This window comes from Gracilibacillus marinus, assembly GCF_042651725.1.
GTDB lineage: Bacteria > Bacillota > Bacilli > Bacillales > Amphibacillaceae > Gracilibacillus > Gracilibacillus marinus.
The window spans coordinates 467,170-524,840 of the sequence record NZ_JBHSDV010000001.1 but is presented as its reverse complement, the minus strand read 5'-3'; the positions used below and the strand labels follow the sequence as shown (position 1 = coordinate 524,840).

Genomic DNA, 57,671 nt, shown 5'->3' with positions numbered 1-57,671 from the left:
TTGGATTATCTGTTAATGTATAGCCAATCGGTACAATTTCTATATGCTCGCCACCTTGCGCTTTGGTCCAATCCATCACATCCAAAACGCTCATTTCACCAGAATGGATTGCATTTGCTAAGCTATATGAACTCATTCCTAATTTCACCGTTTTCCCTCCTCATTATTGTTACAGTACAGACACTCTATCTTTTAATTGATTAGATTTGTAACAAGCCTTTACTACTTCTAATGTTTTCTTTCCGTCTTCGCCTGTGATAAAAGGTTGCTTATTTTGCTTCACACATGTAACAAAATCATTAATCAATCCTTCATCCATGTCATCAATATAGACAATGTCTTCTATTTTCTGATTGATATCATTATAGTAAGTAAGATGTTGTTTAAAGGCATCTACCTTTAGTGATCCGCTCTCTCCGAAGAACTCTAATGTGACATCTCCCCATGTCGGAAATGTTTTAGGCCTTGACCAACTCGGATCTATTGTGACAAGTATGCCTGACTCTAATGTTAAGGAGACTAAGCCGCAATCCTCTACTGGAATATCGTAAAATCTTGTATCAAAAGATGCAGAGACGTCCTTCACTTCATCTTGTAACACCCATCGTAAAACATCTACAATATGCACAATATGGTCTGTCGCGCAGCCACCACCAGATAAGTTAGGATCAACAAACCAACCGCCAGGCATTTGTCCATGATTGGTTGTTCGAATTGCAAGGATATTTCCAAGTGCCTTCTCCTCAATAATCCGCTTCATCTCTTGGATTGGTGGAGCAAATCGAACAGGAAATGCAACTTGTAACAAGACATTGTTCTCCTCACATGCTGCAATCATTTCTTCAGCATCTCTAATCTCTGTTGCAATTGGTTTCTCACATAAGATATGTTTCTTTGCTTTTGCAGCAAGTAATACGTGCTCTTTGTGATAAACATTTTCTGAACACACAATCACTGCATCAATATCTGTTCGTAACATTTCTTCTAGATTGTCATAATACGTTGTTTGAAATGTAGTAGCCATTTCCTCGCCACGCTCCGTATTATTGTCCCAAATACAAGTCAGTTCACATTCGCTATTCTTTTGTAATGCACGTGCATAACTTAATGCATGCATATGTGCAAAACTAATGATTCCTATTTTCATGCGTCACACCTCCCACGATTGAATTGTTGCTTTCCTTTCACAATCGATTGTGAAATAGCATCAATTAGCTCGAATGTATTCATCCATTCTTGTATATTAGCAAAAGGCTCCCCATTCGCTTGAATGTACAAGGCATCTGCTAATTGTCTCTTTAAAATGGGTTCACCATATGGACGAAAAGCACTTTCTTCCCCTTGATTATTTGTTAATCGAAGTGGCGTTGCTTCCCTATCATGATAGGAAAGCATACCTTCTAATCCTGTCAGTTCTATACTAAGCTCATCTATACCAAATTCTCTTGCACATTCAAAGTGAACATAACTTCCGTCTTCCATCCGAATCTGTACTGTGAGATAACGCTGATTTTGTTCCATCGCATAGACGGATTGAAAATTACCCAATGTTGCAACAACCCAATGTAATAAACTAATCTCTGAATAGGAAAATGATTGATAGACTGGTACATGTTGTTGACTCTTTAGAGAAATCGTTTGAACACCTAACTTTCCTAATTTACTCTGCCTTACTTGTTCCCCTAAACTCTTCAATTCTGGTAATGCCATCATTTTAGTAGAAAAGCGAATCATGCTATTTTTCATTATCGTATTTTTCAAGAAATTACTTTGACTTATCTCTTCTGTGAGCAGAATTTTATCACCTTTACCTATCTTTTTTAACGTATCTTCTAATTGTTCTTCCTCCACACAGAGATCGATGAAATCTATATCTGTTGCTAGATGAATAGACTGTATATCTTGTTGTGTCTCTACAACAATTGTCTCGACTTCCACTCCTGGTAATGTCTGCAAATATAACGCATGTAATTTACTATTCTTTTCACTACCAATCAGACAAATCTTCATATATGCTCACCCCCTAAGTCTTTGTTACATGTAATGTCATAATTTCATATGGTTTTAATTTTTTATTCACACAGCCTGTCGCTTTCCAAGTGTCCATCGGCTTCTCTAATAAATTTGTTTCCTCATACACTAATTTATCATCTATAGATAATTCGAAAGGTGTTTCGCTTCCTTCTGCTTCATATAGTCTAACAATCATACCTTCTCCACTTTCTGCACATTTAATTGTATCTAAGACAACACTTTTACTTTCCATTTTTACAAAAGAATGTACTGTTGGAAGTTCGCCTGCATGTTTCTCTGCTTTAACAATCGGATCATTTGTATTGATTTCATGTCCTGTACGAACAGTATGTGCTTCTCTCCAATCTCCTTTATGTGGATATAAGGAATAAACGAATTCATGTGTGTGGATATCTGCCGTTACATCAGGCCATTTCGGTGCACGCAATAAAGATAAGCGAATCGTTCTTCCTTTAATGTCATATCCATATTTACTATCATTTAAAAGACTCACACCATAATTGCCCTCAGAGATATCTGCCCATTTCTGGCCACACACTTCAAATTGTGCTTGTTCCCATGATGTATTGTTGTGCGTTGGACGTGCAATCGTACCAAAAGGAATTTCGTATGTTGCTTGAGAAGCAAGTATATTTACTGGAAATGCAACTTTTAATAATTTATGTTCTTCCTTCCAATCGACTTTTGTACGAAAGTCAATTAATTTAGACAGATGATTAAAAACAATTTGTTGTTCAATTGTAGAATCATTCACTTGCCATTGGAATGTTAATTGATCACTACATGTTCCCTTATAGTCTACTTTCGCACCTTTAAACTGAAGATTCTTGATACGTTGAGTAGCGAAATGCGGATCAACATCCCATGCATCCCAATCTGTCGGCAAGTCTTCAAACAATTGAAATTCATTCGCTAGCTCGCCTTCAGCAATCACTTCTCGATTTGCTTCTTTATCATATAGACTCGAGATAAATCCATCTTCATTAAAGATTACATGATAATGAGGTGTCTCCCATTCTCTTATAAACTCTTCTTGTGTTGCTATCGTATGTGGTGCACTATCTTTTAACCAAACCGTTCGGAAACCAAATGATGGTACTTCAGGGATATGTGCATGTAATTCTACTTCTGTATCGCTGATTTGAATACAATCAGTCGGATATGGATTACCGTTCTCGTCTACAATCGTTTTACTTCTTAAATCTTGGCTTCCTTTAAGTGTAAACAAGCGATCACGCTTCCATCCAAGACTATTAAACACAACATACGGTTCTCCTGGTCCTTCTGTATGAATTGTTGAAACAATCTTCGTGAGTGCTTCCTCACGTAAAGCTTCTCCGTCAGTTAACACCTTTTCGTATTGCTTCTGTGAAAGTGTATAAACTGGTTCAATTGCCGTACCTGGAACAATGTCATGAAACTGATTCAACATAATGAGCTTCCACAATGCATTAATCTTCTCTTGTGGATAAGATTCACCCAAATACATATGTGCAAAGGAATGCCAGATTTCTAAATTGCGAAATAGATGCTCTACCATACGATTGTATTTCTTAGTTTTAGCATGTGTCGTATATGTTCCTCGATGCAGTTCTAGATATAAATCGCCATACCATTTAGGTAAAGTAGGATTTTTCTCATGTACACGATCAAAGAAATCATGAACTTTACTGAATGTCACATCAGGTAAGCCAGGTAATGACTTCGAACGCTTCAATGACTCAATCATTTCACGTGTGACACCACCACCACCGTCGCCATATCCATAAACAAGCATTCGCTCGTCATATTCTTTCTTCTGATTAAAGTCATCCCATGTTTCTTTTATATCTTTAGGTGTGGTTTGTTGACCTAATATCGTGTGTAAATAGGACAAGATTTTTGTTCCGTCGATTCCTTCCCAATGGAATAAATCATATGGGAAACGATTCGTATCATTCCAGTTCAATTTTGTTGTCATAAAATAATCGATTTCCGCTTTTTTAAGAATTTGTGGTAAAGAAGCACAGTAACCAAATGTATCTGGCAACCACTCAACACGAGGCTTCTGTCCAAATTCTTGCTCGAAATATGCTTTTCCAAACAACAATTGTCTGACTAAAGATTCACCTGAAGGAATATTCAAATCAGGCTCTACCCACATCCCACCGATAATTTCCATTCGACCTTTTTCTACTTGTTTTTTTACTCTTTCGAATACTTTTGGATAATGCTTCTTCACATATTCGAATAATTGCGGTTGACTTTGAGCATATTCAAATTCTTCGTATTCATCCAAAAGTGTACTAGCAGTCGAAAATGTTCGCGATGTCTTTCTAATGGTTTCTTTTAATGGCCATAACCATGCAACGTCAATGTGTGATTGTCCGATTGCTTTGATTGTTCCTTCTCTGTATCCTGCAATCTTGTTCAGTGTTTCTTGAATAAAAGATTCTTGTTGTTGAATAAACGAATGATCAATGTCATCAACATTTGTAATGATTCGAAAAGCATCTGCAACTTCTTCTAATACGGCATACAACTTATTAGAAGAAGTAGATTCTTTCTGTAACAAATCAAGTGTCTGTGTCGCTGTTTGCACTGTATATAATAACGATTCTATTTCTTTACGTACCTTGACAATTTTACTAGCGTTCAAATAGATTGGAGGTGGATTGGTTTCTGCACCTGCAACTTGGTTAAAACCTCGTAAATGGTCTTCTGGAATTCCAACAGGATTAAACAATTCCAAATGAATGTGTAGCTTGTCTTCATTCTTGATAGATTCTGAAAATGCATAAAAAGAACGATTTCGATCAAATCCTTGTACTGGTTCATCATTAATCGACAATAACGCTTCATAATGTGAGAATTGCCCGCCAGGACCTGATGCTTGGAATACAAGGCCAACAACATCCCCATTCTCTATATGTGGTAATGAAATCGTTGCATTTAGAAAAGCAGTCTCTCCAGAATCAATTAGATGTTCTCCTATCGCTACTTCTTTTTTGTGAAGAAAATGATATGTCTCCACATCTTCATATCGATAAATATCTGCATCCCATTGATTAATTGGAGTGATATCTTCGTATTGATACATTCTTAGTTGTCGGATGAAACGATGAATCCTTTGCATTTGTATCCCCCCACTCAGTCTATTAGTAATTCTTTTTCTATTAATTTATCAGGTGAATCTCCAACCATCAGTATTACCGTACCTTTTTCTAATACTTGTTCCATACGAATATTCCATATTGCTAAATCTTGTTCGTCTAATGTGAGCGAGATATGTTTCGTCTCCCCTGCATGTAACCAAACTTTTTGGAAATCTTTTAATTCTTTGATTCGTTGTGTAACAGATGATTGTACATCTCTACAATATAATTGCATGACAACATTCCCGTCATATGGTCCTTCATTTGTCACTTGTACTTCTACCTTTACTTTTTCTCCATTGCGTAACTTTTCTTTCGTAGTATGTATCGGTTCGTCTAAATCAAATTGATAATCGAATGTGGAATAAGAAAGTCCATACCCGAAAGGATACATTGCTTCACCTACTCCATCATAATAATCTCGCATGCCCCCACTGTCTTTGTAGTTGTAATACACAGGTAATTGTCCTGTATGTGAAGGAATGGAAATTGGTAATCTTCCACTTGGATTCACTTCACCAAAAAGAATTTCTGCAATCGCTCTTCCACCTTGTTGCCCTGGATACCAGCCAATCAATATCGCGTCTAAATCTTCTTCTATATTCGCAAGACTATGTGGTCTTCCTTGAATGAAAACACCAATCATAGGTTTGCCAATAGCTGCTAGTTCTTTCACTAAGTCTTCTTGGACGCCACCTAAGTCAAGATCAAGTACATCAATATTCTCTCCACTATCCATTTCTGCATTTCCTGTATTTACGACAGCACCATTTGCGTGAAAGGTCATCCCAAACTCTCTTGCACTAGACCCGCCAAGTGCCACAACAACCACATCTGCTTCTTCTGCTATTTCTTTTGCACGATCAAAACCAGATTTGTCTGTTGTACGAAGGTCGCATCCTTTTGTATAAAGCACATCGGCATCTCGTCCGGCAATATCCACAATTCCTTCTTTAATCGTAACTACAGCTCCCTCGCGTTGTGGCGGGGTATAATCACCGAGTAAATTATAGACATTGTCTGCATTAGGTCCAATAACTGCTATCGTTTGTTTCTGTTTTGACAATGGTAGAATACTATCCTTATTTTTTAAAAGAGTAATAGATTCTCTTGCAACAGCTAGATTTAATTCTTTTCCTTCTTCTCTATCTGCCTTAATCTGATTAGTCGTTTCCTTCTCATTTGAAAACAGACCTAACATATATTTGATTGATAATATTCTACTTACAGCGATGTCCACTGTCTCTTCTTTGATGACGCCATTTGCAACAGCTGACTCGATTTGTGTATAAATATCATCCCATAGACTTAAATCCACACCAGCCTCTAGCGCATATTTTGCTGCTAACTCCTTATCTCCAGTGAGGTGAAGTAGACGCTCTAATGCAACACCGTCCGCCATAACAAATCCTTCAAATCCAAGTTCCTCTCGTAACAATTTTGTTAACAAAAAGGAATTTGCATGGCATGGTACTCCGTCAATTTCGTTATATGCTGCCATACAAGCTAAAGCACCAGCTTCGATTCCAGCTTTCATAGCAGGAATATGAATTTCTCTTAATTCTCGTTCTCCAATTAAAGCAGGACCAGCATTATGACCACCAACCGCTGAACCTTGTGCAGCAAAATGTTTTAATACTGCGATGACTTCCTTCTTATCTTCCTTCTCTCCTTGCATTCCTTTTACAACAGCTTCTGTCATGCGTGCTGATAAATAAGGGTCTTCACTAAAGCATTCTTCTGTACGACCCCATCTCGGGTCTCTAGCAATATCTAATGTAGATACTAACCCGAGATGGACACCTTTTTCTTTTAATTCCGTTGATACATATTCTGATACTTTTCTTTGCAATTCTGGATTCCACGTTGCACCCGCGCCGATATTTGTCGGGAACACAGTACTATCTAATGCTTGATGCCCATGTGGACATTCTTCTGAGAACAAAACAGGTATGCCCAATCTCGTATTTTCTTTTACATATTGCTGTACTAAATTAGTGACAATGAGGCTATCCTCGACAGGAATACCATTCCCAAAATGGACCCCAGACCAAGGATCTGCACGAAATAACCCGTATAATGCTCCAACCCCTTGGAATTCTTCGACATGTTGTTTAAACATATCTGTTAGTTCATACGTATCACCATTTCTTTTGTACACTTGCCATCCATATAATTTTTGATTTAACTGACCCACTTTTTCTTTTAGAGTCATTTTCTTTAGTAATTGTTCGACTTGTTGTGCGATCATTACCAATCACCCCTCTACAAACATCCTCATTTTTTTACCATTTTAAATACATGTGCGATTGGAACTTCTGTTTCTGTTGATTCTGGTAAATGTAATTGAATGCCATGATCAAGTTTCTCAAATGACAACATTGTATCCATACCTAACCATTCTACTTGTGCAATTTCTTCTGCAACTGGGATGAATTTTGTTGTCTCTTTATATTTGTTGTCTCTCTCATCGTATAATTGGAAACAATAAATAGTATTATCCTTCTGTGTAAAGGCTACATTGTTTTGAAAATATGGTGCAATCATACGTGTTCCATAAATAGCTTCTCCAAATGCTTGTGTAAAGTCTCCTAAACCTTGGAGCAGTTCGATTGCTTGTCTAGGTAATCTACCATCAGGTTGCGGTGGCACATTCAAAGCTAGATTACCACCCTTTGCAACGATTTCGATAAATGTATGAATAATCTCACGCAATGATTTATATTCATCTTCATATTTAAATGCAAAGGAGGTAGCAATCGTAATACAACTTTCCCAAGGTACATGTATTGGATGATCTGGTATAGTTTGCTCTGGTGTAATATAATTCTCATACAATCCACCTACTGTCCGGTCTGCAGTGAGTAACCAAGGCTGGTGTTGGCGTGCTTTCTCTACTACTTCACCTAGACGAATGTCTTGATTGCGCTTTCCTACCCAGCCTGCATCTAACCAAAGAATATCTATTTTCCCGTATTTCGTCATTAACTCCAGTATTTGATTATGTGTGAAAGAAATAAATTTCTCCCACATATACGGGTATTTATCTCGGTCATACGATGGACCACGCCACATATGATTCCCACGTTCCATTCCAGGTGCCCAATAATATGGTGTATGCCAATCTGCTTTGGAGAAGTAAGCTGCAATTCCAATCCCTTTTGCTCGAAATGCATCAAATACATTTCTTGTTATGTCTGCATATTTATGTTGGTGAAAGGGACAATCTTTCCCTGTAATTTTGTATTCTGTTTCATTCGTATCCCACATTGAGAAGCCATCATGGTGTTTTGTCGTAAAGATAAGATAGTTACATCCAGCATACTGTGCGAGTTCTGCCCATTTATCTGGTTGGAATCGGATTGGATTAAAGGTTTTGTTCAAATTCCAGTATTCTCTTTTGAATTCTTCCATATCTTCTGTCCAATCCACATCATCTCGCGACCAGTCTCCATCTTCATCACTTAACGCCCATGATTCAACCAATCCTATTTGAGAATATGGCCCCCAATGCATCATCAATGCTAGCTTTTGATCTTTAAACCATTCTAATCGTTCTTTTAAAATCTCTTCTTTTGGTTCCAACCAATTCTTTTCAGATGAATAGTTATGCACACCTTGTTCTACTATTTGCTCATCACTCATTAGCCATTACCTCCCTTTCTCCACTTCATGTAAATACAAGGGACTTCCTGGCACAATGAGTCCAATTCTACTTAATAGAAATTCACTAAACATAGAATTGGCCCATGAGAACCATGGTCTAGTAAACTGACTTGGATCATCTACATGAAAGCCTTCATGCATTAAGTTCAATCCTGCATCTGTTTGTTTAAATAATGTCGTAATATATTGCTTTTCATCTTCTTCAATGGAAGTTAATCCTTGAATTGCAAGTGCGATATGCCAAATGTATTGGTCAGGTGTGTGTGGACTACCAATCCCTTTTGCTACTTTACCTTCATAGTAATAAGGATTCTCCTCACTCAAAATGAACTTTCGTGTGTTTAAGTAAATAGGATCATCAAATCTGCAATAGCCTAAATATGGCATAGAAAGAAGACTCGGTACATTCGCGTCATCCATCAATACATAATTCCCCAAACCATCTGTTTCATATGCGTAAATTTCCCCATACACTGGGTGTTCTACAATCCCATATTGTTTAATTCCAAGTTCTATTTCTGCTGCTAATTGGGATGCGTCTTCTGAAATTCTCTGATTACGTAACACCTCATCCGCAATTTCAACGATATAGTTTAATGTAACAACCGCAAACATATTCGCAGGAATTAAATAACCATACTTACAAGCATCATCACTTGGTCTGAATCCACTCCACGTCATTCCTGTATATCCTACAGGAGCCCCATACCCATCATGTGACAACGTATCTTGGGCTGGGCAGTTATCTCGTACGAAATGATAATCTGATTGATCATGATACTGTTCCGTTCGCCATACGTGTAGTATATTTCTTACTGCATCTTCAAACCTAGTATCAAAGTGACTCGTATCTCCTGTTGCTTTCCAATACAAATATGCCAATTGAATCGGATAACACAATGAATCAATTTCATATTTTCGTTCCCATATCCAATCAGTCATAACTGTTTGATCATTGTGGTATCGCATTCCATTTGCTGATTCATTGAACGCATTTGCATATGGATCATGATTTATAAAAAATAACTGTTTTTGAATGACGCCTTTAATCATTTTTGCAATATCCGCGTCATTCTCTGCTAACAAAAGATATGGTCTTACTTGTGCTGCGGAGTCTCGTAACCACATTGCTGGTATATCACCAGTAATAACAAATGTCGTGCCATCTTCTTGCGGTCGAATCGTCGTTTCATACGTATTCACAAATGTCTGTTCAAACATTTCCACAAGTTTTGGTTCTGATTCTAGCTGTTGTTTCACTTTATCAATAAATTGTTTGATTGCTGGAGTGATTACTTGTGCCATCATGATTCCTTCTTTCTATTCGGAATGCATCCAATTGATTTAATTTCATATTTTTGCAAATCTATCTTGTTAGTATTCAAAAACATCTTTACTTTTTCTTCGATTACATTACTTTCATAGATTACTTCAATAAACGGCTGTGGAGCCATTTCAATTATTTCCTTCTCATCAGTCACATTAAAGAAACGTAGAAAAATATCATCTGTTTTTGTCCCAACTTTTAAAGATGACTGCACAATATTATCTGTGGTCATATAAGATACATATTGATAATCACAAGCAACTTCCCCATTTTGAACAGGAATTTGTATTGTAGAAAATGGTACTTGATATTGATATGCTTGTTGATATACAGATGTCTTACATGCTTCTCCGCGATACGGATAAATCTTAAATGAAGCAGTCTGCTTGCCTAAGCATTGTGCTTCAGGTGTAGGGAAGTAACCCCAATCTCCCAATTCCCCTGTTGCACGTAGCAATGTGATTGCAATTGTATTCGCATCATCTCGTAACACTTCATATTCATTTAATCCCTTGTTCGCAATTAATAATCCTCTATTCTCGTCATGCATGCTAACAAATGCTTGTTGATGCTGTGAATAATCCGGATTTGTCCATTCCTTTGCTGGTTGATTCGGACGTGTTGCCACTTCAAAAATCGCATCTGCTTCATGGGCATTTGACTGAATCTGTGTTGGAAACAATACACGTAAACGATGGTCTTTCGCATGATTCTCATATTGAACGTCTACTTCCACTCCTGTACCATTTCGATCCAAACTCACTTTTGTCTGGATTGTAAACAAGACCGTTTTCTTCGCACGTTTGGCTTGTCGTGCGGTAAACCATACTAATTCTTTTTGTTCTTTATCTAATAATGCTTCAGCGCTTTCTGGTATTTCAAATTGATGTGTAATCAAATACGTAGCGCGGAAAGATGTATTCTCGATAAGTTCAATTTGAGCAGCTACATTTTCTGTTGTAATTGGTAAGTCATCATTCGCACCTTTATACATATATTCATTACCAATATCCCCAGTATCTTCATATAATAATAAATTAGTAAATGACTCATTGGTCTCTTTGTCTAAAATGGTTAAAGAACCGTTATCTTGAATCTCTACTCGTAATTTTTGATTTTCCATAACGTTTTGTTCTGTTGCTATTTTCTCTTCTGCTACTTCCTTCTTTTTAGTCATCACAAAGGCAAATGTAGCATGACTCAGTGCAGGGATGTCCATCGCTTCAAATGTCACTTTTGCTCGTTTTGCTAAATATGGCTGTCTGAATTGATGCTTTGGTAAATCATAATCGAACACTACTTCTACATCTTCTAATTGGTACGCATATTCCTTACCATCCGCATCAACTAAGCAATACTCTTCTAACGAAAAGTTCTCGATTGCCTTACGATTCACACCATCTGCAAAGTAGGATTTAGTAAAATCAACTTCCATAGTTACTACACCTGTTTTATCCCTACCTGTTGTATTAAAAACCACAAATGGCAATACATTCTCCCCATAATTTGTAAATACTGAACTATCAATCTTTGCACCTAGCTTTTTTAAAGTTTCTTGTTTATAACTTTCTGCCATATGCTTACTCTTCTCGAATCGTGTAACCATTTCACGATGCACTTCATCCACGCTACAACCACAAATACTATCATGTGGATGATTTTGCATTAATGTCTTCCAAGCATATTCCAATATGTCTTTGTCATACTTCTCTCCTAGTAGATAACCAAAAGTAGCTAATGGCTCGACTTCTTTCTCTAATAATGTCTGTACTTCTTGATTCATCTGTTTCAAGTACACACGAGAAGATGCTGTGTTAACCAATGTACCCCAACCGTCCGTATGCTGGCTTCTTAGTTCACCTTTCACTTCTTTTAAATCTTGTGTAGATAATTGATCATCCAATGCTTCTACATATTCGTTAAAATTCGAGTGGACAAACCTATACTCTGGATACAATTCCTCAGCGACTTGAATTGCAGCTGACAAGTCTGTTTGGACTGGCTGGTGATCACAACCATTCAACATTAATAAGTGATTAGAGGCTGCATATGTTTCCATTGCTTCAATATGACCATCCCAATACTTTTTCGCTGCATCCTTCTCCACTGGGATTTCATTACCATTACAATACCAATTAGCAAAAAGTATTCCAGTAACTTCAGATCCATCTGGTGCTTGCCATCTCATCTCAGAATATGGTGATTCATAACTGGCTGCTTCACTTACAAGGTTATTGAAACCTGTTGGCTTCACACCTCGACCAAATGCCGCATGCTTAATCCCAGCTTGTGCAAGAATCTGTGGCGCTTGGCCCATATTGCCAAAAGAGTCAGGGAAATATCCAATTTTGGATACATTCCCCCATTTAGCTGCATCCTTCATTCCATATTGCAAATTTCGAATGTTAGATTCACTACTTGTCAAGAATTCATCTTGAAGTACATACCATGGTCCAACATGGATTCTTCCATCTTCAATCAATTGCTTGATTTTATCTTTCTTCTCTGGTCTTACTTGCAAATAATCGTCTAAAATAATTGTCTGACCATCTAGATGAAAACTCTTAAATTGTGGATCATTGTCTAATGTATCGATTAATTGATCCATAAACTCAATTAATAAATAATGATGCTTTTCATATGGTAAATACCATTCCCTGTCCCAATGTGTATGTGAAATAATATGAATTGTTTTCTTTTGGTTACTCATGTTATTAAATCCCCCATGTTGACAATTAATATTTTATTCGAATTGTTTTTATTTCATATGGTTTCGCGTATAACTCTATTGCATCTGTTTGTTCTTCTTCTGTAATTGGATTCTCCATCAAATCACATTCCGTCCATGAAGTAATTGGCTTATTACTTGTAAAGGATACCTTGCCTCTTTTCCCGTGAAATTCATGGAATCGTACAATAATTGCATCCGCATCTTCTGCTTTTTTGAATGCATCGATTTCTATATTCGGTGCATCGAATTGTAATAATGGCTCTTTAACATTTGTACAAATACCTTTTGTTACACGTAATGGTGCATTTAAGTTATATGCTAATGGATGCACATTCGCTTCACGCCAATCACCTGTATGTGGTAATAATGAATAGGTGAATCGTTGCTCACCAAGGTCTGCTTCTGGATCTGGATAAATTGGTGACTTTAATAACGATAATCGCATGGTGCTTTCTTTTATGTCATAACCATATTTACTATCATTCAATAGACTTACACCATAGCCTTCTTCAGAAATATCTGCCCACTTATGGCCAACTGTCTCAAATCGTGCATAGTCCCAACTTGTATTCCAGTGTGTCGGACGCTTTACATTGCCATATTGGATGTCATAGGTTGCTTCTGTTGTTCGAATATCTACAGGAAAAGCAACCTTCAGTAAACGTTGTCTTTCTTGCCAATCTACATGTGTTTCAAAATCAATCCGTGGATTCTCTGTGTATAACACCATATTCTGATTGATTGTTGACTTCCCATAACGCCACTTAAACTGTACTTTCGCAAATAAGTCGCCAATCTCGATACAAGACACTTCCACTAATTGATTGACATGTTCCATCTTCTCTTGATAGAAAATATCAATGTCCCATGCGTCAAACATTAATGGTTTATCTTCAAAAATTTGCAAATCATTGCCTACTTGGCCTTTTTGAAGCACTTCTCTATCGGCCTTTTTATCCCATATACTTGTTAATTGTCCACTTTCATTCCATGTAATTGTATAGAGCGGCGAGCTTATATTGTTCTCTCCTATTTGGAATAGTGATGTATCTTCTTCTACTTTATCTTTTTCTCGATAAATGGTTTTCGCACCTAATGCTGGTATACCTTCTACATATACATACACACCATCAATAGCTTCTTGTGATTGGACAACATTTCCTACTTCATCTAGCCAATTGCCATCCAATTCATTTGGAATAAATGCCCAATCATTACGCTCCCATGAAGAACTATTGATGACTGTATACTTGTTGTCTTCCTTCTTATTCAATACTTTTAATGCTTCTTCTGTTAAATCTGTGACAATTTGTTCCGCTTCTTCATATTCTACTTTTGCATCGTCATATACTTCTTTAATAGAAGAACCTGGAATAATGTCATGGAATTGATTTCGCAAAATTACTTTCCATCCATCTGTCAACGATGCTGTTGGATAGTCCGAGAAACCATTCTCTAATGCTACGAGACTATGGAACCATTCACTTTCACGATAGCTTAATTCTAGTTTTCGATTGAATTTCTTCATAAATGCTTGTGATGTGTATGTTCCACGGTGGAATTCTAAGTATAACTCTCCATCCCATGTGTGCACATATTCTTCTGTCTCTGCAATCGTTTTACGTAACTTCTCGAAATAACTACTAATTGTTGCTGGTTTTGCTTGTGGCAATGCAGGCAATTGATCCATACGTTTCCTTACTTCTAACATATCTCGATTGACGCCACCACCACCATCACCATATCCGTATGCTAATAGTAAATCTTTATTTACAGCCTTATCTTTGTATGCTTCCCAAGAGTCTAGCAATATATTTGGTTGCATGTAGCCATTGTACGTATAGTAGGTAGACTCAGGCCATGGTTCTGTTGTTGTAATAAAATGTGTTAGTATCTCACTGCCATCGATTCCTTTCCAATGGAACGTATCGTGTGGCATACGATTAAATTGATTCCAGCTAATCTTCGTCGTCATAAAAGAAGTGAAGCCTGATTTACGTAATATTTGTGGCAATGCCCAACTATAGCCAAATACATCTGGTAACCATAAAATTTCATTCTTTTTGTTAAATTCTTTTTGAAAGAATCGTGTACCTAGTAGTAATTGTCTGACAAGTGACTCACCTGACGGAATATTACAATCCGCTTCTACCCACATGCCACCTTCTACTTCCCATTGTCCTTCATGTACTTTTTGCTTTATTTTTTCATAAATATCCGGATAGTCTGTTTTGATATAATCGTATAATTGCGGTTGACTCTGTAAAAATAAATACTCCGGATACTGCTCCATTAATCGAAGTACCGTACTGAACGACCTTGCAGACTTTTCTCTTGTATGCTTTAGGCGCCATAGCCATGCTACATCAATGTGTGTATGACCAATACAGTGAAAAATAACCTCACTATGTTTTTCAAGTGTATTCATCTGTGTCGTTAAATACTCGCTTGCTTCATAGATTGATTGATAGAATGACTCTGAGCCTGGATCTAACCAATTCACGTATTGGATTGCTTTATTCAGAATCTGTGTCAATTGTTGTTTCTCTGTTTGTGTTTCTTTAAGGTGTTGGATTGTTTCTAACATCACCTTTGCATCAAAATAAAAACCATCGACAATTTCATCTAAGTAGCCAATGCTTGCATGCTTAAATCGGTAGTGTTGTGCTTGCGGTTTGCCTCCACCTTCTAAACCTGACCATAAGCGCAAATCAAATTTCACTTGATGAGAAACCTCGTCACATGTCAAAAATACTTCTTTATGATTAGAATCCACACCTTGGTATGGATGATTATTCAAAAATAATAGTGATTCAAACCCTGAGTTGTTCCCAGCGCCTGTATCTCCAAAGTCAAATCTTGCAACAATTTTTTTATTTTTCCATTCATTTGGAATCGTTACTTCTTTTGATAACCATACATATAAATCTCTACCTGACCAATGATCACCTAGTGTAATTACTTTACTATTTTCATTCCATTCTTGCGGGTATGTACCAATTTCACCTTGCTCATCTTCTGTATATGTCCATTCATTTAATAGAATGACATCTCTGTATCTGTATTTTTCTACTTCTTGTATTCTTGCGTTTAATTTTTTTTCCGTTAAAAACATAGTCCATTCTCCTTATGGAAGAGATAATGTATCAATGGCTCGTCATTATACTTCAGTAAATGATGTACATAACGAGCCATTAATAGTGTTATAGGTGTCTTCAATTCATTGTGATGGGAGTTTCCCTCACTTCATTAATTACTTGCCCAACGATCATATGCTTCTTGGTAAATTTCTACATAACGATCAATGTTCATTTTCTCGATTGTTTCAATATAATTATCCCAGTTTGTTAATGGTTCTACACCTGTGATAAATTTTGCTTCCATTTGTTCTACATAAGACTCTAAATCTACTTCAATTGTGTTGATTTCTTCTTGCTCTTCATCAGTTAAGTACACTAATGGATAAGCTGTTTCTGCGTATGGATCTACTTTTGCTTTTGTTTCCTCTTCAATAAACAAGTCAAAATCTGATCTCGGTGCATTTTCAACTAAATCAACTAACATTGGAGTTGTAATACCATATGCTGGTGTCAATGAACCACGATAATCTTCACTACTTTCAAATTCTTCTGGCACTTCTTTAAATACTCTCATGCCATCTTCGCCTTCTTCCCATAGATACCCTTCAGGCCCTTGGTCAAAGAAATCGCGTCCTTCTTGTGAATACAAGTAATCGATCCAACGAATAGATGCTTCTGGATGTTCATTATTAGAAGTTAATGCAAAAGCACCTCTACTAATACCAGGGTTACCTGGTAAAACAATTTCAGGAGATACATCACTTGTTAATGGGTGGAACATTGGATTATTTAATGCTTCTTCTTCTGTTTGTCCTGTTGTGAAGAAGGAGAACCAATCAGGGAATAATCCTAGTCTATTTTGTTGTCCTTTTGCTTTTTTCTGCTCATCTGCTTGAGAGAATGTTTCTTGATCAAGTAACTTTTCAGAATACAGTTTGTTCATATACGTTAAATATTCTTTATAGTTTTCTGAAGCTGGTGCATAACGAACGGTACCATCTACTTCTTCAATTCCCCATTCTTTCATACCGAATGCTGCTAAGAACCATCTTCTCGTACTGTTCATTTGTACATCTACCAAAGGAATTTCATCTGCTTCTCCATTCCCATTTGGATCTTCATCTCTAAAACGTACTAATAAGTCATATAATTCATCTGTTGTCTTCGGTAATTCTTCTACACCTAATGCATCTAACCATGCACCGTTATACCACATTGGACCTGCTGGCCATGCTGCTGTTGGGTGTTGGTTAATCGCAGGTAATGCATAAATGTGCCCATCTGTTGTTGTAATAGATCTCTCAATTTCAGGATTTTCTTCCATCAATGCTTTGAAATTCGGTGCATACTCATCAATTAAATCTTCTAAAGGTAGTAACACACCTTGTTGACCATAATCTACTTCCATCCCTGGTGTTAAATCTGCTGTTCCTGCACCAAAGATAATATCTGCTATATCGCCACTAGCAAAAGCTAAGTTCAATTTTGTTTGGAAATCACTTAAAGGCGGTGTATCGTATTCAAAATTGATATTTGTCTTTTCAGAATACTGCTGTAATGTCGGCATATCTTCCCAGTCCGCAAGACCAGTACCAGGTGCCATAAGAGATAATGTAATCTCTTCATCCACAATCGGATATCCCTCTTTATTTACAGCAACATCTGCTGATCCAGTATCCTCATTACCATCTTTTTCTTCTGTTGTATCGTCACTACTACATGCTATTAAAGATATGACAAGTATTGCAAAAACTACAGATAACCAAAATCTCTTTTTCATAACTTAACCCCTCTCCTTATCGTGTAGAAAATTGTGTTTAATTTTGTGCTGCTTCATAGGTATCTTTTTACATCACCTCCTTAAAGTTGAATTGTATTATCCTTTCAATGATCCAATCATGACACCCTTCACAAAATACTTTTGTAAAAACGGGTAGACTATGATAACGGGTAAGGATGACACAATCATGACACCGTACTTAATAATCGCTGCTAATTGTTGCTGACTATTAATTAATTGAGCAGCATCTCCAGTTAAATTCGTATTATTTGATGACATGTCCTGTAATACGAGTATTTCCCTCAATACTAACTGTAATGGAAACAACTCACGATCTGAGATATAGATTAATGCATTAAAATACCCATTCCAGTGTCCCACTCCATAAAACAATGCCATTACAGCGATGATTGGTGCAGATAACGGTAAAATAATCTTAAAGAATAACTTAAAATTAGACGCACCGTCAATAATTGCTGCTTCTTCTAACCCTCTTGGAATCGTTGATTGGAAGAATACCCTCGCAATCACAATATTCCACACAGCAGCGGCATTCGGTAATACCATTGCCCAAATTGTGTCAATCAATCCCAAATCTCTCACAACTAAGTAAGTAGGGATTAATCCACCAGAGAAGAACATTGTTAACACAAATAGCGCTGTAAAAAATCCTCTTCCATAGAAATCTTTTCGAGATAATGCATACGCTGCTGGAATTGTCACTAACAAGTTAATGAATGTACCTAGAGCAGTATACACAAGAGTCATTCCGTATCCGCGCCAAATCGAATCATTACCAAATATTAAGCGATAGCCCTCAAGTGTGATGTCTTTCGGTAATAACCACATTTCACCAGTATTTACTGCATGTGGATCACTGATTGATGCACTAATAATATAAATTAATGGATATAACACAACGACTAATGCAATCGTCAAGAAAGTATAGACAATGAACTTAAATAGTTTATCCGTTTTTGATTCATATAATGTTGTTGTTTCCATATTTCCACCCCTTTACCATAAGCTTGTTTCACTTGTTTTTCGTGCAATTTGATTAACCACAATTAATAAAATTGCATTAATGACTGCATTAAATAAACCTACGGCTGCTGCAAAACTATATTGTGCATCTAATAAACCTGCTTGATACACAAATGTTGCGATAACATTCGATGATTCCATATTCAATGGGTTTTGTAATAGTAAGATTTTTTCAAAACCTAGTGCCATAATATTTCCTAAGTTCATGATTAGCAAAATAACCATTGTCGGTACTAATGTCGGTATATTAATATACATAATTCGTTGAAATCTTGATGCCCCATCTACAATCGCTGCCTCATGCTGTTGTGGATCCACACCAGATAATGCCGCTAAGTAGATAATCGTACCCCAACCAGTGCTCTGCCATACTCCAGATAATACATACACTGTTTTGAACCATGCTGGATCACTCATGAATGCAATCGGCTCTAAACCAAAGAATCCAATGATATGGTTGATAATACCTGTTGTTGGTGATAAGAATGCAATGATCATACCTGAAATAACTACAACAGAAATAAAGTGTGGTGCATATGTAACTGTTTGAACCGTTCGTTTGTAAAAACCGTCTTTTGCTTCATTTAATAATAGTGCTAATATTATAGGTAAAGGAAAACCAACAATTAATTCATATACACTAATTCCTAATGTATTTTTTAGTAAATCCCAAAAATAATAGGAATCGAAGAAACGTATAAAGTGTTTGAACCCTACCCATTCACTTCCTAGAAATCCGAGTGACGGGACATAATCTTTAAATGCTATTTGAATACCATACATTGGTACATAATGAAAAATAATAAAATAAAGTAGTGCTGGCAAAATAAATATATATAGTTGCCAATTCTGAATTATTTTTCTATTCTTCTTTGTTTTTACTTTTACTTTTTCTTTATTAGATATGGTTGAATCGATGTTGCTCATAAATCACATTCCTCCTTTTCCTTCACTTCATTTGTCTTGCTACTATCTGGTATCATCATAGCTTAAAAAAGAAAGCGTTATCAATATGTCATTTTTGTTTCCTTTTGTCATCTTCTCGTAACATAGTTTAAAAAACCTTTGTAGTTAACGCTTTCACAAAGCGCGGATATGTCAAACTTTACGTCTATGTCAATTTTGATATATGTCATACTAACCCTTGGTACATAGGCTTTTAAGGATATAAGTGTGTTTCTACATATTCACCCACACAGGAATAATTCGAACGACGTAGGAATTCCTCTCGCCACGTACGAATTATACAAACAACCAAGGTATTAATTAAATTTTAAAAAGGATATACCCCTCCACATCAAAAAAAGAGATGAACTACTGCTCCCACAGTAATCCATCTCTTTTTACACTTCTTCCGTCATTTCTTCACTATAATATTGACGATACTTCCCTGGTGTCATTCCAACAATACTTCTAAATTTCCTTGTAAAATTAGCAACATCTTTATATCCAACATCCATTACAATACTTTTAATTGGCGCATCTGTTGTAACTAATTCATGTTTTACTTTTTCAATCCGTAAATTCTGTACATATTGTTTAAAATTAAACCCTGTCTGTTCTTTAATAAATCTACTTACATAAGATGCAGACAGCTGAAATTCTAGTGCAATTTTTTCAAGAGATAAATCATACAAATGATAATTTTCATCTAAATATGCAATCAAGTCATTTCTTAACTGATCATTATGACTTCTTTTATTACTATTTACTTCCTCACATGCTTGTACAATAATCTCGTCTAACTCACTGTGCAATGCTTCAATCGACTGAAAATCAAAGATATTCTCTAATTGCTCTTGGCTAGGTGTGATACCCACATCCGATATCGCCTTAATCACTGTATTAATGATATCAAAACTAATTGCACGTAAAAAAGCAGGTGATATTTCCTTGTACTTTATTGTATCAACAATAGTAACTAGAGATTCTTTCGCCACTTGCTCATCCCCATGCTTAATACTCTGCACAATTTTTAATAACTCGTCTTTTGGATAACCAAGTGAAGTCGTTGGCTCTTTCTCAATCTCTTCAAAGTAAATACAACTACCTTGCGCATAAAAATATTTATATTCTAACGCAGCAAGTGCTTCAATATACGAGCGATTAATGACGGTAATATCTTCAACAATCGTACCTGCACTAATGATTGGTCTCACACTTAGTTTCTTTTTAGACTCTGCGCGAAGCATTTCTACAAAATCCCTACGCTTTTCGGAAGCCAGATTAGCATCACCATTCATTTTTATAATCAGTGCGATACCGTTTACATACAATAAATCCACACCAAATGCCTTTACATCAGCTAATTGAAGACTATTCACTAGCTCATAGATTGTCTCTTTTTCAATTAATTTCTTGGACGAGGAACGACCACTTTCTAATGAAATAATTAGAGCTGCATAATAATCTGCTTCAATATCTAAATGCAATGTACTATTGTAATTCGTAATATCCTCTTTTGTATGAAAATCACCTTTGAGTATCTTTGTAATGAACTGATCTCTAGCAAATGATTGATGTTTGTAGACCGTTTCACTCAATTTCTCATGATCCTCAAAAACAGAAGTAACTGTTTGTTTGATTGTCTCTAATTCATTCACTGTTGCATTAACCGTACGATTGTGACTAACAGAATTAAATAGAGAGCGAATTGGATTATATTGTCTTCTTGCAAGAAAAATGGCTAACAATCCTCCAATAATAAAGACACCTACACATAACAAGATAATTAACAAGCGTGTATCTGACAATCTCTCAAAAAATTGCGATGTTTCCATCATCATGACAAATTTCCATTCAGAAATAGGAGATTGTACCGCTACTACGGAATAATCTTTCTGATTTATTGTCACCTGATTAATTTTACGATAGTCACTTTTTTCAATGGATACATCATGTATATCAATGGAAGTATCCTTGATTGTAGAAGCAAGCATACTATTATCCCCTGAAAAAATGTATGCATTTCCTTTAAAATCACCCATCACATTATCAATCAGTTCATTTAATCTGCTCTCATTAATTAAATAAAGCACAGATCCATATGTACTATTACTATCCAATGTAATTGGTGAAAAATAAGCAACATAATTTTCCTTTTCACCATTACTGCTTTGTTTTTCAAATAATACATTATTTGGAATGGTTGTATGCAATAATTCTTCAAAATTATCGACCTTTACATCATGAAACTGGTATTTATTTAAGAATGCTTGAATACTAAAAGATCCCCCTGAGGAATAAATCGTATTACTATGATGATAATAAATTAGTAACTCATCAATCAAGGAGCTATTCGCTTTATATTTTTTTAATTCTGACACTGCCTCTAATCCATAATATGGATGTCTAATCATATATGGTGTTAAACGAGGATCATGCGCAATTCTTGTAGAAAGAAATTCTAATTCATTCATTCTTTCATTCGTAATGGATGCAACTTGCTCTAATTTTGTCACATTGGATTGCTCAATTTCTTCTTTCAAATTACTTACAGAGTTTAAATAAATAATAGAACTCATAATGACAAAAGGAACGAAGAAGACAATCAGATACGAAATAATATAATTAGTAAATAATTTCGACTTAAACATTAGATAACCTCCTCACTTTATCGTACATCAACTCCTACCATAAGAGGGGGTTTTACTTTGTTGTTCTATCTTTTCTTTACTATCCTCCACAGCAATACACGCTCGATAAGAGAACCATAGAACAGGATATAACGTCAACGGTACACCTATAAATACAGCTAATACTGGTAAGAACATATATACATAATATAAAAGTAGTAGAGCAACAAATATTGCTATCGATTCCATTGGTCTAGCTAGCGCAATCAAAAAGGATTGTTTAAAATATTGAAGCAATGGCAAATCATAACGTACAAATACAGTTAAGAAATGTGCAAAACTACCTAAGGTAATCACAATAACTAACATAATCACTATATGGAAATAAAAAGATTGGATATATGTCTTGGATACGAAATAATCAAAGTATAAGAACAAACCGATAAATGCCCATCCCCAAAATAATAGATTCGATTTTTTGAAACTTCTGCGGTATATTGCAATAAATTCCTTAAATAATGCTACATTTTTCTTCTCTGTGAACCATCCATGTATAATTGTAGAAACTGCTACTGTGGCAGGAGCAATCCCAAATATTCCTAAGCCTAATACAGTAAACAAAACCCAATATATTTGCAATACCATTATTTTCGCTAACCAAAAACCAAAATCATATACATATTTAAAAAAACCATTTACATAATGCATGTCATGTCCTCCCATCATGTTGTTGGTACTATCATATCAAATAATCACAAGTGAAAGAAAGCCTTTTCATAATAATACATAAAAATTATCTATGTAGAATTAACTATTACTATGTGATTTTTATCTTATTATTCTAACAAAGGGGTATCACGAAATAATACGGTTGGTTTCGATACTTTTTCTAACTCAAAAATAATAATTTCATTATGTTCTTTAAGTAATGGTGCTGGAATGTATAATGTTTTTTGTGGACCTTTTTCCCAGTACCGACCAAGGTTAAATCCATTTATAAATACAACCCCTTTTGTCCAATTACTTAATTGTAAAAATGTGTCTGCTATTTCATTAATCGAAAACTCAGCCTTATAAAACATTGGTCCTTTCTTGATCGTATCTCTTTTTTTAAAACATACTTCTGTTATGTTATCTAATGGTAATGTGTGTATTTTCCAATTACACAAAAACTGATTACCAATTCGGACACCTTGCGTAATTCCCTTGTAGTCTTTTAGATGCGGTCCATAATTTACTCTTCCCATATTCTCGACAAGAATCGTCAGTTCTGTTCCATGTTCTTTGATTGATATCGGTATCTCTTTTGGATTCCATCTCTCGATTATTGCTATTTGTTCATGATCTTGATAAATAATAGCACGGTCGTGTACTCCATCAATTGTTAATAAAGCATTGTTTATCGGCCCATTTACAAAGGTTTTGTAAAGTATAAATCCGTAGCTTTGATCAAAATACTCCATCGGGTCTGGCGTTACTGATATATAGGAGTTAGAAATTACATCTAGTAAATCAAATAAAGCGGCTTGTTCTGTCAATTCTATTGAGCCAAAGTTTCTTTTATTATTGAGCTCTGGCAGTTCAAGTGGTGGCAAATCAAAATGTTTCTCTAATACTTCGCGTATAGCGTAGAATTTATCTGTTGGCTCTCCTGCTTCATTTAATGGCGCATCACTGTCATAGCTCGTAATTGTTGGCTCATAGCTCTCAGAGAAATTTGCACCATTATAGAATCCAAAATTCGTTCCACCATGAAACATATAGAAATTCACAGAACCCTTCTCCATTAGAATTTCATCTAACACTTGTCCAACCTCTTGTGCATCCCTTACATGGTGCTCTTCACCCCAGTGATCAAACCAACCATTCCAAAATTCCATACACATGACTGGCTGATTACTTTGGTATTCTTTAAGTTTAGAAAATGATGACTTAGGATTCGAACCAAAATTCGCAGTTGCTAATGTATTTTGAATCATTCCACCTTGAAGTAATGCATCTTCAGCACCATCTGATGTAAAAAGAAGTACATCTACACCTCTTTTAATCATACTATTCTTCACATATTCTAAGTATGCTGTATCATTGCCATAACTTCCATATTCATTTTCTACTTGCATCGCAATGATTGGACCACCATTTGTACATAATAAAGGTATCAAATTTGGCATCAATTTATCATAGTAAGCATCTATTCTGTCTAAAAACGGTTGATACGAACATCGCAATTTCATCCTAGGATCTTGTAATAACCAAGATGGTAATCCTCCAAATTCCCATTCTGCACAAATATAAGGAGATGGTCTAACAATAACAAATAAACCAACATCTTTAGCTATACGTATAAATTGTGCAATATCTTTCCATCCACTAAAATCAAATTCATTAGGCTTTATCTCATGAAAGTTCCACGGAATGTATGTTTCTACTGTATTAAAACCACAAGCTTTTAATTTCACTAAACGATCATGCCAATATTCAGGTACTACTCGAAAATAATGAATTGCTCCAGAAATAATGGTAATTGGTGCCCCATCATAGAAAAACTGACTATCCTTAACTGTAAATGTTGACATAGTTAACACTCCCACTATATGTTTGTAGAAATTTGACTCTCATCATTGTTACTATCAGATGCAAAAATGAATCTATAATACTTAATCAATCATATCAATCATAATCCCAGTCTTATCATCAGATTTCTTTAACCGTGGATATTGAACACACTCTCGATCTTTTTCTTCCATATCTATTAAAGCATTTGCATAACCCACTAATCCTAATTCATCCATACAATCAAGCATTTTATTCCAATTAGGGTGGTCATTTATAGTTGTTTGAGGATAAAATAACCCATCTGTACATAAATAGATTTTACTTACATTCGATAAACTAATCACACCATTATCCATAAAATCTACTAAATAATCATCTCCATTCAATACACTATATCCGTTCCATTCATTCGCCATATTACGATTTGCCTGTTTCCATGGTAAAAGGCCTTCCGCAATCTCTTTTGCATCTAATTCACCTGAATGACGTAATGCTAAGTATTCTTGTAGCAATAGATGATCAAACATCTGGACATCATCACGAGTGATGACACGCACTTCCCCATCACGATATCTAACAAAAAGCATACAATCGCCTGCTTGTACATATTCTAGCTTTTTGTCCGAAAGTTTTATTGCGACAAATGCTGCACTCCATCGATTGGGTTTCAATGAGAAATCAACTCCGGCTTGTTGCATCTCTTCTTTAAGTGTCTGATTTCCTAGTAACACAATATCCCTTAGACTACCCTCTTCCTTTTCTAAAGATTCCGCTAATATCTGTGCAGCTAAATAGCCACCAGTTCGTCCTTCTTCATTTTGATATGGCGTAACAGTCGATGCTCCATCAATCACAGCATATATTCCTTTTTCTTTATTTACTACTTTCTTATCTTCATTCATTATTCCGATTCCTTGACATGTAAACTCAGTAATATGCATGTTATATCTCCCTTTTCGATTAAATAGAAGAATTTTGTCTTAGTTTATTTCCCGGGGAATTATTTTGTCAAAATTGCAAATAATCTGCGTTATTAAATACAACGCTTACATATCACATTATTCTACATGATTCTTTCCAAAATGTATAGACATCTATATAATTAATTGTACATAAAAAAATACACAAAGAGCTCATTCCTCGCTCTTTGTGCATACATTTATTATTAACGAACATGCCCTGTCACTGCATCATAATAATTTTCTGGGTTAAAATAATGCCCATTATTATATACAATTCTAACCAAATTATCATCCATAAATTCCACTTCATCTATATGTTCTAACCATGGTGTAGTAAAATCCTCTTCTGTTAAATTGACATTACCTTTATTCTCTAATTTATTCAATTTCCAGTGGCCTTCTTCTTTCACGATTTCCATATGATACAATCCTGAATCTGTGCCTCTCAGCTCACTTCCTAGTATCTTAAATTGAAGTAAAATAAAATCATTTGTCTGTTCTAAAACTTTGGCACCTATTTCTATATCAGAATCATCTGACAGGTTAGGTGTTGTCCATACATCACAATGACAGTGAAACCAAGAAATATATTCATCCAATTGATTTGTAATAAACGTATCTGTGATATAGCCTGACACTTTCTGTATTGTTTTTTCTCTTGCTTGTTTGAATAACTCTGATTGTGGATCTTCATGAATAATTAATCGATCATCAATTGTCTCTGTAGTTTCCCGAACCTCTCGAATATCTGCATATAAATCAAATAATAACTGATCACCAAGTTCTTTTACATCTGCTAATGTAAGCTGTTGATCTACTACTTCGTGATTGTCCTCTTCTTGTACTTGCTCCACTTGAACTGGTTCTGGTTCAACAGGCTCCACTTCATTTTCTACAGGCAAGACTTCTACCTCTTCTTGTTCAAATGATGGGTAATCTTTCGTGGATGCATGCACTTCATTTGTAGCCAATTTTCCGCTATCAATATCTGTTTCTTTACCTTCTTCTTTTGTTCCACATGCTGCAAGCACCAATACAAATAACAATAATACGATTCCTTTTTTAAACATACTAATCAACCGCCTTTGTTTATTTTTTTATAGTAGTAAGAAATTATTTATATTGCTAAATCATCTTATGCAAAACCAATGCAACAGCCACTTTGTTTTGAGGGTTACAAGAGGTGTCAAAGTAAAAGCGTTAGTTATATTCTTTATAAAGAACGAATGGGTTTGATTACCTTGGAGTATTGTAGAATATAATGAAAATGGCTTATGCTTTTTATTGTTTTATTACTTTTGCTAAAACATGAGGAGTTCTTTATTTTTATTATTCCCATTCTATACCTCACTTAATCACTTTGTCATAAATACGAACCCTCCTTTTACTTTTAGAACTTACTTTGCTATAACGAAATATCCTCCTCATTTCATATTTATTTTGTTTTTCACTAATTAGACGAATTAAATGACAAAAATGTTTCATTTATATTACAAAAAGATTACAAAAAAATTAACCCCTGTTTTTTGAATAAAAAAAGTGAGCATATACTGATATTCAGTAGTACTCACATCTTTTACTGTTTCTTCTTGTTCAGAAGGTAAATTATTATTCTTCTTCAGACTCTATTATTTCACTTGATTCTTCTTTTATCCCAATTTCTGTAATCTGATGAATGGGCTCTTTAGTAATCTTTGATGATACTTCTACACGTTTTATCAACTTATCATCTTCATAAGTTTCTTTATATGTAATTGTTCTTATACCATTCACACCTTGTTGAGTGATTTTAGACTCACCTACTAGTAATCCTGGATTTCCCTCAGCAATTTCTTGATAAGGAATACTTATGTTTTCCTTTACTGTTTTAGTTGTGATAGCAGGCTTTTTCTCTTCTTCTTTTTCTACTTCTTTCTCTTTTTGAATACCCTCATCTTCTTCCTGAACAGTATCTTTATCTTTTATATCCTCTACTTCTGTTGAAGCTTCATTTGTCGATGTATTATTCGTAGTAGTTGGCTTTTTGCTTGGTTTGGTAGGTGCTAAATCGTTTTCCGTCTCTGTTGTATCCTTAGCTGTATATAATGGAATGGATTCCGTCTCTTCTTCTACTTCTGGTTCTTCCTCTGTTTCTTCTTCCACAGTATCTTCTAGAGATTCGTCTTCTTTAACAAATAATTGCTCATTTGCTATGACATTTTTCTCTTTCATATATATTACTCTATTATTTTCATAGTTAGCCACTTGTTCCGTTGTTGTTTCTAATGATTGCTTCTGATAATTCGATCCAATCACAATAATACCAATCACTATTACAATCATAATCGAATTAAAAATAACAAATTTTTTATTATGAATGCCTTTATGCATATTATTTACCACCCTTAATCATTTTTTACAACTACAGACTTACTTTCATTATAGGTAAATAATCTTATGAAATCTACCATTTTTAGCAAAAACATTCTTAATTGTCATAGAGTCATATGATAGATTGATAAGGTCAACTAGTTCTTTTGCCAATAAACTGATAGAATCACGTAATAGAATCTATTATTCTTTTCCATACTATGTGATAGAGAGACAGATTATGGTATACTACACATTGCATGGTAAAAAGTTGGGTAATCTATACTTATTGTTAGGGGTTGTAATGGTGCAAAAATTTTTCAGCTTTGATTCGATGATTACACCATTGATTATCAAAATCATCTTTTGGGTCGGTGTCGTCTTTTCTATATTGTCTGGTTTAGGAATAATGATTTCTGGATTTAATTCTTATTATGGTGGAGGATTTCAAGTATTCATGGGGATTCTTACCATTGTTGTCGGTCCATTAATTGTACGTATTTATTGCGAATTATTAATAATCGCATTCAAAATTCATGATTCACTTAAAGTAATTAAAGAAAAATTAACAGAAAATACAAATAAAGATATTCTCTAATTTTTTCGAACTTATTCTATTATTATTTTATCCAAAGCTTTTTACCATGCTGCAATTTAACCTTCTAAATAGATTATTTATTGCTAAACTAAAAAAACTTGCACATCGACAATTCATGCCGACACACAAGTTTCCGATGACATTAATCTATAAGACAAAATAAGAGATACAAACAACTACAAATACAGCAATTGTCCAAATCTTGTCTGTCTTCTTTCTCTTTACTCTTTCTAGTTCTTCTTTTAATTGAATGATTTCTTCCTCTGTTTTCTTTTGTTTTGCATCCGCTGCCTCAACCATCTCCAATAAGGAACTAAGTTCTTCCTTCTGTTCATTTATCAATTGTTGATAGGTTCTCTGAGTTGAGTGAATTGTATCGATATTTTCTTTATGATTATCAAGCAAATCATGATGAGTTGTTAACATATTCGTATTTCCTATTGTTACTTCATTCAGTTCTGTAATCTGTTGTTTCTCACGTTGCAACTCTTCTGTATGATTTTTTAGTATGCCTTCCTGATCCTGTAGTTGTTTCTTATAACTATCAAAAATTTCCTGATTATTCTTAAATCGTTTCTTGTAATCTTCTAATATCGCTTCATGTGTTAGTAATTCATTTGTATGTAGTTGAATAACATTCTGTTGCTTCCCTAAATCTTTTCGTAGTTTCTGAACATTACTCACATTTTCTTCAAGTCTTTTTTCTTGCTTATCTAACTTATTTTCGTGTGCAATAAGAAATGTATCATGCTCTTGGTTCATCTGTAGTTGATTAGAAATAAACAACTCATAATCACCATGTAACGTTTCATGATTTTTAATTTCTTGATGATGCTTTTTCACCTTTAAAGCTAAATCAGCTTGCTTTTTCATCATATCTTCTTGTGCCTTCAATTGTTTAACAACATTGATGATTTCTTGTCTTGCAAGCTCCGATAGCTCCTCTTTCGATGCGCCTTTCAATTGAAGCTCTAATTCTCTTACAACAGACCGGTTCGCTGCAAGATTAGCTACACCCAAGCCAAATAAATATTTAGCTATCTCCCCTAATTTTTCCTGATAGGTGAAGGAGACTTTCTGCGCTTCTGTTGCACTAATTTGAGATTCTGCTAAATCCATCGTTGCACTTTGCAATGACTCAATTGCCTCTTTTTTTTGAAAAAGTCCTGCAGATTTTCTTTTCGCTCGATCAGCTGATTTCTTTGCCTGTTGCGCTTTATTCATTGCATGTGTAACACTTTCTTGTAATGCTTTCAACTCACTGAATTGGGATGTAATAATAGATGGAATATCTGATTCTTTTACATGCACGTTTTGTAATTCTGTTGTCGTCATTTTACGTCTTTACCCCCAATCAAGTATATCTTCCATTTCTTCTAGTAACCCGCTATTGTTTTCTTTTATACCGCCTCTGTACCTACCAATATTCTTTACATTTGCATTTATTTCTTCCATCGATTCGACAAAAAATGCAGTTGTCTCTTCGATCATACTGTAGGCTTCTTCAATTGTCGTATGCGCACTTTCCGCAGCTATCCACATTTCCGCTTGTTTATAATATACTTTTGTATTCGTAAGATGCAGTTGTTCTCCAATCAATCTCATGCGCTCTTTCTTCTGCTTATTTCTCTTACACTCCATTCCTACATCTGACCCAATCGCAATTGCAAATCTACCAAAACCAACAAAGTTCACTCGCAGCACAAAATTAGTAAGAAAGGCAGGAGCAGCTCCACCAGATTTTACAACTGAGCGTATTGCTGCATCAGCCAAATCAATTGCCGTAAATGTACCTGTAGCAATCGTCAACATTCGAGTAATAGTTCGATTTCTCCATGGTAAGGTCTTTTTCCATTCGACTTTTTTCAACGATTTCTTTTCTTTTAATTCGACAATGACACGACGAACAAAATAAAACACTCTTACAAGCACTTCATTCAATAATACAGGGAATGCTTGTCTACCTAATTCATGAGCTACCGCTAGCTCACTTCTCAAATCAAATTTATAATCAACAAATACTTCTTTCATTTTCTTCGCTAAACCAGTTTGATTCAACCCAGGTATCAACGATAGTTCTTTCAACATAGATACAACAGGACCAGGAATCCCCATTCCCACACCAGCTGTTTTGTTACTTCCCGACATATCACTAACAAGATGAAAGAACCAATTAATCGTACCAGCAAATAGTTTACTAGGAACATCTTTTCCAATCCATTTCCCATCAACTATTTCAATCGGAATAAAATCTCCATCCTTATTTTGAAAATATCCCGTCTCTGTAAATTGGGTGAGTATGGAACAAAGTAATCCAAGAGGTGTTGGATGGTGTGCTAAATCATCTAAATGATGAGATTTCGCGCTTATCCCAACACCTTCTCCTTTCCATACATTATCACTAGGTATTTTGAAGTTATCTTCTAAATGTCTAATTGCCCCGTCTAGACGTTCCCCATCATATCCTTGACTTTTAGCAATCTTCATCACAAATTCATTGACTTTCTTATTACTCCAAGCCTTACCCCGTTCCATACTGAATTCCCCAACCCAAAGTGAGTCAATGATACCAGTAAGTACACCACTACCTACTGCCACAGTATAATCAAGCCCATCTGCATTATTCGTCAAACGATCAATATCTGAATTGATTTCATCTATTTTCTTTTGATTACTGGAAATTCTTTCATCCACTTGTTGGACTTTTTTCATGATTTCTCTTTGTCTATCATCTAACTCCACAGATGGAAGTACATCATAGATTACTTCAAAATCATCTTTTTTATTCTTGAGCGACAAGACAGTTTCCATAACGATTACTCCATTCACTTTTATAGTAATAAAAGATTACAAATTAACACGACATTTTACCTATATCATAACACATTTACTAACTATATAGACAAATAATATAATTACTAAGAACTAGTCCAGAATTTATGACATCAATCATACTTCATCTCAAAAATAATTAAATTTTAAAACTAAATAGTTTAACACTAAAATATTTTGTGTTAAACTATTTAAGGTTTGAATTCAAATCAACTAACAAGAATGAACAAAGGTGGGGAAAGAAATGGGAAGAGTTGAAGGTAAAGTAGCTTTAGTAACAGGTGGTGCGTCTGGTATCGGTTTAGCTAGTGCACAATTGTTAGCAAAAGAAGGGGCAAAAGTTGTAATTGGTGACTTTAATTTAGATGGTGCCAAAGAAGCAGCAGAAGCAATTAATAAAGAAGGTGGAAATGCATCGGCAGTATTTTTAGATGCTTCAAAAGAAGAATCGATTAAAGAAGCTGTAGAATTCACTGTTAAAACATATGGCACTATCACTGTATTATTCAACAATGTGGGATTAACAAACCTTCAAAAAGATTTAGATGTATTGAATATTGATTTAGATGAATGGGATCGTTTAATCAATGTCAATGCAAAAAGTGTGTTAATAGGTAGTCGTTATGCAATCCCTTACATGAAAGAAGCTGGTGGAGGGTCCATCATCAATACTGCTTCTATGGCAGGATTTGCATCTGATGCGATCCGTACCGCATATGGTGCATCAAAAGCGGCAGTTATCCATTTAACAAAATATATCGCAACACAATACGGACAAGATAATATTAGATGTAATGGTGTGGCACCTGGTTTAATCCTTACACCAGCAGCGGAACGTAATATGCCGCCACAAGTATTAGATATTTTCAAGAAATTCAATGCATTACCATACAATGGTGCGCCTGAAGATATTGGATATACCGTTCTATTCTTAGCATCAGATGAATCGAAATATATCACTGGTCAAACAATCCAAGTAGAGGGTGGACATTATATCGCGAATCCTTCTATCACTGATTTTAATGACTTCATGGCACAAGCAAAACAAAATTAAGTAAACTCATACTCGGTACTATATACCTGTACCGAGTTTTCTAAAAATAATTATGTCGAACAAAGGGGATTTTAGGATGGGACAAGCAAAAAGTAAATTACACTTTGCATGGTTAGTATTAGTAGGACTATGTATTACTGTCGGACTAGGAAAAGCGGCACTTAATAATACTTCTGGTTTATTTATTACACCAATTTCGCAAGATTTAGGTGTAGGTGTCGGAAATTTAACATTATATTTAAGTATTTCATCAATTGTTACAATGATTTTCTTACCAATTGGCGGTAAGATTATGGCAAAATATGATGCTAGAATTGTTCTTACAATTGCGATCATCTTACAAGCAGGATCTTTTGCTGCATTTGGATTAATGAATTCTGTATGGGGATGGTACATTTTCTCTATTCCATTAGCAGTTGGTGGTGTATTTATCACTGTAATCGCAGGTCCAGTATTAGTGGAAAGATGGTTCGAAAAGAGAAATGGTTTAGCATTAGGTGTAATGACAGCAATCGGAGGATTATTAGGTGCCTTCACTCAACCAATTGTTGGTGGGTTAATTTCTGATATTGGTTGGAGAAATACTTATTTTGCTGTAGGTATAGCTGTAATTATTATCGTTGTACCTATCATTCTATTGTTACTAAGACAAAATCCAGCAGCTAAAGGATTATTACCATACGGTGCAGAAGAAAGTACAGGTTCTGAGTCTAATAAACCGAAACAAAAGCCAGGAATTCCATTTGCTGTTGCTAGTAAATCGCTAGCTTTTATTTTACTAGCATTATTTTTCTTTATCATTACAGCAATCTCTAGTTTTACTGTACATATTCCGACATATCTTGTTAACCAAGGATATACAGTAACATTTGCAGGAAGTGCCATGTCAGCAATGATGATAGGTGTATTTTTAGGTTCATTACTTTTCGGTTATTTAATTGATCGTATTGGTGTGAAAAATACATCATTAATCGCAATGGTATTAGGCTTACTCTCTATTGTTCTATTACTATTATTCACTCAATCTGTTGCAATGATTATTATTGCATTACTACTATTTGGATTTATGACAACATCAGTTGGTACTTTAGCTCCAGCGATAACATCCGCATTATTTGGTGGTCGTGACTATAGTCAAATCTATGCAACAGCATCTATGGGTCTTGCAATTGCATCCATTATTGCCCTTCCTGCATACGGATATATCTTTGATTTTACAGGTAGCTATTTAATTGCATTAATTGCAGTTATTATCATGTTCTTACTAAACATCGTATTTATCATCGTTGCTTTTCGTAATAAAGAAAAACTTGTTAAAGAAGGACATTGGAATTAATTATAATAAAAGGTGAGTGTAGCAAAGGTCATCTGCACGACGCAGGAATTATCCGAGCCACACAGGAATAATCTGTGCGACGCAGGGATTCCCCGAACCACGCTGGAATAACCCGCACGACGCAGGAATCCAACGAGCCACACAGGAATTCCAACAACACACGCAAGAATCTCATTCCACCACATAACAATTAATGAAATACCACCATTAAATTATTTAATAAAAATCAAATTATGCAGCACAAATAAATAAAATACATGTGCAGTGAGTAGAACATCACTTTTACTGCACATAATGCAGAGCACAACTTATTTCTTAATCTCCAATCACATGATAAACTAATAATAATTGAATAAAAAATGGTTGTGAGAAAGGACTAAACGATGAACCAAGAATCTATTTTTGAACTCATACGTACTGCCGAATACTTAAACAATGAATCCATGATACTGTTTGTTTCCATGTTTAATAAAAATGTGGGTGTTTCGCAAGTATTAGTGCTTGCAGAATTAGCTGAAAAAGGCCCACAAATGCAATCACGATTATCCAAACGACTAGGCTATACACCAGGAGCGATGACTGGGATTGCAAATAAATTGATTAAAGAGGGCTATGCTGAACGAGAATATGACGAAACTGATCGTAGAATTATTCGAATTGCTATTACAGAAAAAGGAACCCAACTTTTACAAGAAGCACAAAAACAAGGGAAAAAGATGAGAGAAAATTTATATTCTGTTTTAACTGAAGAAGAAGTCGTACAATTATTTACCATTCAGAAAAAGTTAATTAAACAAGTACTACATTTAAAGAGTCAAATCGATAAAAAAGAGTAAAAAGTAATGTGGCACAACGAATAGTTGTGCCACATTTAATAAGGAGTAATTTAATTCATTTTTCTCTTTTGTTTCCGTGTAACAATTGCTAGAACTACTCCCATCAACAATACAATTCCACCAATTGCTAACATATTGTAAGTGGATGTTGCTGTGTCAGGTAATTTCTCATTCCCATTCTCTTCTTCTACTTTCTCCACATTACCTTGTTCTTTTTCGTCATCATCTTCTGGAATTATTTCGTCACTATCTTCTGGATCTGTCACTCCACTATCTCCTGGATTCGTTACTGCTCCATCACCCGGATCCGTTCCTTCACCAGCTCCCGGATCTATTCCTTCACCAGCTCCTGGATCATTTCCTCCATCATCTGGAACTCCAGGATCCACTTTACGAATCACTACGTCATCAATATACACATCATGAGCAGCATCTGGAATAATACCTTCCGCATCATTACCTAATGAAAAACTTAATCTCGTATTAGAATCTGTTACTTCCTCCATCGTAAATTGATAGCTAAACGTTTGATATTCATTAGATAGTGTAGGTCTTTCTGCTACATATCCTGCCCAAGTATCATAGTTTTGAATTTGAACTAACATCGTTCTATCTAAAGTAGATTTTGCTTTAAACGATAACTCATACGTTTCGCCTTCTTTTAGTTCAAAATCATTTTGATATAATTGAATATCCCATGGATTCGTACCAACTTCTGTAATAGAAGATTTGAGCTCACCTGCTTCTGCATCAAATGTAGCTACACCACCATTATTTGCTTCTGTGAACCAACCATCTAATCCATCAAGTGATCCGTTCTCTATGACTGGCTTCTCACCTGTATCCCCATCACCTGGAACATCCGTATTTTCCACTTTCTTCAAAGTGACATTATCAATATACACATCATGTGCTTGATTTGGAGTTATACCTTCTGCATCTTTCCCGAGGGCAAAACCAAATTTTGCCGCAGCATCAGAAGGTTCATTCATCTCAAATGTATACGTGAAGTTTTGTAATGTATCATTTAATAAGACTGTTTCGTCAAAATACCCAGTCCAATCATTATCTTCTTCCCCATTGTGTTGGATTTGTAGACGTAATGGTCTTTCCACACTTGCCTTCGCATCAAACGAGACTTCGTATGTGGCATTTTCTTCTAATTCCACACCATGCTGGAACAATTGAATATTCCAATCTTCCGTTCCAATATTCGTAATACTTGCTTGTGCTTGTCCTTCTTCGTTCACTTTAAAAGTAGCTTCACCTGGATTATAGGCTTGTGCACTCCAATTAGCTAAGCCATCAAATATGCCATTTTTAAGTAAATTATCTGGAGATTGTTCTAATGGTAACCTTTTCATAAATACATTATCAATATACACATCATTTCCATTTCCACCAATATTAAAGTGAAGCTCTGAATTACTATCAGATTCTTTATCCATTGTGTATTGTAGAGTATATTCTTCTGTTTCAGGTGATAAATTTACTATTTCTTCATGAATGACCTCAAACTTAGAATTTACGAGACTTACTTTCATATCTCTATCTGCTGCTGCGCTTGCGTCAAATGTTAACTCATAGGAATTTCCTGACTGAAGATTTAAATTACTGTGAATTAATTGGACAGAGGTCACTTCACTCCCACCATTGTTAATTCTCGTTTCAAATCTTCGTTCATTGACAGCACTTCCGATATAAGTAGTTGCGTCAGCCGTCTCATCTGTATGGAACTCCCAGAATTCAAATCGATCCGTACCTTGATCAAATGTTCCATTATAAATATAATTTCCTGTTGGTAATGGCTCTCTCACGATTGTGTCAGGATCAACGGGTGGTGCATCCGCTATTTTAACAAGCTTTACATCATCAAGGGAAATATCACCATCATCTAATCCCATATTAAATTCAAAGCGAGCTTTTAAGTCTGTTAATTCCTCCATCGTGAATGCAAATGAATAATCTTCCCAAGTCGGAGTAATCGTAAGTGGTGGTTCCCCAGCATAATCTGACCAACCACGGTCTCCATCTCCTCCAATTTTCACTTTCAAAAGTCTTTCATGTTCTGCTTTTGCTTTAAAAGAAGCTCTATATTTCGCACCTTTTTCTAATGTGACTGGAGACTGAAGTAACTGTATGGCATGTTCCACATCGCCACCTGACTCAATCTGAACATCTAGTGCACCTTCATCATTTACTTTAAGTGACGCTTTGCCACCAGCACTTAAATACGTCCAATAATCAGTATAGTTCACACCTTCAATTCCACTTGCTTCTGCATGCTCTACATCAAAACTACCATTGTAAATATAATTCCCATCTTCTAATGGTCTTCTTCCCTCTCCTGAATCTCCACTTTCAGGCTTCTCATGAACTGGGTATTCATCCTTTTGATATACACGTACATAATCTACCGCCATTTGTTGCGGAAATTCAGTCGTTTCATCTGGATTTCCAGGCCATCCACCACCAACTGAGATATTCATGATCAGAAAGAAGTCTTGATCAAATGGTGCTGGATACGTATAATCTGTCGCATTATCATCATGTTTCGTGAACCAGTCATTAGCAGTATGGTATAATTCACCATCAATGTACCATCTAATTTCACCAGGCTCCCATTCAATAGCGTAAATATGATAACCATCTGCAAATGTTTGACCAGCAGGCAATGTATACGTTCCTTGTCGTTGTTGATGTGGTTTACCAAAGTGTACTGTGCCATGTATTTCATTAGGTTTATGACCTAACAATTCCATAATATCAATCTCTCCACTTACAGGCCATGTCCCGTAAAATGGTTCATCTTCAGGCATCATCCAAATAGCTGGCCAAATGCCTTGTCCTGTAGGCATTTTCGCTTTAATCTCTATTTTTCCATATGTCCACTTTTGTTTACCTTTCGTAATTAATTTAGCTGAAGAATAATTGTACGTTTTTCCATCTTCTTCTGTAATATCTTCTTTTCTTGCTTCTAATATAAGGGATCCGTTTTCAATAAATGCATTATTCTCTGTATATGATTGTATTTCTCCATTATATCTTCCGTTATCAGGACGATCATAACTCCAATTATCCATATTAATTTCATTTCCATCAAATTCGTCGGACCATACCATTTCCCAATCTTTATCCTGTTGATTATTTTCTGTCTCCGTACTTTCCGCAGCTGAAATACTACCAACAAAGGAAAAATTCGAACAAATAAGTACTACCGCACATAGAACTGTAAAGAACTTTTTTAACTGCATAATAAACCTCCCAAGTATAATTATAGTTTAGAGAAACCGGTTTCTCAAATTGGTAAACGATTACATATGAAAGTACTAATAAAAAATACTTATTTTATCATGTCTTATTTTAGTAACTATTCTATTCATAATCATTTTTACATAGAGAAAGCGGTTTCTCTAATTTATTATATCTACATATAAATTTACTGTCAACATAAATTTATATGTATTTTGTGAATAAGCATATAGCATTTGTCAATTCAATCTATACACTCATTCACATTTATTACTTTGAGTTGATTCAATTAAAATCAACTTCTCTATTTCATGCGTTCAAACTTTACACGAATCTCTAATAATTAATTCAGAATCTACTAATAACGATTTCGGTACTTTATTATCATTAATTAAATCATGCAACATGGTAGCAGCTAATTTTCCTATCTTTACCTGATCCTGTTTTACTGTTGCAAGAGTTGGGTCCGTATAACGACATGCTTCTATATCATCACATCCGACAACCTTAATGTCTTCTGGTACAGAGAGACCTGCTTCTTTAATAGCTCTAATTGCCCCTAAAGCCATCATGTCTGATACTGCAAATACCCCATCTGGTCGATGAGTTCCTTGTAGAATTTCCTTCATCTTCTCGTAACCACTTTCCTCAAAATAGTTACCATATTTAATCCATTCCTCATTGACATTCATGCCAAAATCTTTCATAGATTGAATAAAAGAATCCTTACGCTCATTAGAAACTTGTGAACCCTTTTGTCCTCCTAGAAATGCTAATTTTCTAATACTATGTAAATAAAAGTATTCTACAACATGCTTAGAAATCTTTTTGTTATCTGACATTACATAAGTTGATTTTTCGCCTGTCAGCTCCAAATCGACACCAACAGTAGGTATATTACTTTCGTCTAATTTAATAATGGAATCGCCAATTTGTTCTCCAGCAATAATTAAGCATCCATCTAGTTGATAATGTCTTGCTCTTGCAACATAGTCTAATGTGCCCATATTGAAATTTTGATTAGAAAAAACAAGAATATCATATCCCAAACGACCAATTGTATTTTTAAAAGAGTTAATTACATGATTAAAAAAAGGATGATTAAATTCTACATTTACTTCTCCAGCATATATAAGACCAATCATATTTGATTTTTTTGTTGTCAAAGTTTTCGCTGAAAAACTTGGTTGATAACCTGTTTCCTCAATGACTCTTTTGACTTTTTGGATTGTTTTTGGACTAATCCTTCCAGTTTGATTAATTACTTTTGACACAGTAGCAGGTGATACGCCAGCCATTTTTGCAATCTCACGAATTGTCAATTTCATAATATACTCCCTCAATTTATCATCATATCCATAAGCTGTTCCTACTCTAGTTTTAGCTTTTTTCATCCCTATTTGTCAACTATAACTTACTAATAGGAGCATCCTAGCATGCATCTGCTATGGATGGAAAGGAATATAGTATGATAAGTGAATAAGTACACAACCATTTTATTATATATAAAGAATGTTCCTAATACGTAAACTCACCAATTAGTTCATGTAATTCTTCTGCTATTTTGGAAAGTTCTTGCGCATTATTCGCAATCTCTTCCATAGAGTAATAGGTCTGTTGGGAGGAAGCGGATGTTTGTTCCACTCCTGCAGCCGCCTCTTCCGAAACAGCAGCAATGTCCGTAACAGCTCCATTCATTTCTTGACTATTTGCAGACATTGTTGCAATTGTTGTTGTCACATTACTAAACTTAATTACAATTTGTTTCATTTCTTCATTTATTCTTGTAAATGTTTCACCAGTATCCTTCATTTGCTTTGTTCCTTCTTTAACTTCTTCATATCCACTTAATAAGGACTTAGAAACTGTTGTGGATTCTTGCTGAATATCTTTCACTATGTTCGTAATATCAGATACGGAAATCGCTACTTGTTCTGCAAGTTTTCTCACTTCCTCTGCGACTACCGCAAATCCTTTACCATGCTCTCCTGCTCTTGCCGCTTCAATAGAGGCATTTAATGCTAGCAAATTAGTTTGTTCTGCAATTTTTTTAATTACAGATATTAATTGCGATATTTCTTTTGATTTCGTATCCAAACCAATTACTCTATCAACGGATTCCTGAACAATTTGATCAATAAGGTTCATTTGGTGTACAGAAGCTCTCATCAATTGTTCCCCTTTTTCTGTAATTGCAAGCACATCTTTAGAAGAATGATTAATATGCTTAGTATTTGTACTTACTTCTTGTAATTGGTTATTAAATTCTTGCATAGAAGAGGATAGCGCATTTGTACTGTTTACCTGTGTCTCTGCACCTGAGGATAATTCTTGCATAATCGCAGAAACCTGTTGAGACCCTGATTTAACTTCAAAAGAAGATTGTGTTAATCGAGCACTTCTTTCACTTACATTTTGTGATACGACAGAAATTTGGCTAATGATTGATTTTAAATTGTTACTCATCATATTAACGGAAAAAGCAAGTCGACCAATTTCATCCTTCCCACTATAGCTAATTGCATCCACTTCAAGGTTTCCATTCGCAATACGTTTACTTACTTCTACTAATTTATTAAGATTATTCGAAATACCTCGACTAATAATGAACACAAGCAAACTACCTCCACCAATCGACACAATCATGGAAATAAGTAAAACAAAAAATGCAGTTTGCTGATTCGATTTAGTCTGTGAGACAGATGCTACTCTTTCGTCATTTAATTTCTTTTTAATTTCTTCCAATAAAAAAAGTGATTCATTACGTAAATTTCTAATTTGTGTAGACAAACTTTCTGCATTGGTCTGGTTTTTTGCCAACTTTTCATTTAAAAGTTCATTTAAAAACAAATCATTAATTTTTTCATCATTTGTTATGACACTTTGTAATAGTTCTTGCTGTTCATTGGTGTTTAAGGTTGATTCAAGTTTTTGACTCAATATGACCAACTGTTCTTGCTGCAATTCAAATTGATCAATAAATTGTTCATGGCCATCTTGAACAAAATTCGCTACACTTATACCTTTAGCTTGTATTATTGCACCCATTTCAGTAATTTCTATTGCTTTGTCACCGCTACTTTCCAAACTTGAGATATCCTCTCCCGTTTTGTCTAATAGCATCAACACAATAGCAGTAGTGATACCAAATAATAAAAAGACAAAACATAATATCAAAGCATATTTCTTTCCAATATTTAAATTTTTTAACGTAAATTTAGTAAAGCTAAATTTTTTAACACTAGAAATATATTTATTAGACATATAAGGCCCTCTTTTCTAATAGAGTAACTACAGTAATATACGTTCTACCTGGTGTTATAAGTAAGGGAACAAACCATTGATTCTATAGAAATAGACTGTCAAAAAACACATTGACAGTCTATTTTAGCTACATATATATTTTGCAATTTTTTTATACGTGGAGACCACTAGCCTTCATTGTTCGATTATTTAGCACACGTTGAAAAACCTGATAAATCGAGAACGCAAGTACACTTCCTATCACCATAAGAAAAATTGGGGCAAGATAAGTGATAGCTAACGCACCGATTAAAATGGCGATAATAAGAAATGTATGAAGATAGTATCCAATTGACATGAATAGTGCATTCTTGATTGATTGTACGATTGTTAAATCTTGATGCACTAATATAAAGAAAATATAAATGGTCATAAAAACGTATAAAATAGAAGAAAAAATCAACAAAATAAATACAAAAATTTTTCCTGTAAAATCAATTTGCAACACAATGGACAAATCAAAATATAAGATAAATCCAGCTAGTAACCATATCAATCCAATAATAAAACTTTTCTTAAAGTTCGTCTTAAAAAGTTGGAAAAATATTCGAACAACACCTACATCCGTTCCTTCCACATGCCACTTTCGCGCAACACCAAATAGTGCTGTAGTGGCTGGAAAGATAGTGAAAATAGGGATACAACAGATGACCCATAAGGCATTTAACAATACAAAATGAGCAAAAATATCAAGTATTTTAAAAAACATATTTTCTGATTTGTTCATAAAATCACCTTCATGATGGAATCGTTACTTCTGACCCAATAGCACATGACTCACGAATGATTAGTTGTGGATCTACTAATAAAGAGCATGAATCTGCATTACCAGTTATTAAGTCATGTAACATATATGCCGCTAATCTTCCCATTTTCACTCTATCCTGTTTCACTGTTGCAAGCGGTGGATTGCTATATCGTGTTGCTTCAATGTCATCACAACCGATTATTTTTATCTCTTCAGGCACTTGAATTCCCTCTTCCTTCAATGCCTTTAGCGCACCAAATGCCATCATATCTGACGCTGTATATACAACCTGTGGATAAGGACCTGATGCTAATATTCGTTTCATCGCTTCATATCCACTCTCTTCAAAGTAGTCACCATACTGAATCCAATCTGGTCGTTTGACCATACCAAATAGATCGAGATAATGAAGAAATGCATTTTTTCTAATGTTAGAAATGTTGGAATCACTTGGTCCACCAATGAATGCTACTTCTTTAATCGAATTTAGATATAGATATTCTACTACAGTTGAAGACACTTTATGGTTATCTGTAGAGACATAACTTGATTTAGGTCCATTTAGCTCGATATCAATACCGACACATGGAATATCACTCTCATCTAATTCCTTTAAAGGAGGTTCTAATTCTTCACCTGAGATAATGACACATCCTGCTAATTGAAAATATTTACTCTTAGCTATATAATCTTCTTTTGTATCGTCAAAATTCTCCCTTGAAAAGACAAGTAAATCATAACCTAATTCTCCTATTGTCATCTTGAATGAGTTAACTACTTCATTAAAGAAAGGGTGACTAAACTCCACATGGAAAATCAATCCAATCAGATTAGATTTTTGTGTTGCAAGAGCCTTCGCAGAAAAACTAGGCTGATAACCTGTTTCTTCTATTACTTTATTTACTTTCTTAGCTGTCTTAGGGCTTATACTCCCTGTTTTATTGATTACTTTTGATACGGTTCCAGGTGATACTCCCGCCATTTTCGCTACATCTTTGATTGTCAGCCTCATGTACATCCCTCTATAATAATATAAATTAAGGTGTTAACTCTTTACTGCACCTTCTGTCAAACTTTGAATAAATAATTTGTTTAATAATAAGAAAATAACAATTAACGGTACTGTTGCCCAGAATGTCCCAGACAGAATCATACCATTATCACGTACATAGTTGTCAATTAGACCACGTAATGCTACTTGAATCGTAAAAGATGATTCGTCACGCAATACGATTAGTGGCCATAAGAAATCATTCCATACATACATAAATTTAATAATCGCTAATGTTGCAAATGCCGGAATAATAACAGGTACTGCAATGTTCCAATAGATTCTGAAATTAGAGCAACCATCTATTTTGGCAGCATCTACTAGTTCATTTGGTACATTACTACTAATATATTGTCTCATCCAGAAGATACCGAACGCATCGATTAAACCTGGCACAATAATTGCTTTTAAATCATTTAGCCAATCTAATTTAGAAATGATAATATACTGTGGGATTAACCCGAGTTGTGGCGGAATCGTCATTGTAACCAAAATTGCAAGGAATAAGACGTTCTTTCCTTTGAATTCGAATTTAGCAAAAGCAAAACCTGCCAATGAACATAAGAATAGTACACCAATTGTTGCTACAACAGAAACAATTAATGAATTCATAATTGCGCCCCAGAAATCAATTGTATTAATTACATTCGTAAAGTTTGTAACTAGCTCAGAACCTGGAATAAACGCAGGTGGCACACTGTTAATTGCACTGTTGTGGTTTGTTGCCATTACAAACATCCAATACAATGGAAAGACAGATAAAAAGGAAGCAATGACAAGTAGTGCATAGACAAAGAACTTCGAAATGGATAATTTATTTGATACTGTTTTTTCACTCATTTGCTAACCCTCCTTATCGCCCAATCCGATTTGCAACAAATACGTTAATTGACGATAAAATTATAATAATAATGAACAAGATAATCGCAGATGCCGAAGCTGGACCAAATGATAAGTTGGTAAATGCTTCACGATATAAATAAAGAACAACTGTAATACCTTCTTCTCTAAATGACCTTCCAACATAAATTAATGGCTCTGTAAATAATTGCAATGCACCAATTGTAGAAGTAAATACAGTTAAGATAATAATCGGTTTTAACATTGGTATTGTGATATATTGTATTTTTTGACGGATTGTTGCACCATCAATTTGAGCTGCTTCATACAATTCATTTGGTATTGCCTGAAGACCTGCAAGATAAATGATGGTATTGTAACCAACCCAACGCCAGAATACCATTGTAGAAATCGCAATCTTCACACCCCAATAAGATGTCTTCCAACTAACTGGATCCACGCCAAACCAACCTAGAATTACATTAAAAAGCCCAAAATCTTGTGGATTGAACATAATACCAAATACAATTGCAACAGCAACGGTCGATGTTACATACGGCATAAAAATAGCAACCCTAAATAAACTTTTCATTTTTATCAATGCTGAATTCAACGCATATGCCAAAATAATACCAAATAATAACTGTGGAATTGTTCCTAAAACCCACATAATTAATGTATTACTTAAAGAAGTCCAGAAGATTGGATCAGACAATACAAATTTGAAATTCTGTAAGCCTACGAACTCCATCTCTCCTAAACCATTCCATTTCTGAAATCCTAAATAGAAACTAAATAGAATTGGAAACAGTCCAAAAACGGCAAATAAAATAAAAAATGGGGAAACATATATGTAACCAGCAATTGCTTCTCTTGTTTTCTCATTTAAGGATGATTTTTTAGCAATATTTCCTGTTGTTTCTGATTTAGCCATGATAATTTCTCCTTTCGTTGATTTCAAACGGTCTAAAAGTAATCTTTAGACCGTTTGAACATCATCCTTATTGTCTTTCTAATTGTGAAGTGATACGTTCAATTGCCGCATCCCATTCTTCTTGTGGATCTGCACCATCTACCGCAACATTCACAAGCGCTGTAGAAAGCTCTGTATCAACGATAGAATAGTTCACGCCCATATATACTGTTTTTACAGATTTCGCTGCTTCCGCGAAAATTTTCGCTGTAGGCGCACCACTAAAGTACTCATCTGTTGTCGCTAAAAATTCTTCATTTTCATATACATCTGGTGTTGACGGGAACAATCCAGCAATGTCAAATGATTTTAATTGTTGTTCAGGTGCTGTTAACCATTCAATGAAATCATATGCTTCTTGTGGATAATCCGATTCTTTTGGTACTGTTAAGAAAGAACCACCCCAGTTACCTGCTCCTTCAGGAATTGCTGCAATATCCCAAAGACCTGATGCATCTGGCGCATTACCTTTTACGTTCGCTACCATCCAACCTGGAGCACCAGGCATTGTAGCATACGTGCCTTCTGCCATTGCAGTACCCCACTCAGGAGTCCAAAGTTCGTTTTGACCAATTAAATCTTCTTCAATCATTTTTGTCGTAAAGTCATACGCTTCTTTCACCGTTTCTTCCATTATTAATTCATCGTCTTCGTTAAAATATTGTAGTTCTTGTTGATCTCTTAATGCGTTAAATACAAGTTGAGGTGTATCTGTCATATATTTACCTGTAGTTTCTTTTACTTGTTTTGCTGCTTCGTAATACGCTTCCCATGTATCGATTTCAGCAGCAAGTTCTTCACGATCTGTTGGGAATCCAGCTGCTTCCATTACATCTGTACGATAAAACATTGTTGTTGGTCCAATATCTGTTGGCAGACCAATTTGGAACTCACCATCTACAGATTGTGCTTGTGCCCATTTCCAATCAAGGAAGTTAGCCGAAACATCTTTTGCACCATAATCATTTAAGTTGTAAAATTGATCTTTAGCTTGCAAGAATTTCTCTACTACACTGATTTCAATCTGTGCAATATCAGGTGCGCCACTTCCTGCAGAAATGGATGTAAACAAATTGTTGTGCATGTCCGTCATTTCACCTTCATTAATGGTGATTTTTACATTTGGATTCTCTTCCATATACTCATCAATTAATTCTTGATATCCTGTACTACCAAATACCCAGAAATCTAAATTTACAGTACCATCTTCACTCTTATCCCCACTAGCTTTATCACTATCATCACTACAAGCTGCCAAAGTTAAAGCTACTAGAGAAAATACGATTGCGATTACCCATTTTTTCATTTTAACTAACCCCCGTGTCTTTTAAAGTTATAACGCATTTACTAAATCAACTACTTCTACTACCTAAACATTATGAAGAAAACGGTTTCCTTATTGATTAAAAAAAACGAACGAATATTTGCGCTGCAGCGAACTGAATCCGTTTTCTTATTACAGTATATTATGATTTTTTCTCGAAATCAAGTGTTATTTTCAAAAAATCTCTTATTCTATCGAAAATTAAGGAAAACGGTTTATCCGTTTGTTATATAAAGTTGGGTTTCCTCTCTTTTCTACACATACGCAAAAGAGTTTAGGATGCTCTTCCTAAACCCTTCTCTATTCCTATACTTTTTACCTACTTCTCATACTGACAACCACATGCTCCGCACTCACACACCATCCACTTACACGAACCACACGTTTCATGCGTACTCGAATACAATGCATTCCCACACCTAAAACAATTCGCCTCTCTAAACTCAGGAGCAAATAACGAGAATATCCCATACTTTTTCTTATGCAAATCAAGTGCTGCTTGTCTTTTTTTGAAATCTTGTTGAACTGCTTCTTCGTGTAAACGCTTTTGTTTATCTAAATGCCTATTACGTGCCATTTCCCACTGTTTCTTCTTCTCTAATCTATCTTTCTCCAGTTGCAAATCATATTGTTCAAAATACGCGTCTGCATATGACTTCACTTCTTCCCATGTCGCAAAAAAGCAAATAGATTCCTCTAAAAATATACCATACACTCTACTTTTACCGAGTATACTGCCAATCTCTTGATTATAAGCTAGCATAGGAAAAACGTCCGAAACATCCCCCATTTTAATGGAATCATGTTGGAGGAATCGCTCAAATGCATCAAATCGTTTCACACTACGAAAAACTTTCTCTTGATTTGTAATCCATACCAGTTTCCCTAAATATTGCGGGTCCCTTTGTTTTACCTCAATAAGCATATCATCCCTCATATCTACAGATGTCTTCTTATTAATGATAGATGATTACTAGTGTTAAGTAAATGCTTTTCACTAGATAATTACCTCGAACTTCAAAATCCTGATTAATTATAGCTAATTTCCTTATAAAACAATCAAATTTCTAAGCAAATTGATATAATTCCAAGTACTTTTTCAACTTTACCAATGTGTAGAATACGCAATAATCCATTATGGTTGCATTACCGCGGAATAACTGGAAAAGCGCTTTTCCCCTGAGGAAAAGATAAAATGAACGAATTAGAGTTTGAAAAATGGGTCAAAGAAAACCAAGATATCATTTATCACTTTATCAATAAGTACCAAATTAAAGACACAGATGGAGAATTCTATCAAGAAGGATTACTTGCTATATGGGAAGCATGGAGAAATTATGATGAAACAAAAGCGAAACGAAGCACCCATACTTATACAATTATTAGAGGACGATTGCTTAGTAAAATGCACAGAAATTATAAATATCAAGACCAAACGTCACATATTTCTCAAGCATTCATTGTAACAAATGCCCATATAGCAGAAGATCATTATTTTGAAAAAGAAAATATAGCAGAGTTACGTGCAATTTTGTCGAAAAAGGAAAGAATATGGTTTGATGGTTATATATTAAATCAAATGCCTTTAAAGTCGATTGCTCAAGAAACCGATTCATCCATTGTTGCAGTAAAGAGCTGGGGAGTTTGTGCACGTAAAAGGATTAGAGAATATATAATGAAAAATTGGGAAGGGAATATGATTTAAGTATCACCTGTATCTTAACGAAATACGCGCACTTTCGCCGACATAGAAAGTGCGCGCATTCAATCACCTTACCCCATAATACCCAACATACCAATCAGCAAACCGCTGCAATCCCTCTTCAATCGAAGTCTTTGGTCTAAATCCAACAGCTTCTTCTAACAAATCAGTTGAAGCATATGTTGCTCTTACATCACCAGGTTTGAGTGGCTCATAGATTTTCTCGAATTGCACTTTCCTGCCTAATGCATTACTTAGTGCTCGTTCCAATGCTTCAATAAATACCATTAACTTTACTGGCTGATTATTACCTATATTGAATACACTATGCATCACATCATTTGAAGTCTCATACTGAGTCACTCGCTCTATTCCTTCGACAATATCATGAATATAAGTGAAATCACGATATAAGTCATCATCCACATCTCCATTATTATAAATATGAATCGGCTCACCTTTAAAGTACTTATCTGCAAAACCAAAATAAGCCATATCCGGTCGTCCCATAGGTCCATATACAGTGAAAAAGCGTAAGCCTGTTGCTCGTATTTGATACAAATGGCTATACGTATATGCCATTAGTTCATTTGATTTCTTAGTAGATGCATACAATGACACAGGATTGTCGACAAAATCCGTCTCTTCAAATGGCACTTTTTCATTCGCACCATATACAGAACTAGAAGATGCATACACAAGATGCTCGACAGGATAGTGCCTACACGCTTCTATAACATTATAAAAGCCAATAATATTACTTTGGATATATGCATCTGGATTCACTAATGAGTACCTGACACCAGTCTGTGCCGCAAGATGGATGACAATCGTAGGCTTATATGTATTAAAAATATCCAATAAAGCATCTTTATCTGTAATGTCCATTTTCAAAAATGTAAACTGCTCAAAAGGTTCAAGCAGCTGTAAACGATTATGTTTCAATTCTACATCATAATAATTATTCACATTATCGATTCCAATTACTGTGAATCCTTGTTCTAATAATTTCTTAGCAACATGGTAGCCGATAAAGCCTGCTGCACCTGTAACTAGATACGTAGTAGTTTTCATTAAAGTTACCCCTTCACATGATAAGACTTTATCCTCCTATCATATCATGAACCTCTTTCATGCACATTCAAATCATTTCATTGATTATAAAGAAACTACTTTCTTCTTATTATTTTCTTTCAACATCCAATTCATTAATTCATTACGATTAATCAACCTCACATGATTGGAACGTGCTAGTTTAATAGCTTGAGCTGTATAGAAACTTTTCGTAATTACCCAACATTCCTCTGCTTTATAGTAACTTTTAGCCGAAACAATTTCTTGTACTGCTTTTACCCCAACATTTTTCTTATACCTTTTCGCTTGTACAACAATCTTTCTTCCTTTGTCAGACAGAACAAGATCTGCACCAAAATCTCCTGTTGCTGGTGTCAGTTGTACTGCATAGCCTTTTGTTTTTAATAATGCTTGTAGATATTCCTCAAACTTACGACCAGACATTTGATCAACTTCTCTGATTCCAGATTTCCGAAGTCTTTGTTCCCTCAAGAACCTCACTATTAACCCTAAAACAAAAGACCCACCTACAATGTATAAGAATAGAGCTAACAATGCTGGGTCTGCACTTATTGTCGTCCAAATCATATCTAGTGATAATTTCACTCCTTCTATGACTCCTCCTAAAAAACTATCAAACATATGAATGCCTCCAACTAGATTATCAATTTTTTCACAATTATCCAATAATCTACATATTTATCAATAGTATATCATAATAATATTGACCTACTCTATTTTTCAGAAAATAATATTGACAAAGATTCTTAAATACAATAGACTAGATTTATAGAGTTAGTACTAAATCATTTTAATAGTTATTAGTACCAAAGAAAGAAGCGTTTAATCATGGAAAAAATAATCAATAATGCTCTTTACAATACATCAACTGCAAACTTAATCTGTACACAGCACTCTAACAATGAAAAAGGTATCTATGTTAAACAAACAACCGAAATTAACTAAATCAATCGCATGACATTTCCCAGAATTTGCTTCAAAAAGAGAAAAGAAAGCAAGAAAAATACAAAAAAATTATATCTTTCTGAAAAAGCAAATTGGTATTTAGAAATGTTACTAACAGAAAGTGAAGAAACAAATAGTAGTTATATCGAGAAGTTAATTACGAATGAGTACAAAAGACTATATGATAAAGGTGTCATGAAGCTTGATCCATATTTTGAGATGGACAACTAAGCATCATTCCTTATCTATTAGCTAACAACTATGTTCAATTCTACCGATATAATAAATACAAGCAAATAGATTGGAGAAAACATATGACCGCACAATTAGTGGTAATGAATACTGGTGGTATTGCTCTCGCATCTGACAGTGCAGTTACTATACACGGAAAAAAAGTCTACCATTCTGCAAATAAATTAATTCATTTAGCAGAAAATCATACCATTGGTGTAATGATTTATGGTTCAAGTTCCCTATTCCACGTCCCCTGGGAGACACTAATCAAAGTATATCGAAACACATTAACAGAACCGCTCGACTCTGTGAAAAATTACCTGGAAGGTTTTATTCACTTTCTTCATCATAATCCGTACAAAGAATTTCTAGATGAAATAAACGAAGAAAGATATATAGAGAACACCTTATATAGAAGAGTACAAGATTTGTACAGAGATTTATCAGCAATAAATAACAATCTTTATAGTGAATATGGCGAATTGCACTTACAAGATGAAATCCAAGAAATATATGCAGAGCAAGCAGCAATTTTTCTTGATGAACAAGCACGACATCTAAGCGACAAAGCCTACCCTTTAGGATTCAATGAACATGATGAAGAAATATTAATGGAGAAATATGAAGATAAGATATGTTCATTACTAACAAAACAATTCGACAATCATCTACTTCAAGTGGAATGGACACCAGTCCTTACACAGCTAATGATTCAATCCATCTTGAAAGATTTTTCAAACAACTATTCAGGGATTGTTTTTGCAGGATATGGTGATAAAGAAATCTATCCGTCCGCATATGTCATGATTATTGATGGAAAAGTAAACAACAAGACTAAATACTTCACAAGAAAAAAGATTATTAATTATACGACTCACGGTTCTATTTTACCATTTGCGCAAAGAGACATGATGCGAAGTTTTCTTGATGGCATTCACGAAGAAATGGAGGACTTTCTCTCGACGTTTCTACAAAGGGAATTACACCATGTAAAAGAAACATTTTTGCACCAAATTAAAGATTATTTGAGAGAAGATATGTCAATGGATGTAATTGACAAAGAAATCTCGCATACAATTAGTCAATTCTATCAACATTACCAGAATGAAGTAGCTACACATAAACGCAAGCACTTCATTGATCCGATACTAGATATTGTAGATTCATTACCGGCAAGTGAACTCGCACATCTATCTGAATCCTTACTAAACGTCACATCACTTAAAAGAAAAATGTCGATTGAAATGGAGACAGTTGGTGGTCCAATTGATGTAGCAATCATTACAAAAGGGGATGGATTTAAATGGGTAAAGAAAAAATAATAGAATTATATTGTACTGTGAATTCTCCCTCCGCAGTTTGGTGCTTTCATAATTAGTCCGCTATTATTACTTATTGCTGTTCCTGTAATGAAACGAAAACACATTTTAAACAGAAAAGAAACATAAAAAAAGGAGATTACTTATATGACAAAGAAAACGATCTTAGAACTAAATGGCTATGCGCGTAATACTCCAGGATATGGAGACCGGATTGTGGAGGATTATAAAAAGGCAAGTGATGAATGGCGCAATATATTAGCTAATCCGAAGAGCAAAACAGTAGATGATCTCACTACAATGATTAATGAAAATATAGATGTTTTTTTCGAAATGAATCACTCAGGCACATGGGAAGATGCAATGATATGGACCGCATTCCTCTATTATTACGATTCCCAGACAGGATTAAAATTTGAAAATGGTTTCCATGCAGATAGAATTTTAGAAGCAATCAAACAAAGTGACTGTTCCACATATGCAAAAAGAACAGCAGAATATGCTTACTTTGTACTACGAGACAAAGACATTAAGTAATTCACGACATGGGAATTCTTTTTACAATAGTAGGATTCCCATGCCCTAATTAAAATAATTAACACTATACAATTACCACCTTCACCAAAATTTAACAATCTCCCTATACACTTTCCATACTTTCTTTGCTAAAATAGTTAATTATCACATATCCTAAAAAAGACCAAGATTGGAGGATATACACGATGAAAGTATGTCTATTTGACGATGAACCTCTAGCAATCGAATTACTCAAATTCCAATTACTAGAATTCAAAGAGATAGAAATCTTATTTACATCAACAGAAGCAAATATAAATAAGTACAATGGATTATTACAACAAATCGATGTTGTCTTCCTTGATATTGAGATGCCTGGAACAAATGGCCTATTGTTAGCAGAGGAGATCACAGCACTGAATCCCAATATACAAGTAGTTTTTGTAACAGGATATAATCAATATGCCGTTCAAGCATTTGAAATGAATGCACTTGATTATATATTGAAACCAGTTTCTACAGAGAGACTACAAAATACCATACAAAGATTACAAATTTCGACAGACAATCCTGAAAAAGAACAAGACTTACTTCATATACAAGTACTTGGAGACCTAACTTTTCAATTGCACCATCAAACACATCCAATTGAAATTAAATGGCGAACAGCTAAATCAAAAGAATTATTTATCTATTTACTACATAACGAAGGAACAGTCGTATCAAAAGATAAGCTTGTCGATACTTTGTGGGAGGATATAGAATTAGAGAAAGCATACTCTAATCTATATGTGAGTATTTACAATATTCGCAAGGCACTAAAAGAACTCCAACAATATATATATATTGAAAGCGTCCAGGATGGTTATGTACTTAAACTGAATCAAACAATTATAGACAAAATAAACTGGAAAGATAAAATACAGTATATCCCGACAATCACCACAGAGTTTATCGGTCATCTTGAGGACACGATGTCTATATACAAAGGGAATTATTTAGAAAAACTAGATTACACATGGCTTGAAGCAGAAAGGTTTGAATTAGAGGAGTTATGGCTTCATCGTGCGAAACAAATTGCGACATATTATTATGACACGAATAATACAGATAAGGCCATTCGATGGTACACTGAAATTGTTAATAAAAGACCCGAAGACGAGCATGCTTCTTTCCAACTGATGAAATTATTCAATACACTAAACTACCACATGCTCGTAGATCATCAATATAAATATTTGAAAAAAATCTTGGCAGACCTAGATATTACTATTTCGCCTGATATTACTAAATGGTATCACCAACAAAAAAAGAAGAAAAAAGTACTGAATAAATAGAAACGTACCCTATAGATGAGACGAATCTGCCTCTACTATAGGGTACGTTATTTAATAATTATGCATTTCTTTTGCGATACACTAATAATAATACAAAACCTATTAGAATCGCACTACCACCAACTAATAGCATATTAAATATGTTCGTTGCGGTATTTGGTAATGGACCATCATCATTTGGTGACTGTTCATCAGATGACACAGGAGTTTCTTGTACATCTTCTCCTATCCATGTGTTCGTAATATGATAACCCTCCACTGATGATTCATATCCTTCTACTTCTTTCTCTTGGATGGTGTATACATAAACTACACCTTCTTCATCAAATTTAGGTAAATCATCAAAACTAAATTTCCAATCATCATGACTTGTAACTTTCTTCGTTTGATATTCTACACCATTCTGATAAAGTACTACTTCGATATATTCTGGACGATTTGCTTCAGAATCATTTTTCCAAGTTTTCTGTCCAGAAACATCCGTTGTACCTATTCTTAAATTGGTTATATCTAAGCCATTAATAATTGTTTGATATCCTTCTACCGGTTTTTCCTCAACAGTATACGTTATCGCACGACCTTCTTCGTCATAAGCTTCTAAATCTTCAAATGTGTAAGTCCAATTATCCTTCGCAGTAATTTCTTTTGTTAAGAATGGCTTACCATTTTGTAACAACATAATAGTTATAGAATCTGGGCGATCTGGTGAATTATCGTCTAACCAAGCTTTTGTAACCTCAATCGAAGTCTTTGCTGTTCTTGTATTTGTAATATCATAACCATTCACTTCTGATTGATAACCTGGTACAGCGTGTTCTTTCACAGTATAATGATAACGGACACCATTCTCATCAAATGCATCCAAATCACTAAAATGATACTGCCAATTCGTATCTGCTGTGACTTCTATCGTGTCAACAACCACACTATTTTGTAAAAGGTTTACTTTAATTACTTTTGGACGACTATCTGCATTGTCATCCAACCATGTCTTCGTTCCTACAACCTCTGTTTTTCCTACTCTTACATTCGTGATGTCATATCCGTCAATTGTTGTTTCATACCCTTCCACAGCTTCTTCCTCTACTGTGTACGTGTATGCTACACCATTGTCGTTATATTGAGGTATATCCGTGAAACGATACTTCCAATCATCTGTCGCTTTTACTTTTGTCGAATCAATACGTTCTCCATTTTGAAGTAAATAGACAGTGATTTCTTCTGGACGATCTTCTGCATTATTATCTAACCATGTCTTCGTTCCGGCAATTTCTACTGTACCAACTCGTAAATTCGTAATATCATAGCCTTTTACAGTAGCTTGATACCCTTCTATTGCTTTTTCTTCTACAGTGTATTGATAAGCTACACCTTCTGCATCAAATGCTTCTAGATTAGTAAAGCTGTACACCCAGTTAGATTCAGCTGTCACTGTAGTCGAATCAATGCGTTCTCCATTTTGAAGTAAGTACACAGTGATTTCTTTCGGACGGTCTTCTGCATTGTCATCCAACCATGTCTTCGTTCCTACAACCTCTGTTTTTCCTACTCTTACATTCGTGATGTCATATCCGTCAATTGTAGATTCATATCCGTCAACAGATAGTTCTTGTATCGTGTACGTGTATTCTTCCCCTAATTCATTGTACTTCGGTAAAGAGTCGAATGTAGTTTGCCAATCATTCTCTTCTGAGAGTTGGTCATCCTTAATCCATACACCATCTCTATATAATTGTACAGTTATCTGGGATGGACGTGCTTCATCCGTACCATCTAACCATGTTTTTGTAACGTCTACAGAAGTAGTTCCTGATCGCACATTCGTAATATCATATCCGCCAATCTTCGGCGTGTATCCTTCTACAGGCTCTTCACTTACTGTATACGTATAAGAGATACCTTTTTCATCATATTTCTCTAAATTCTCGAATTGGTACTTCCAATCGTCTTCTGCTGTTACCTCAACAGTATCGATGACTGTTCCATTTTGCAATAATTGTACGGTAATTACTTTTGGTCGTTCTTCAGACTCATCATCTAACCAATTCTTCGTTCCCGAAACTTCCGTCTTACCAATACGAGTATTCGTAATATTAAAGCCATCAATTGTCGTTTTGTATCCATCTACTGGCTCTTCTTTTACAGAATACGTATACGCAATACCATCTTCATCATATGCTTCTAAATCTGTAAATGTATATTGCCAATTGTCTTCTGCTTTTAGATTCTCTTCATCAATTTTCGTACCATTTTGGTAAAGGTACACTGTTACAAAATCAGGACGATCACTCGTACCTTCATCCTGCCAACCTTTTGTTACAGTAATACCACGCTTCTCTGATCTTGTATTCGTAATATCAAAAGCCTTCACGTCTGATTGGTAACCAGGCACTTCTTGCTCTGCTACTGTATACACATACGGTACACCTTGGTCATCATATTTCGGCAACTCTGTAAAACTAAAGTTCCCATCACCTGTTGCACTAATTGTTTCCGTATCAATGACCACATTGTCTTGTAGCAAGTTGATTGTGATACCATCAGTTGGACGATCTGATGCATCCTCATCCTTCCATGTCTTCATTCCAGTTACTTCTGTCACTCCAACACGTAGATTCGTTATTTCATAACCTGTCTCTTGATCACCAGTAATAGATTTCAGTGCATATCCTTCTGGCACTTCTTTTTCTTTTACAGTGTACGCATAAGGAATGCCATTTTCATCGTATAAGTCGAGTTGATCAAATGTATGTTTCCATCCATCCTCTGCATCAATCGTTTGTTCTTTATACCACTCACCATTTCGATGCAATTCCACTGTGATGGACTCTGGGCGTGCATCTGTATCTCCATTATCCAACCACGCTTTTTGTACGTCTACTGATGTTTGCTGTACATTTGTCAAGATATACCCATCTGTCATGTTCCCTGTAGTAGCTGCCAAACGATACCCAGTTGGTGTCACTTCATCAACTGTATACTTATAAGCTACCCCTTGATCATCAAATGCTTCTAAATCTTTGAAAGTGTGTTTCCATTCCCCATCATCATTCGCAGAAACTAAGAATCTATCAATTGGTTCTGTTGAATTATCACTTCTGTAAAGCTCTATTTCAATTTCTTCTGGGCGAGTATCATCTGCATTGTTATTGTCATTCCATTGTTTCGTAACAGAAACAGATGTCTTACCTGTACGGATATTCGTAATCTGTACATCATTATCCGTATCTGATACAACCGTACGATACCCTTCCACTGGTAATTCTCGTACTTCATATGTGTACGGCTTACCCTCATCATCATAGACTTCTAGATTATCAAAAGTATATTCCCATCCGTTATCTGCTCGAATAACTTTTGTACGATATGCATTAGATGTATCATCACTTCTGTATAATTCTACCGTAATTTGGTCTGGTCGTTTGTTGGTTGCATTATTGTCATCCATCCAAACTTTGTCTACATGAATCGATGTTTGCTCTGAGCGAATATTAGTAATGTCATAACCATCCACCACTTTTTTATAACCCGCAACAGGTGTTTCATCAATCGTGTATTGATATAAGACACCCTCATCGTCATATTGTGGTAAATCAGTAAATTCATAGGACCAATTGTCATCTGCATCTACATCTTGTGTTAAATATTCGTTCCCATTTTGTTTTAAAATTACTTCAATTTGATTTGGTCGATCCGCTGTACTTTGTTCATCTTTCCACGTTTTTGTTCCTGAAATATTAATCTTACCTGTTCTCGTGTTAGTGATGTCATAACCATTCACTGCTTTATCGTAACCAGACACATCCACTTCATCAATAATATACGTGTATTTGTTCCCATTATCATCAAATTCCGGTAAGTTATTGAACTCATACTCCCAATTATCCGATGCTTTTACAGTTTTTTCTTGTAAGAAAACATCGTCACCTTCTCTAGTAAGTTGAACTGTGATTTCTGTTGGACGTTCTTCAGAATTATCATCTAACCACGTCTTCTTACCTGAAACAGCAATCGTATTACTTCTTGTATTCGTAATTGTGAATGATTGGTTTTCTGCTGTTTCTACAACCTCTGTTGCATAACCAGGCACATTCTCTTCTTCCACTCGATAATCAATTAGATGACCATTTTCATCAAA

General features: G+C 35.0%; 41 protein-coding genes (2 of these 41 only partly in view). 9 read left to right on the top strand and 32 right to left on the bottom strand.

Annotated elements, in window-relative coordinates; genetic code table 11:
- From ACFOZ1_RS02400 to ACFOZ1_RS02315, 18 genes are all read right to left on the bottom strand, one after another.
- A protein-coding gene (locus tag ACFOZ1_RS02400) for a sugar phosphate isomerase/epimerase family protein (protein WP_390195434.1) crosses the window boundary here: on the bottom strand, nucleotides 1-148 show its 5' portion. The gene continues 716 nt to the left of window position 1, outside the view; 148 of the gene's 864 nt are visible here — the first part of the coding sequence; it begins with the start codon at nucleotides 146-148; its stop codon lies off the left edge, out of view.
- 21 nt (nucleotides 149-169) lie between these two features.
- Nucleotides 170-1,147 carry a Gfo/Idh/MocA family protein gene (locus ACFOZ1_RS02395; protein WP_390195432.1) on the bottom strand — a complete coding sequence of 326 codons (978 nt, stop codon included), beginning with the start codon at nucleotides 1,145-1,147 and terminating at the stop codon, nucleotides 170-172.
- Nucleotides 1,144-2,010 (bottom strand): hypothetical protein, encoded by an 867-nt coding sequence (locus ACFOZ1_RS02390; protein ID WP_390195429.1) that lies wholly within the window; start codon nucleotides 2,008-2,010, stop codon nucleotides 1,144-1,146. Before ACFOZ1_RS02390 ends, ACFOZ1_RS02395 begins: the two co-directional genes overlap by 4 nt.
- Nucleotides 2,011-2,023: 13 nt before the next feature.
- Entirely contained in the window at nucleotides 2,024-5,149 is a 3,126-nt protein-coding gene (locus tag ACFOZ1_RS02385; protein WP_390195427.1) for an alpha-mannosidase, read from the bottom strand.
- Between the two features lie 14 nt (nucleotides 5,150-5,163).
- Nucleotides 5,164-7,419, bottom strand: a complete 2,256-nt coding sequence (locus ACFOZ1_RS02380; protein WP_390195425.1) for a glycoside hydrolase family 3 N-terminal domain-containing protein — start codon at nucleotides 7,417-7,419, stop codon at nucleotides 5,164-5,166.
- Between the two features lie 26 nt (nucleotides 7,420-7,445).
- Complete coding sequence (locus ACFOZ1_RS02375; RefSeq protein WP_390195422.1) at nucleotides 7,446-8,813, bottom strand: alpha-L-fucosidase; 1,368 nt, start codon at nucleotides 8,811-8,813, stop codon at nucleotides 7,446-7,448.
- Nucleotides 8,814-8,819: 6 nt separating this feature from the next.
- Nucleotides 8,820-10,139 (bottom strand): glycoside hydrolase family 125 protein, encoded by a 1,320-nt coding sequence (locus tag ACFOZ1_RS02370; RefSeq protein ID WP_390195419.1) that lies wholly within the window; start codon nucleotides 10,137-10,139, stop codon nucleotides 8,820-8,822.
- Nucleotides 10,139-12,871: an alpha-mannosidase gene (locus ACFOZ1_RS02365; protein ID WP_390195416.1), complete on the bottom strand. Its 2,733-nt coding sequence runs from the start codon at nucleotides 12,869-12,871 to the stop codon at nucleotides 10,139-10,141. Before ACFOZ1_RS02365 ends, ACFOZ1_RS02370 begins: the two co-directional genes overlap by 1 nt.
- A gap of 25 nt (nucleotides 12,872-12,896) precedes the next feature.
- Nucleotides 12,897-16,007 (bottom strand): alpha-mannosidase, encoded by a 3,111-nt coding sequence (locus ACFOZ1_RS02360; protein WP_390195413.1) that lies wholly within the window; start codon nucleotides 16,005-16,007, stop codon nucleotides 12,897-12,899.
- Between the two features lie 134 nt (nucleotides 16,008-16,141).
- Nucleotides 16,142-17,752, bottom strand: a complete 1,611-nt coding sequence (locus ACFOZ1_RS02355; protein ID WP_390195410.1) for an extracellular solute-binding protein — start codon at nucleotides 17,750-17,752, stop codon at nucleotides 16,142-16,144.
- A gap of 96 nt (nucleotides 17,753-17,848) precedes the next feature.
- Nucleotides 17,849-18,757 carry a carbohydrate ABC transporter permease gene (locus tag ACFOZ1_RS02350; protein ID WP_390195407.1) on the bottom strand — a complete coding sequence of 303 codons (909 nt, stop codon included), beginning with the start codon at nucleotides 18,755-18,757 and terminating at the stop codon, nucleotides 17,849-17,851.
- Between the two features lie 12 nt (nucleotides 18,758-18,769).
- A complete protein-coding gene (locus tag ACFOZ1_RS02345; RefSeq protein ID WP_390195404.1) occupies nucleotides 18,770-19,723 on the bottom strand; it encodes an ABC transporter permease in 954 nt (317 codons plus the stop codon).
- A gap of 416 nt (nucleotides 19,724-20,139) precedes the next feature.
- A complete protein-coding gene (locus ACFOZ1_RS02340; protein ID WP_390195402.1) occupies nucleotides 20,140-22,392 on the bottom strand; it encodes a helix-turn-helix domain-containing protein in 2,253 nt (750 codons plus the stop codon).
- Between the two features lie 27 nt (nucleotides 22,393-22,419).
- Nucleotides 22,420-23,079 carry a YesL family protein gene (locus ACFOZ1_RS02335; RefSeq protein WP_390195399.1) on the bottom strand — a complete coding sequence of 220 codons (660 nt, stop codon included), beginning with the start codon at nucleotides 23,077-23,079 and terminating at the stop codon, nucleotides 22,420-22,422.
- A 128-nt stretch (nucleotides 23,080-23,207) separates the two neighbouring features.
- Complete coding sequence (locus ACFOZ1_RS02330; RefSeq protein ID WP_390195397.1) at nucleotides 23,208-24,947, bottom strand: glycoside hydrolase family 35 protein; 1,740 nt, start codon at nucleotides 24,945-24,947, stop codon at nucleotides 23,208-23,210.
- 81 nt (nucleotides 24,948-25,028) lie between these two features.
- On the bottom strand, nucleotides 25,029-25,868 hold the full coding sequence (locus ACFOZ1_RS02325; RefSeq protein ID WP_390195394.1) for a protein phosphatase 2C domain-containing protein: 840 nt from the start codon (nucleotides 25,866-25,868) through the stop codon (nucleotides 25,029-25,031).
- A 224-nt stretch (nucleotides 25,869-26,092) separates the two neighbouring features.
- Nucleotides 26,093-26,959 carry a hypothetical protein gene (locus tag ACFOZ1_RS02320; protein WP_390195392.1) on the bottom strand — a complete coding sequence of 289 codons (867 nt, stop codon included), beginning with the start codon at nucleotides 26,957-26,959 and terminating at the stop codon, nucleotides 26,093-26,095.
- A gap of 538 nt (nucleotides 26,960-27,497) precedes the next feature.
- Nucleotides 27,498-28,259: a G5 domain-containing protein gene (locus tag ACFOZ1_RS02315; RefSeq protein WP_390195389.1), complete on the bottom strand. Its 762-nt coding sequence runs from the start codon at nucleotides 28,257-28,259 to the stop codon at nucleotides 27,498-27,500.
- Between the two features lie 286 nt (nucleotides 28,260-28,545).
- Here ACFOZ1_RS02315 and ACFOZ1_RS02310 point away from each other — a divergent pair, with 286 nt between their 5' ends.
- The gene (locus tag ACFOZ1_RS02310) at nucleotides 28,546-28,836 is read left to right on the top strand and encodes a DUF4282 domain-containing protein (RefSeq protein WP_390195386.1); all 291 of its coding nucleotides are present in this window, start codon (nucleotides 28,546-28,548) and stop codon (nucleotides 28,834-28,836) included.
- A gap of 147 nt (nucleotides 28,837-28,983) precedes the next feature.
- On the opposite strand, the gene ACFOZ1_RS02305 is transcribed toward ACFOZ1_RS02310, so the two are convergent.
- Both ACFOZ1_RS02305 and ACFOZ1_RS02300 read right to left on the bottom strand, forming a co-directional pair.
- The gene (locus tag ACFOZ1_RS02305) at nucleotides 28,984-30,171 is read right to left on the bottom strand and encodes a hypothetical protein (RefSeq protein ID WP_390195384.1); all 1,188 of its coding nucleotides are present in this window, start codon (nucleotides 30,169-30,171) and stop codon (nucleotides 28,984-28,986) included.
- A 9-nt stretch (nucleotides 30,172-30,180) separates the two neighbouring features.
- Complete coding sequence (locus ACFOZ1_RS02300) at nucleotides 30,181-31,647, bottom strand: hypothetical protein (RefSeq protein ID WP_390195382.1); 1,467 nt, start codon at nucleotides 31,645-31,647, stop codon at nucleotides 30,181-30,183.
- A gap of 265 nt (nucleotides 31,648-31,912) precedes the next feature.
- On the opposite strand from ACFOZ1_RS02300, the gene ACFOZ1_RS02295 reads away from it, so the two are divergent.
- From ACFOZ1_RS02295 to ACFOZ1_RS02285, 3 genes are all read left to right on the top strand, one after another.
- On the top strand, nucleotides 31,913-32,722 hold the full coding sequence (locus tag ACFOZ1_RS02295) for an SDR family NAD(P)-dependent oxidoreductase (protein WP_390195380.1): 810 nt from the start codon (nucleotides 31,913-31,915) through the stop codon (nucleotides 32,720-32,722).
- A gap of 76 nt (nucleotides 32,723-32,798) precedes the next feature.
- The gene (locus ACFOZ1_RS02290) at nucleotides 32,799-34,058 is read left to right on the top strand and encodes an MFS transporter (RefSeq protein ID WP_390195378.1); all 1,260 of its coding nucleotides are present in this window, start codon (nucleotides 32,799-32,801) and stop codon (nucleotides 34,056-34,058) included.
- A gap of 383 nt (nucleotides 34,059-34,441) precedes the next feature.
- Nucleotides 34,442-34,894, top strand: a complete 453-nt coding sequence (locus ACFOZ1_RS02285; protein ID WP_390195377.1) for a MarR family winged helix-turn-helix transcriptional regulator — start codon at nucleotides 34,442-34,444, stop codon at nucleotides 34,892-34,894.
- A gap of 50 nt (nucleotides 34,895-34,944) precedes the next feature.
- Here the strand turns inward: ACFOZ1_RS02285 and ACFOZ1_RS02280 are convergent, their stop codons facing one another.
- The 9 genes from ACFOZ1_RS02280 to ACFOZ1_RS02240 all read right to left on the bottom strand — a co-directional run bounded on the left by ACFOZ1_RS02280 (nucleotide 34,945) and on the right by ACFOZ1_RS02240 (nucleotide 47,310).
- Nucleotides 34,945-38,148, bottom strand: a complete 3,204-nt coding sequence (locus ACFOZ1_RS02280; RefSeq protein WP_390195375.1) for a carbohydrate binding domain-containing protein — start codon at nucleotides 38,146-38,148, stop codon at nucleotides 34,945-34,947.
- A gap of 315 nt (nucleotides 38,149-38,463) precedes the next feature.
- Entirely contained in the window at nucleotides 38,464-39,489 is a 1,026-nt protein-coding gene (locus tag ACFOZ1_RS02275; RefSeq protein WP_390198021.1) for a LacI family DNA-binding transcriptional regulator, read from the bottom strand.
- Nucleotides 39,490-39,664: 175 nt separating this feature from the next.
- On the bottom strand, nucleotides 39,665-41,410 hold the full coding sequence (locus ACFOZ1_RS02270) for a methyl-accepting chemotaxis protein (protein WP_390195373.1): 1,746 nt from the start codon (nucleotides 41,408-41,410) through the stop codon (nucleotides 39,665-39,667).
- A gap of 151 nt (nucleotides 41,411-41,561) precedes the next feature.
- Nucleotides 41,562-42,176: a YesL family protein gene (locus ACFOZ1_RS02265; protein WP_390195371.1), complete on the bottom strand. Its 615-nt coding sequence runs from the start codon at nucleotides 42,174-42,176 to the stop codon at nucleotides 41,562-41,564.
- 10 nt (nucleotides 42,177-42,186) lie between these two features.
- The gene (locus ACFOZ1_RS02260) at nucleotides 42,187-43,209 is read right to left on the bottom strand and encodes a LacI family DNA-binding transcriptional regulator (protein WP_390195369.1); all 1,023 of its coding nucleotides are present in this window, start codon (nucleotides 43,207-43,209) and stop codon (nucleotides 42,187-42,189) included.
- A gap of 33 nt (nucleotides 43,210-43,242) precedes the next feature.
- Nucleotides 43,243-44,088, bottom strand: a complete 846-nt coding sequence (locus ACFOZ1_RS02255; protein ID WP_390195367.1) for a carbohydrate ABC transporter permease — start codon at nucleotides 44,086-44,088, stop codon at nucleotides 43,243-43,245.
- A 13-nt stretch (nucleotides 44,089-44,101) separates the two neighbouring features.
- Nucleotides 44,102-45,022, bottom strand: coding sequence for a carbohydrate ABC transporter permease (locus ACFOZ1_RS02250; RefSeq protein ID WP_390195365.1), 921 nt, complete (start codon nucleotides 45,020-45,022; stop codon nucleotides 44,102-44,104).
- Between the two features lie 67 nt (nucleotides 45,023-45,089).
- Complete coding sequence (locus tag ACFOZ1_RS02245; RefSeq protein ID WP_390195363.1) at nucleotides 45,090-46,367, bottom strand: ABC transporter substrate-binding protein; 1,278 nt, start codon at nucleotides 46,365-46,367, stop codon at nucleotides 45,090-45,092.
- Nucleotides 46,368-46,704: 337 nt separating this feature from the next.
- Nucleotides 46,705-47,310, bottom strand: a complete 606-nt coding sequence (locus ACFOZ1_RS02240; protein WP_390195361.1) for a hypothetical protein — start codon at nucleotides 47,308-47,310, stop codon at nucleotides 46,705-46,707.
- A 270-nt stretch (nucleotides 47,311-47,580) separates the two neighbouring features.
- Between ACFOZ1_RS02240 and ACFOZ1_RS02235 the strand changes: the two genes are divergently transcribed.
- Nucleotides 47,581-48,090, top strand: a complete 510-nt coding sequence (locus tag ACFOZ1_RS02235; RefSeq protein ID WP_390195359.1) for a sigma-70 family RNA polymerase sigma factor — start codon at nucleotides 47,581-47,583, stop codon at nucleotides 48,088-48,090.
- A gap of 63 nt (nucleotides 48,091-48,153) precedes the next feature.
- Here the strand turns inward: ACFOZ1_RS02235 and ACFOZ1_RS02230 are convergent, their stop codons facing one another.
- Both ACFOZ1_RS02230 and ACFOZ1_RS02225 read right to left on the bottom strand, forming a co-directional pair.
- Nucleotides 48,154-49,161 carry an SDR family NAD(P)-dependent oxidoreductase gene (locus ACFOZ1_RS02230; protein ID WP_390195358.1) on the bottom strand — a complete coding sequence of 336 codons (1,008 nt, stop codon included), beginning with the start codon at nucleotides 49,159-49,161 and terminating at the stop codon, nucleotides 48,154-48,156.
- A gap of 84 nt (nucleotides 49,162-49,245) precedes the next feature.
- Nucleotides 49,246-49,803: a restriction endonuclease gene (locus tag ACFOZ1_RS02225; protein ID WP_390195356.1), complete on the bottom strand. Its 558-nt coding sequence runs from the start codon at nucleotides 49,801-49,803 to the stop codon at nucleotides 49,246-49,248.
- 429 nt (nucleotides 49,804-50,232) lie between these two features.
- On the opposite strand from ACFOZ1_RS02225, the gene ACFOZ1_RS02220 reads away from it, so the two are divergent.
- The 4 genes from ACFOZ1_RS02220 to ACFOZ1_RS02205 all read left to right on the top strand — a co-directional run bounded on the left by ACFOZ1_RS02220 (nucleotide 50,233) and on the right by ACFOZ1_RS02205 (nucleotide 53,533).
- The gene (locus ACFOZ1_RS02220) at nucleotides 50,233-50,358 is read left to right on the top strand and encodes a hypothetical protein (protein ID WP_390195354.1); all 126 of its coding nucleotides are present in this window, start codon (nucleotides 50,233-50,235) and stop codon (nucleotides 50,356-50,358) included.
- 83 nt (nucleotides 50,359-50,441) lie between these two features.
- The gene (locus ACFOZ1_RS02215) at nucleotides 50,442-51,683 is read left to right on the top strand and encodes a hypothetical protein (RefSeq protein ID WP_390195353.1); all 1,242 of its coding nucleotides are present in this window, start codon (nucleotides 50,442-50,444) and stop codon (nucleotides 51,681-51,683) included.
- A gap of 144 nt (nucleotides 51,684-51,827) precedes the next feature.
- Nucleotides 51,828-52,217 (top strand): hypothetical protein, encoded by a 390-nt coding sequence (locus ACFOZ1_RS02210; protein WP_390195351.1) that lies wholly within the window; start codon nucleotides 51,828-51,830, stop codon nucleotides 52,215-52,217.
- Nucleotides 52,218-52,402: 185 nt separating this feature from the next.
- Nucleotides 52,403-53,533 (top strand): response regulator, encoded by a 1,131-nt coding sequence (locus ACFOZ1_RS02205; protein WP_390195349.1) that lies wholly within the window; start codon nucleotides 52,403-52,405, stop codon nucleotides 53,531-53,533.
- A 58-nt stretch (nucleotides 53,534-53,591) separates the two neighbouring features.
- Here the strand turns inward: ACFOZ1_RS02205 and ACFOZ1_RS02200 are convergent, their stop codons facing one another.
- Nucleotides 53,592-57,671, bottom strand: partial view of a Cna B-type domain-containing protein gene (locus ACFOZ1_RS02200; protein WP_390195347.1) — the 3' portion only. The gene runs 5,679 nt beyond the window's last position; the window shows 4,080 of its 9,759 coding nt (coding positions 5,680-9,759); its start codon lies beyond the right edge, outside the window; its stop codon occupies nucleotides 53,592-53,594.

Coding starts and splice junctions, on each gene's coding strand:
- ACFOZ1_RS02395 (WP_390195432.1), bottom strand. CDS start 1,147: ATGAAAATAGGAATCATTAGTTTTGCACATATGCATGCATTAAGTTAT.
- ACFOZ1_RS02390 (WP_390195429.1), bottom strand. CDS start 2,010: ATGAAGATTTGTCTGATTGGTAGTGAAAAGAATAGTAAATTACATGCG.
- ACFOZ1_RS02385 (WP_390195427.1), bottom strand. CDS start 5,149: ATGCAAAGGATTCATCGTTTCATCCGACAACTAAGAATGTATCAATAC.
- ACFOZ1_RS02380 (WP_390195425.1), bottom strand. CDS start 7,419: ATGATCGCACAACAAGTCGAACAATTACTAAAGAAAATGACTCTAAAA.
- ACFOZ1_RS02375 (WP_390195422.1), bottom strand. CDS start 8,813: ATGAGTGATGAGCAAATAGTAGAACAAGGTGTGCATAACTATTCATCT.
- ACFOZ1_RS02370 (WP_390195419.1), bottom strand. CDS start 10,139: ATGGCACAAGTAATCACTCCAGCAATCAAACAATTTATTGATAAAGTG.
- ACFOZ1_RS02365 (WP_390195416.1), bottom strand. CDS start 12,871: ATGAGTAACCAAAAGAAAACAATTCATATTATTTCACATACACATTGG.
- ACFOZ1_RS02360 (WP_390195413.1), bottom strand. CDS start 16,007: ATGTTTTTAACGGAAAAAAAATTAAACGCAAGAATACAAGAAGTAGAA.
- ACFOZ1_RS02355 (WP_390195410.1), bottom strand. CDS start 17,752: ATGAAAAAGAGATTTTGGTTATCTGTAGTTTTTGCAATACTTGTCATA.
- ACFOZ1_RS02350 (WP_390195407.1), bottom strand. CDS start 18,757: ATGGAAACAACAACATTATATGAATCAAAAACGGATAAACTATTTAAG.
- ACFOZ1_RS02345 (WP_390195404.1), bottom strand. CDS start 19,723: ATGAGCAACATCGATTCAACCATATCTAATAAAGAAAAAGTAAAAGTA.
- ACFOZ1_RS02340 (WP_390195402.1), bottom strand. CDS start 22,392: ATGTTTAAGTCGAAATTATTTACTAATTATATTATTTCGTATCTGATT.
- ACFOZ1_RS02335 (WP_390195399.1), bottom strand. CDS start 23,079: ATGCATTATGTAAATGGTTTTTTTAAATATGTATATGATTTTGGTTTT.
- ACFOZ1_RS02330 (WP_390195397.1), bottom strand. CDS start 24,947: ATGTCAACATTTACAGTTAAGGATAGTCAGTTTTTCTATGATGGGGCA.
- ACFOZ1_RS02325 (WP_390195394.1), bottom strand. CDS start 25,868: ATGCATATTACTGAGTTTACATGTCAAGGAATCGGAATAATGAATGAA.
- ACFOZ1_RS02320 (WP_390195392.1), bottom strand. CDS start 26,959: ATGTTTAAAAAAGGAATCGTATTATTGTTATTTGTATTGGTGCTTGCA.
- ACFOZ1_RS02315 (WP_390195389.1), bottom strand. CDS start 28,259: ATGCATAAAGGCATTCATAATAAAAAATTTGTTATTTTTAATTCGATT.
- ACFOZ1_RS02305 (WP_390195384.1), bottom strand. CDS start 30,171: ATGACGACAACAGAATTACAAAACGTGCATGTAAAAGAATCAGATATT.
- ACFOZ1_RS02300 (WP_390195382.1), bottom strand. CDS start 31,647: ATGGAAACTGTCTTGTCGCTCAAGAATAAAAAAGATGATTTTGAAGTA.
- ACFOZ1_RS02295 (WP_390195380.1), top strand. CDS start 31,913: ATGGGAAGAGTTGAAGGTAAAGTAGCTTTAGTAACAGGTGGTGCGTCT.
- ACFOZ1_RS02290 (WP_390195378.1), top strand. CDS start 32,799: ATGGGACAAGCAAAAAGTAAATTACACTTTGCATGGTTAGTATTAGTA.
- ACFOZ1_RS02285 (WP_390195377.1), top strand. CDS start 34,442: ATGAACCAAGAATCTATTTTTGAACTCATACGTACTGCCGAATACTTA.
- ACFOZ1_RS02280 (WP_390195375.1), bottom strand. CDS start 38,148: ATGCAGTTAAAAAAGTTCTTTACAGTTCTATGTGCGGTAGTACTTATT.
- ACFOZ1_RS02270 (WP_390195373.1), bottom strand. CDS start 41,410: ATGTCTAATAAATATATTTCTAGTGTTAAAAAATTTAGCTTTACTAAA.
- ACFOZ1_RS02265 (WP_390195371.1), bottom strand. CDS start 42,176: ATGAACAAATCAGAAAATATGTTTTTTAAAATACTTGATATTTTTGCT.
- ACFOZ1_RS02260 (WP_390195369.1), bottom strand. CDS start 43,209: ATGAGGCTGACAATCAAAGATGTAGCGAAAATGGCGGGAGTATCACCT.
- ACFOZ1_RS02255 (WP_390195367.1), bottom strand. CDS start 44,088: ATGAGTGAAAAAACAGTATCAAATAAATTATCCATTTCGAAGTTCTTT.
- ACFOZ1_RS02250 (WP_390195365.1), bottom strand. CDS start 45,022: ATGGCTAAATCAGAAACAACAGGAAATATTGCTAAAAAATCATCCTTA.
- ACFOZ1_RS02245 (WP_390195363.1), bottom strand. CDS start 46,367: ATGAAAAAATGGGTAATCGCAATCGTATTTTCTCTAGTAGCTTTAACT.
- ACFOZ1_RS02240 (WP_390195361.1), bottom strand. CDS start 47,310: ATGCTTATTGAGGTAAAACAAAGGGACCCGCAATATTTAGGGAAACTG.
- ACFOZ1_RS02235 (WP_390195359.1), top strand. CDS start 47,581: ATGAACGAATTAGAGTTTGAAAAATGGGTCAAAGAAAACCAAGATATC.
- ACFOZ1_RS02230 (WP_390195358.1), bottom strand. CDS start 49,161: ATGAAAACTACTACGTATCTAGTTACAGGTGCAGCAGGCTTTATCGGC.
- ACFOZ1_RS02225 (WP_390195356.1), bottom strand. CDS start 49,803: ATGTTTGATAGTTTTTTAGGAGGAGTCATAGAAGGAGTGAAATTATCA.
- ACFOZ1_RS02220 (WP_390195354.1), top strand. CDS start 50,233: ATGTTACTAACAGAAAGTGAAGAAACAAATAGTAGTTATATCGAGAAG.
- ACFOZ1_RS02215 (WP_390195353.1), top strand. CDS start 50,442: ATGACCGCACAATTAGTGGTAATGAATACTGGTGGTATTGCTCTCGCA.
- ACFOZ1_RS02210 (WP_390195351.1), top strand. CDS start 51,828: ATGACAAAGAAAACGATCTTAGAACTAAATGGCTATGCGCGTAATACT.
- ACFOZ1_RS02205 (WP_390195349.1), top strand. CDS start 52,403: ATGAAAGTATGTCTATTTGACGATGAACCTCTAGCAATCGAATTACTC.